Raw genomic sequence first — 56,355 nt, forward strand, 5'->3', positions numbered from 1 at the left:
GCGTAGAGAACGTGGGGCTGACAATCCAAACAGGGCCGGTCGATTCTGTCTTCCAACAGGTGCCCGCACCAATTTTTTTGAGGGTGGGAAAGTTGACCGATATTGTGACGCTGCACCGTTTTTAAGTGCGCCGCTTGATTTGCTTGAAGTGGCTTTTGTGCGCGGTATTTTATGCCTCAGCCAGAAAAGCAGTGACCTGCGCTATCCGGCTATATTTTATCGGAAATTTAGCGGACAGGGTGGGATTGGCTCCGCTACGCTCCGCCGAACCTTCGCTTCGCTTCGGTTACGAACCCCATCTCCCCGTGGGTTCAAGTCCCCACCCCCGTCTGTCTATCAAAAAAGCCGACCCTCTGGGGTCGGCTTTTTTGATAGATGGCGGACAGGGTGGGATTCGAACCCACGGTAGGCTTCCACCTACGGCGGTTTTCAAGACCGCTGCCTTAAACCACTCGGCCACCTGTCCTTGCTTTGAGCGGAATGCGCTTCTATCGTGACACTTTGCGATTGCCAAGGGGCCTGTGGGCATAAATCCTCAGCCGCATTGGAAAAAACGTCAGCGCCGATTAAATATTTCAAAAATAATTATTACAGGCTAGATTGCGTCCCTTCAGAACATACAGGAAGGATTCCCATGACCGCGTCCCTTTCCCGCCGCAGCGCCCTGCTGGCTTCGCTCAGCCTCGGTGCCCTGTCCGTCGTCAGTCAGGCCTCTGCCGCCACCCCGGCCGGTGATTTTGTCACCGTTCAGGGGCCGCATTTCAAGCTGAAGGGCGAAACCTGGCGCTTCGTCGGCGCCAATATCTGGTACGGGGCGTATCTGGGGGCCGATGCCGCCTTTGGCGACCGCAAGCGTCTTCAGAAGGAACTGGACGATCTCAAGGCGCTGGGCGTCACCAATCTGCGTGTACTGGCCTCGTCCGAGCTGTCGCCGCTCAAAAACTCGCTCGATCCGGCCTTCCGCACGCGCGAAAACGGCAACTATAACGAAGCCCTGCTGGCCGGGCTCGACTACCTGCTGGTCGAAATGCACAAGCGCGGCATGAAGGCCGTGCTGTACCTGACCAACTTCTGGGAATGGTCGGGCGGCATGATGGCCTATCTCGACTACACGACGGGCTACTATATCAATAACGGCGACCCGGCCCACCCGTGGCCCGAATTTGCCGACGTCAGCTCGCGCTTCTACGCCAACGAAAAGGCCGTAGCCATGTACCACGACTATGTGCGCTTCCTGCTCAAGCGCACCAATTCGCTGACGAAAAAGCCTTACCGCGACGACCCCACCATCATGGCCTGGCAGCTCAGCAACGAGCCGCGCCCCGGTGGCGGGCCTGAGATCGCCGCGCAGCACATGCCGGCCTATCTGGCGTGGATTTCATCGACGGCCAAACTGATCCGTTCGCTGGCGCCGCATCATCTGGTGTCGCTGGGTCACGAAGGCCTGATGGGCGTGGTCGGCAATGAAATATTCCTGATCAATGCGCATAAGGAGATCGACTACCTGACCGCACACATCTGGCCGCAAAACTGGAGCTGGGTCGATGGCAAGGACCTGCCTGGCACCTTCGATGCCGGCGCGGCCAAGGTGCAGAAATATATCGACGATCATATCCGCATCGCGACGGCGATGAATAAGCCGCTGGTCTTCGAAGAATTTGGCTTCCCCAGAGATGAAGTGAAGTATGAGCCGGGCACGCCAACCGTCTGGAAAGACAAGTTTTATAGCATGATCTATAAGGCGGTCGAAGACGCGGTAAAGACGGGCGGGCCGGTATCGGGATCGAACTTCTGGGCCTGGGGTGGCGCCGGGCGCGCCCTGCATAAGGACTACTGGATGCTGCGCGGGGAAACCGCCTATGTCGGCGATCCGCCGCACGAGCCGCAGGGCTGGTACAGCGTTTTCAACACTGACACCTCGACGCAAGCTCTGATCCGTCAGCACGCCGAGCGGATCAAAAAGCTCAAAGTCTCCTGATGTATATGATGAAAAATCCGGATTAACCCCTGGCTTTTTTATGGTTTTATGGCGTTTGCTATGGGGCCCGCAGGGGCCGCCGCGCCGCCCAGACCCGGCAAAACCGCCGTCTGATAGTCCGGCGGAATGACGAACCATTTGGCGTCCTGCGCGCCTCTGGCATAGGCCACCACCTGAAACAGCGGCGCATTGCGCCCCTTCTGCGTCATCTGCATCAGGATGCCGTCGCTATTGGCGCAGGCCATGCCGGACTGATTGAGATAGCCGCTGAATTCCAGCGTCCGGCACGGTTGCCCGGCCATTAGGCTTGAGCCCACCGGACGCACGGTCGCGCGCGCTTCCAGCGTCGCCAGATCAAGCGGCAGAGGCAACAGGGCCGCCTCACGGCTTAAGGGGAAAAGCAGCGCGATACGTTTGCCGCCCGCCGACGTCAGGTGGATCAGCACCCCCTTGTCGCGGTCGGTAATATAGGTTTGTAACACCCCGCCACTGAGCATATCAACGCGCAATCGCGCCCCGGTGCGGCGCACCTCCACGGGCGTGTCAAACCCGGCCATACGGATTCGGGCGAAGAAATCCGGCTCGGACGACACCTGCGCCTGTGCGGTCGGCGTCAGGGCCATCAGCGACAACAGAATGATCAGCCAACGCATAGGGCGACTCCTTTATCCCGCTTGCATTTGCGCGGATTCGGCGGCATTGACCAAAGCCTTCTGCATGGGAAAGGCATTTTTGAGACCTCTGTGACCCCGACCGAGCCGCCTGCCCTGCTGATCGACGCCCGTGGCCATCGCTGCCCGGTACCGACCCTGCGCCTGCGTAAGGCCCTGTCCGAGCATCCAGACGCCATTATCACCTTGCTGGCCGATGATCCGATGGCGCAGGTCGACGTGCCCCACTTCTGTCAGCAGAACGGTTTTTGCCTGCTGGCTTCCGATGCCGAAGACAACCACAGGCGATTTGTGGTCCGCCTTTAAACCTTTCCGGCCGTTTACCTTTTGGCGAGACGAATCGTTTAGGCCTTATCCTACCGCGTCCAGGGCGGGTGGATATCCTGTGTTCAGGGCCTGTTTTTCAGGGAGTGTGAGTTGACCATTCAGGCGCGCGTCTTGCTGCTGGCGAAGGATCAGCAATGGCCGGAGCGGCTGGGGGCCGAGCTTGACCGGCTGGGCTGGCGCAGCATTACCGCCTATCGCGCCGACGCGGCGCTGGCCTGCATCGCTGATCTCCAGATCGAGGCGGTACTGGTTGATGCCGCCCACCCGGATTGTACCGCCGATCTCGTTACCCGCCTGCGTGAGGCCTGTGCGCCGCGCCGTCTGCCCATCGTTCAGGTGACACACAACGGTCAGTACAGCATCCCCGAAGGCTGGGACATGGTCTATGACCGCGACGCTCACCCGCAGCAGATCGTCCTTGGCCTTGAGCACATGGTGCGCGCCAATGTCGCCGAAGAGGAATACGAACTGCGGCGCGACACCCTGAGTGCCCTAGGGCTGGACATACCGCCGCGCGACGATGACAAGCCGCTGGCCATACTTTCGGTAGGGCCGGCAGACCCGGATTTTCTGGCCCTCAGCCATACCCTACGCGCGCGCGGGGTTGACCTTTATGCGGCCTTCACTAGCTATTCGGCCTTTGATTATCTTCATGATAAGACGTTCGACGCGGTCGTCCTGTGGGGGCGTGAGTCCGTTGCGGAAGCCCTCTCGATCGCATCGGGTATGCGGCGTAATACCCGGCTCTACCACACCCCGGTCTTCCTGCGTTTACAGAAATCCGTCGATCTGGATTTGGGCGATGCCTTCCTGCGTGGCGTCAACGATGTGTCCGCGCCGGGGGCAAACGAAGCCGAAATCGCCGACCGCGTGCTGCGTCTGGCCCGCGCCTATCGCCGTCAGAGCAATACACGGCAGGCGCTGGAGGCCGTCAACCACAGCCCGTATATGGACAAGGGCACGGGTCTGTTTACACGCGACCTGTTTGCCGCCCATCTGGCGCGACTGGCCAAGGCCTCCAGCCAACGCAACCGACCTTTGAGCGTTTGCGTGCTTAAAATTTCTGAAAATCCGGAAATTGCACAGGCCCGGATGCGGAAATCGCTTGAACGCGCCATGCCTCAGATCGGTTCGATGATCTCGCGGCTGGTGCGCGCCGAAGACACGGCCGGGCGTTTGTCGGAAGAGGTGTTTGCCCTCGCCCTGCCCGCCACGCCCGAAGCCGCCGCGCGCCTCGTCGGGGAGCGGATCGGAGCGGTGATCAGTTGTACGGCCTTTGAATCCGGCGGCGGTCGTTCGCCCTTCGTTGTCGAATTTGACGTCGGCGTGGCTGAACTGATCGGCGGCGAACCGGTAGCCGAAGCTCTGACGCGCGCTGCCCAGCAGATTCGCCCGGCCCCCGGTACGATGGGTCAGGCGGTCTGAGCCTTACCCGGCCGCAATCGCCGCCAGTCGCGTCATGATCTTTTCGGCCGCCGCCAGACGCCCGGCCGCTTCCGGCCATTCGCCCCGCACCAGAAGCTTCTGATCCGGACGCAGCTTCCAGTCCTGCGGATTGGCCTGAATGAGCCCGATCAGCCCCATAGGATTGCTGAACTGCTCATTGCGGAAGCTGATGACCGCCCCCTTCGGGCCAACATCAATCTTGGCCACATTGGCTTCGCGGCACAGGCCCTTGATGCCGACGACTTTCAGGAGCTGTTCGGCCTCTTCCGGAATGGGCCCGAAGCGGTCGATCAGCTCGGCGGCCAGCGCTTCGCGATCCTCGCGCTTTTCGGCCTCCGAGACGCGGCGATACAGCGACAGGCGGATATTGAGGTCGGGAATATAGTCTTCCGGGATCATGACCGCAGCCCCGGCATTGATCTGTGGCGACCAGCCCCGATTGTCGATCGCGGGCTCATCGGCGCGGCTGCGTAACTCATTTACGGCGTCTTCCAGCATCTGCTGATACAGTTCGACGCCGATTTCGCGGATATGGCCGGACTGCTCATTGCCCAGCAGATTGCCGCCGCCTCGGATATCCAGATCATGGCTGGCCAGCTGGAACCCAGCGCCCAGATTATCCAGAGATTGCAAGACCTTCAGACGCTTTTCTGAAGCTTCACTTAAAATCTGGTGCGGCTGGGTCGTCAGATAGGCGAAGGCGCGCGTCTTGGAGCGCCCGACACGCCCGCGGATCTGATAAAGCTGCGCCAATCCAAACATGTCGGCGCGGTGGACGATCAGCGTATTGGCGGTCGGCACGTCCAGCCCGGACTCGACAATGGTGGTCGCCAGCAGCACGTCGTACTGACCATCATAGAAGGCGGTCATGACTTCTTCGAGCTGGGTCGGCGTCATCTGACCGTGACCCACGATGAATTTGACCTCCGGCACCTGCTCCCGCAGGAAGCGTTCAAGGTCCGGCAGGTCCTTCAGGCGCGGCACCACATAATAGGCCTGCCCGCCGCGATATTTCTCACGCAGCAGGGCTTCGCGTATGCTGACGGCGTCGAACGGCAGGATGTAGGTGCGTACCGCCAGACGGTCCACGGGGGGCGTGGCGATGATCGACATTTCCCGAATGCCGGAAAGGGCCATCTGAAGCGTGCGCGGGATCGGAGTCGCCGACAGGGTCAGCATATGCACGTCGGCACGGAAGGCCTTGAGCTTTTCCTTATGCTTGACGCCAAAATGCTGCTCCTCATCGACGATAACAAGGCCCAGATCCTTGAAACCCACCTGCTCGGACAGGAGCGCGTGCGTACCGATCACCACCTCGACCTCGCCGCTTTTCAGGCCGTCGCGGGTCTCATCCGCCTCCTTGCGCGTCACCATACGCGACAGGTGGCGCACACGGATGGGCCAGCCCTGAAACCGTTGGCTGAAGGTCTTGAAATGCTGGCGCGCCAGAAGCGTCGTCGGGCAGATAATGGCCACCTGCTGACCCGACATGGCCACCACAAAGGCCGCGCGCAGGGCCACCTCGGTCTTGCCGAAACCGACATCGCCGCAGATGAGGCGATCCATCGGATGCCCCTTCGACAGGTCGTCGAGCACATCGTGGATGGCGTTGAGTTGGTCTTCGGTTTCTTCGTAAGGAAACTGCGCGCAGAATTCGTCGTATAGCCCGGACGGCGGGTCGATCTGCTGACCCACCTTGAGCGCGCGCGCCGCCGCGAGCTGGATCAGGCCGTCGGCCATCTCACGCAGTTTTTCCTTGGCCTTCGATTTGCGCGCCTGCCAGCTTGCTGAACCCAGCCGGTCCAGTTGCGCCGTGTCGGAATCGGCCCCGTAGCGCGTCAGCAGGTCGATATTTTCAACCGGCAGGTACAGTTTGGCCTCGGCGGCGTATTGCAGTTCAAGGCAGGCGTGCGGCGCATCATTGACGCTCAGCGTCTTCAGCCCCTCATAGCGGCCGATTCCGTGCTCGATATGCACGACCAGATCGCCCTGGGACAGCGACGACGCTTCGGCCAGAAAATTATTGGCACGCCGACGTTTACGCGGGCGGGCTAATCTATCACCTAAGATATCGGTTTCCGAAATGACCGCCAAGGTCTCGGTCTCGAACCCCTGATCGAGCGGCAAAACGGCGCGCTGGATCGGCTTGACCTTGGTGCCCGCGACTCCGAAACTCAGCGCATCGGCATAGTCTTTGGCCAGCCGCGTCTTGTCGAGGCCGTGGTCGGACAGCATGGCCCCCAAACGATCGGACGAGCCTTCGGTCCACGAGGCGAACAGCACCCGCTTCCCGGCCTTCGACAGGGCCTTGGCGTGGTCGGCCACGGCGGTAAACAGATTGACGCTATCCTGATGGCGTTCCGGCGCGAAGCTGCGACCCGGACGCGCCCCCAAATCAATGGCCGAAGCCTCATCGCGTTGAAAGGTCTCGAACTGACGCACACGGCCCTTTTGCAGACCGCCCTGCCATTCGCTGTCGTCGAGGTAGAGGCGACCGGGTGGCAGGGCACGATAGCCGCTGTCGAGCTTGACCGCGCCCTTGGCCATGACGCGGGCATCGCCGGACCCTTTGCGCGACTCATAGGCATCGAGCACGGAGTCGCGCCATTCGCCGAAGGCCTGCTCGGCCAGACCGTCCAGAAGGATCAGGGTCTGCGGCGGCAGATAGTCGAAAACGCTGTCGAGGCGCTCGTAAAACAGAGGCAGCAGGGTTTCGACGCCCTGCCGGCGGATACCGGAAGACACCGCCGCATAGATCGGGTCATCGCCGGGGGCGCCGAAGTTTTCAAGGTACCCCTGACGGAAACGGCTGATGCTCTGATCGTCCAGCAGGATTTCGCTCACCGCCATAAAGTCGATGGCGGTAATCTGCTTCAGCGAACGCTGGGTTTCCGGATCGAAGGTGCGGATGGATTCGAGTTGATCGCCGAAGAAGTCGAGCCGCACCGGTTCGTCCTGGCTGGGCGAAAAGACGTCGATAATGCCGCCGCGCACGGCGAATTCGCCGCGCTCCGAAACGGTCGAGACGCGGTTATAACCGTTGCGTGAAAAATAGGCTTCAAGCTCGCGCGTTTCGATACTCTGACCGGGTTTGAGCGACAACAGACTACCGCGCATGGCGTCGCGCGGCGGCACCTTCTGCGACAAGGCGGCCGAGGTGGTGAGGATCAGCACAGGCTTCGCCGGTTTCCCGTTCAGGGCCTGAAGCCGCGTCAGACCGCTCATGCGCTGGGCAATCAGGGCGGTCGTCGGGCTCACCCGGTCATAGGGCAGGCAGTCCCAGGCCGGAAAGCGAATCACATCCAGTTCCGGCGCATAGAAGGCCAGTTCTTCGGCGACGGCGTTCATACGGCCATGATCGCGCGCCACGAACAGCGCCAGTCCTTCGGCGCGCGTCAGGTCCGACGCTACCAGACTGTCATAACCCGGCGGACACCCGGTCAGAGACAGGCGGGTGGCAGCGGCAGTAATGCGGGAAATATCGGACATCTATTGCTGAAGCTTTGTGTAAGCTAATTTATAATACTGATTGAGCTGGCTCATAATTTCGGAATCATGCTCCGGTGGCACAGGGTCGCGTTCGATGATCCAGCCATAGAGATCCTGATCCGGCGCTTCGAGCAGGGCTTCGAAGATATCGAGCTGTTCGGCGGTCATGGTCGGCAGATATTCCTCGGCGAAATGCCCCAGAATGATGTCCGCCTCCTTGAAACCGCGGCGTGAGGCGCGGAACCACAGCTTGCGCAGGCGGGCCTGATGGAGATCGTCAGCGGTGTCGGTCATGGTTTTCCCGTCTGTGGAGCGCAATCGCCCTTCTCTTTCATACGGTTTGGTGCTTGAAAGAGCCTATGCGTCCGGAAATTTTGTTCCCCTATTACACGTCTTTGACCGGCCTGAAAGGGGTCGGGCCGAAAATTGCGCCGCATCTGATCCGCCACGTCGGGCCCTATGTGCGTGACCTGCTGTTTACCCTGCCCAGCCAGTTGATTTTTCGCCCGGTAAGCCGCATCGCCGAAGCGCGGGTGGGACAGGTCCAGACCCTGTGTGTGACCATCGGCAGCTATCAGAAAAGCGGCGGTAAGGGACCGCAGCGCATTACCGTCTTCGATGACAGCGGGCAGATGCAACTGACCTATTTCCACCCGATCCGGGGCTTTGAACAGCAACATCCGGTCGGCGAAGCCCGCTGGATCAGCGGCAAGGTCGAAAGTTTCGGCTCGTCGCTACAGATGAATCATCCGGACTATCTGGTGCCGCTGGACAAACAGGACACCATCCCTCTGTTTGAAACCGTCTATCCGGCCACGGCGGCGGTTTCGCCGCGACTGATGCGGCGTTTCGTCGAAGCGGCCCTGCACAGGGTGCCCGACCTGCCGGAGTGGCTGGATACCGAGACGTTGGGGCGGTTGAAACTTTCTGGTTTTTCGGATGCGTTGCGCGCGGCCCATGCGCCCGTGAGCGAAGCCGACCTGCTGCCCGAAGCCCCGGCGCGCAAACGGCTCGCCTATGACGAGGCGCTGGCCCATCAACTGGCCATGAAGGCACGCAAGCAGCACCGTCAGGCGACCCCCGCCCTGATCATCGACCGTCACCTGTGGGCCGATAAAGCGCTGTCCGCCCTGCCTTTCGCCCTCACGGGGGCTCAGACGCGCGCCCTGAACGATATTCGCGGCGACCTGCGCTCCGGCGAACGCATGAACCGCCTGATTCAGGGCGATGTCGGTTCGGGCAAGACTTTGGTGGCCCTGATGGCCATGATCGACGTCGCCGAAGCCGGACATCAGAGCGTCATGATGGCCCCGACCGAGATTCTGGCGCGTCAGCATTACGAGAAATCGCTACCAATCGTGAGCGATATGGGCATCTCCGCCGTGCTGATGACGGGACGCGACAAGGGTAAGGAGCGCGAAGCCAAACGCGCCGCTGTGGCGTCAGGCGACACCACCCTGATTTTCGGCACCCATGCGGTGTTTCAGGAAGGCGTGGATTTCAAAAGCCTGCAATTTTGCGTTATCGACGAGCAGCATCGGTTTGGCGTAGGGCAGCGACAGCGCCTGTTTCTGAAAGGCGACAGCGTCCACTACCTCTCCATGTCGGCGACGCCCATTCCGCGTACACTGGCCCTCACCCAATATGGCGAATCCGACCTTAGCGTGCTCGATGGAAAGCCCGCCGGCCGGCAACCCATCCATACCGCCGTCATACCGCGTGCCCGTCTGTCGGAGGTATTTGACCGGCTGAAATCGGCTATAGCCGCCGGATCGCAAGCCTACTGGATCTGTCCTTTGGTCGAAGAAAGCGCCGACTCCGACCTGATCGCCGTCGAAGCCCGCCACGAGTCGCTTCAGGACGCACTGGGGCGTGAGGTCGGGCTGGTGCACGGGCGAATGCCGTCGGCCGAAAAAGAAGACGTGGTGGCGCGTTTTGCCGCTGGCCAACTGCCGCTACTGTGCGCGACGACCGTGGTCGAAGTGGGCATCGACGTGCCTAACGCTTCGATCATCATTATCGAACAGGCCGAACGCTTCGGTCTGGCACAATTGCATCAGTTGCGTGGCCGTGTCGGGCGGGGTTCGGCCAAGAGCGCCTGCATCCTGCTCTATGATATGCCGCTGGGACAGGCCGCTAAGGCGCGGCTGGAGCTGCTGCGCACGACGGAAGATGGGTTTGAGATCGCCGAAATGGACTGGAAGCTGCGCGGTGAAGGCGACCTGCTGGGGGCGCGGCAATCGGGCTTCCCCGCCTATCGCTTTGTCGATCCGGTCGCCCATGCAGACCTGATCGCCACGGCCTCACGCGAAGCCCAATACATCCTTCTGAACGAGGCGCAGTTCCCGCCTCCGCGTCAGCAGGCTCTGGAAGTCCTGCGTCACCTGTTCGACTGGCGACCCGATGCGGCGGATAAGGTGGATTAATCCCCTTGCGCGCCGCGCCAGGCGAACCAGCGCGCCTGAACATCTGCCTGAAGATCGGCGTAGAAGAGATTGTAGGGACGAACTTTTTTGTTATCCGCCCACGACCCGTCAATGTCGAAGGACGGGCCGGAGGGGCGCGATACATAGAGGATATCGCCGCGGCAACGTGCACTGACCTTGCGCGGGATCAGGGCCGGTGTCGTCCCCCATTCGAGGCCGGTGGCATTGGCGGCCCCCAGACTGTGGCGCGCCTCGACCTCCTTGTCCGTCACCCCGCCCGTCAGCGGATTGACGCACAGGGCCTTACCGTCCAACGGCTCCATAATACTGGTCGGGCTCCAGTCCATGGCGCGGCGCTGCGCCTGCAAGGCGCGATCAGGGCGGCCATTATCGACGCTCAGATAGGCAATGGCGCAGCCATATTGGGCGCGCTGCTGACAGGCCGAAACCGCTTGCCCCGCTTGAAAATCATCGGCCGGCGTCAGAGATTCGAGGAAATAGGCGGCCACCAGAGCCGGCTTTAACCTCTCATCGGTCAGGATACGCTCTTTGAGCAGTCTATGCCCCAGAAAAGCCCCCTGCTCCAGTCCGACGATGACAAAACCGTTGCCGTTGCGGCGCTGGGCCAGAAAGGCCTCAAAGGCCATTGCGATATCGCCATAGGCAAATTGCCGGGCTTCACGTGCGTCCTCGCGCTGGGTTAATTGACTATAGAGGCTGGCCTGACGATAGCGCGGCGCATAGACATAGCCGATCGCGTTAAACGGCCCCGCATAGTTGGGAAGCTGATTGCGCATGACCTCAGTACTGGCCGCCGGGTCGTCGATTGGACCCACCCAGTCCTTGCCGCCATTGAAGCTGGTGGCATGGATGAAGAAGACATCGACCTTCTGAGGATTCCGGTTACGGCGCACCTCAAACCCATTGAGCGCCGGATTGAGATACCAGGCGGCGGCCTTGCTGTAATCTGGAGCCGCCGGCGGCCGGTAGGTCTGAAACGGAACCTTGGGGTCGAGATTGTGACGCATAATATCGTCGCCCCACAATATCCCGACCATAACCACAAACATCCCCCCCAACAGGGAGGCCCCCGCGATCAGCAGGCGTCGATTGACGATTCGGGGTTTGGGCGACTCGGACATGTAGCGGACGACGGTTTCCTCAGGAGCCGTATCATGAAGCCGACCGGGCTGACAGGCAAGTCGGCACAGCTTCACATATTATGAGGCGACGTTAAGGGGCTTTGGGCGTACCGGGCTTATAGGCGTCGTTGGGCCAGCGCTTATGCACCCAGAACCATTCTTGCGGTCGCGCACGCACCACCTCTTCGATAAAGGCGGAAACCCTGGCCACGGTGCTGTCGATATCGGCGGCCTTGTGACCGGTATCATCCACCTCTATCGGCTCATGGACGATCACACGGAAGCGCGCCTTGTGCAGACGCTCGACCGTCATCGGCTGCAAGACCGTGCCGAAGCGCATAGCCAGCCGCGTCGGGCCGGGGGCCGTATCGACGCTGCGCCCAAAAAACGGCGTGGCCACGCCGCGATTGAACTTCTGATCATTCATCAGCGCTACCGATTCGCCCTTGGCCATGGCGATCAGCAATTCCTTGGCCCCGTCGCCGCCCTTCGGTGCGAACAGTCGCACGCCGTAACGCATCCGTCCCGCCTTGATGCGTTCATCGACATACGGGTTGTTGGCGGCGCGATAGGTCATCTGACAGTCCACCCCGGCATCGACTATGGTCGAGGGCATAATCTCCCAGTTGGCAAAATGCCCGGAAATAAAGACCACGGGGGTTTGGCTCTCGGCTATGGCCTTGAGGCGCTCCATATTGACCACCTCGACCCGCCCATTAGCGATGCGGATGCGGTCCATAATGGCGAATTCCGCAAAAGTCCGCCCCAGATTGTCCCACTGAGCGCGCGCGACATCCGCCTTCCACGCCTCGTCCTTGTCCGGAAAGGCGAGGTCGAGGTTCTGACGTACCAGTTTTTGGGTCGGGGTGATGGGGCCGATGGCCTTCAGTAGCCACGCCCCCATGTCCGACGCCGTATCGACCGGCAGGGCGCGCACGACACCGACAAACAGGTCGTACATCAGCGCTTCGAAACGCCAGGCCACATCTTGCCAGAAGGAGGGTTTTGCAGAAGACATGTAATCTGATGCCTTAAGATTTCACTTTAAGCTCTTTTTGAGCCTTGAGAATTTTCAATAAGCGCTTCACGCGGGCCTCAGCCGCCAGATGGCTGGACCGCACCCCGTCCCATCCGCCGGTGAAGTGACACCGGAACAGGAAATAGCGTGTGAAAACGAACGGATATTCGAACGGCAGCCGCGTCCATATGGCCCAGGCTGGCTTTTTCAGCGCCTTGGCCTGAAGGTTGGTGTAGGAGTCGAGCTTCTGGCGGATGTGCTCATAGGAGCGCGCCGAAAAGTGCGTTGCCGATCCGCGTAACTGCCCCACGCGCGCGTCTTTTGTGTCCACCGTGTCGTGCACCAGCGAGTCGCGGAAGCGTACTTTTCGCCGGTCATAAAGACGGACATAGTTGTGATAGTCGGCCCACAGGCGCGGCTTGTCCTTGCCCGGATAGACATTGCGCAGTTTGAACCGGTAGGCCGGCAGGTCAGGGCCACGCGCCATAAGGGCCTTGATTTCCTGATATAACTGCGGCGTCACCACCTCATCAGCGTCGAGATTGAGGATCCAGTCGAAGCTCGCGCAGTCTTCGGAAAAGCGCTTTTGCGGCCCGTACCCCATCCAGTCGTTGTGAAAGACCTTCGCCCCCATCTGACGGGCCATGTCCGGCGTTCCGTCCGTAGAGCCGGAATCGACCACCACCACCTCATCGGCCAGCCCTTCTATCGCGCGCAGGCAATTGGCGAGACGATCGGCTTCATTCTTGGTGATAATACACGCGCTCAGTTTCGGCGGTGAGGACATAAAGGGACTCTGAATGCTAGATCATTCTGGCTTAGTCGCCTCCCCCCATCCGGTCAATAGTCATCGGATTGATCGAACCCGCCCGGCCGCACGTAAACCGGGTTTTGAACAGGCCCCTATTGATGACCCAAACGACGATCCTGTGGTTTCGTTCCGATCTGCGACTGCAAGATCATGAAGGCGTGGAAGCCGCGCTCAACAGCGGCAGCCCCGTTATACCGGTCTATATTTACGACGACCAACTGCCGCAACGGCCTTTAGGGGCCGCTTCGAAATGGTGGCTGGATCGCTCTTTGCGGTCGCTGGATCAGGGGTTGCGGGCGCGCGGATCACGTCTGATCGTCCTCAAAGGGCCGTCTTTGGCGCAGTTGACGCGCCTGATCGGGCAGGTTTCGGCGACGCGACTGATCGTCTCACGTACCTTTGAGCCGAAGATCGACGCCTTCGATGCCGGTCTGGGCAAGGGGTTAAACATCCCGGTTGAGAGTTTCAACACGCACCTTCTGTCCGATCCGACGCAGATCCGCACGGGTGACGGCAATCCGTACAAGGTCTTTACCCCCTTCTACCGCGCCCTGCTGGCACATGGAGCGGCAAAGGGCCATGCGCGAAACCCTGTCGCGACCCATTGGCCTGCCCCGGCAGAGTGGCCGGAGAGCATGGAGATTGACGCGCTGGGGCTAAAGCCCGCCCTGACGCCATCGGGGCACGACTGGTCTGAAGGTTTCGACCTGTGGACGCCGGGCGAAGACGGCGCGCATCAGCGCCTGTCAGCTTTCCTGCGCTCCGGGCTGAAAGGCTACACGCCAGATCGCGACCGGCCCGATCTCGACATCACCTCGCGCCTGTCGCCGCATCTGCGTTTCGGAGAGATCAGCCCGCACCGGGTTCTGCACGAGGCGGAAGCGCACGCCGCCTCTCATCCGGCCCTGCGCGAAGATTTGGAAAAATTCAGGGCCGAATTGGCCTGGCGCGATTTCAGCTACAACATCCTGCAACTCCAGCCGGAGCTGGATCGCGTCAATTTCAAAAGCGCCTTCGATGCCATGCCGTGGCGCGACGATGCGGCCGGCTTGCGCGCGTGGCAACGCGGCAAAACGGGCTACAGTCTGGTCGATGCCGGTATGCGTCAGCTCTGGCGCACCGGGTTCATGCACAACCGCGTGCGCATGGTCTGCGCCTCGTTCCTGTCCAAGCATCTTTTGATCGACTGGCGGCTGGGGGAACAGTGGTTCTGGGACACGCTGGTTGATGCCGACCCGGCCAGCAATACGGCCAGTTGGCAGTGGGTGGCCGGGTCCGGGGCCGATGCCGCCCCCTATTTCCGCATCTTCAACCCCTTGACTCAGGCCGAGAAATTCGACCCGAAGGGAGCCTATCGCCGACGCTTTGTTTCCGGTTTTGCGGAAAAGATAATGGGCGCAACTTCTACACATCACCAAAAATTTGAACGCGACCTGTTTGATTTCGCAGGCGTTTCAGCCTCTAACTCAGGGGGTGCGCCGCGTCCGATCGTCGATCACGCCATGGCGCGTCAGCGGGCGCTCGACGCCTATGCGCAGATGAAAGAGGACTAAACCATGCCTGCCCAGATAGAGGCCGATGCCCTGAAATCCCTGCTCGATGCCGGGGCCGTCAAGATCATCGACGGCAGTTGGGCGCTGGATGGCACGGACATGCGCGCCCTCTATGCTGAAAGCCATATCCCGACGGCGCAATTCTTCGATATCGACGCCATCAGTGACCGCAGCAGCGGCCTGCCGCACATGGCCCCGACCCCCGACGTGTTTGCACAGGCGGTCGGCGACATGGGCATCAGCGAAACCGATCACGTGGTGATCTATGACCGCCAGGGCCTGTTTTCCGCGGCGCGCGTGTGGTGGACCTTCCGCCTGATGGGCCACAAAAAGGTGCAGGTGCTGAAGGGCGGCCTACCGGCATGGATAGCGGCTGGCTATCCGACAGGTAGCGGTGCGGAATGGATTAAAGGCGTCACCTACACCCCGAACCCCAAACCTGATATGGTTATATCTATCAATGTGTTGCGGTCACATCTTGGCGCATCAGATGAGATGGTTCTGGACGCCCGCCCCGCCGCGCGTTTCGATGGCACGGCCCCGGAACCGCGCGCTGGTCTGCGCTCCGGGCACATGCCGGGCAGCCGCAGCCTGCCCGCGACAGAACTTATCCGCGACGGCGCGCTGAAACCGGTCGGGGAACTGAAAAACATCTTCTCGGCCCTGCACGTCACGCCGAAAACGCAGGTCATCACCTCCTGCGGATCAGGCGTGACGGCGGCCATTATCGCGCTGGCCCTGCATGAGGTTGGTCATGATAAGGTACGGCTCTATGACGGGTCATGGGCCGAATGGGGTCAGACGACGCTCGACACGCCGGTCGTCACCTCCGCTCAGCGCACGGGCGGCGAATAGAGGAGACCGTGCTCCGGGGCATTCCATTGTGCATTCAGCCCGCGCGATAGTCGCAGGGGGGAATCTGCGCCGATATTGCGATCGAAGATTTCGCCGTAATTGCCGACCTGAGAGACGATATTGAAAGCCCATTCGGGCCCCAGCCCCAGACCTCCGCCCAGATTGCCCTCAGCCCCCAAAAGGCGTTTGATTTCGGGGTTCTGCGATTCCATCTTCTGAGCCTCGACGGTTTGATGGGTCACCCCCAGTTCCTCCGCAACGATGGTCGCATAGAGCGTCCAGCGCACAATGTCCGTCCACTGGTCGTCCCCTTGTCGCACGACCGGCCCCAGAGGCTCCTTCGAAATGATTTCCGGCAAGATGGTGTGGGCCGTCGGGTCGCTCAGCGTCGTGCGCGCCGCCGCCAGGGCCGACACGTCGCTGCTCAGGGCGTCGCACTGACCGGCGGCATAGGCGTCGCGCCCGTCGTCCTCGTTTTTGACCACGACCGGGTTATATTTCAGCCCGCGCGCGCGGAAAAAGTCGGCCAGATTAAGCTCGCTGGTTGACCCCGTCTGCACGCAGATGCGCGCACCGTTCAATTCGGTGGCGCTGTTCAGCCGCAGGGATTTGCGCACCAGAAAACCCTGACCGTCATAATAGTTGATGCCGGCATAATCGACCTGATCCGCGGCATCGCGCGACAGGGTCCAGGATGTCGAACGCCACAGCACATCGACCTTGCCGGTTTTCAGTGCCTCGAACCGTTCGATCGTGGTGAGCGGCACATAGGTCACCTTATCGGCGTCGGAAAAGATGGCGGCGGCCAGAGCACGGCAGAAATCGACGTCGAAGCCCCGCCAGCGGCCGGAATTGTCCTTATACGAAAAGCCGATCAGACCGGGATGCACGCCGCAATTGACCCGTCCGCGCGTCAAGACGGCCTTTAGCGTGGCACTGTCGCTCTGGGTAGGGGTGAGCCTGGCCTCCGGGGCCTGCACGGGCTTGTCGTCTGTGGCCTTTTGTCCCTGATTACACGCCGTCAGACCGCACACAAGACCGGCCAGAGCGAGCGGCGCGGCAAGGCGGGACAGGGGGCGGAACACGGACATGGGCAACAGGGCCTTTACGGTGGCGGCGCACCCTATTCAACACCAGCCCGCCGTCCCGGTCAAAGCGAAAGGGACGGTCAGTGCTCACAAATTGGAGAAATGGCGACCCCGGCAGGATTCGAACCTGCGACCGTCCGCTTAGAAGGCGGATGCTCTATCCAGCTGAGCTACGGAGTCAGAAAGCGCTTTTAGTGCGTCCAGCTCTGGCGGCGGTTGGACGCAAAATTGTCGGCATAGGCCTTGATGATCTTCGGCGGGGTTTCCGGCTCGATCAGGCGGAACGGGATGCCGTGGGTTTCGGCGTAGGCCATGGCCTGTTCCTTGGTGTCGAAGGAGAGGCGCACCTGGGTGTTGGTGTCCGCCGCCGAAATCCAGCCCATCAGCGGGTCAGGCGTGCGCGCCGAGGCCGGTTCAAACTCCAGCACCCAATCCTGAGTCTTGGCCTTGCCCGACTGCATGGCGGTCTTGGACGGCTTGAAGATGCGCGCGAACATGACAATCTCCTGCGGACGCGAAATCTGTCCGGATTCGATATCCGGATGGTCAAGGTCTGTTACTACAAACCCGCTTTTTGGCAAAGGGCTTTTGCCCGATTACCCTTCTATCTGAGCCGAGGCTTCGATCTCAACCAACCATTCGGGGTTGATCAGGGCTGAGGTGCCGAGAAAGCTCGACGCCGGACGAATCTCACCGAACACTTCACCGTGGGCGCGGGCGGCGTCCTGCCACAGCGACATATCGGTCAGGAAGATGCGCGTGCGGATGATGTCGGTCACCGAACCGCCGGCCTCTTCCACCGCCTTGACGATGGTTTCGAGGATGGTTTTGGTTTGCAGGTAGCAGTCCCCGGCCCCGACCAGCTTGCCGTCGCGCATGGCCGTGGTGCCCGCAACCTCGATACGGTTGCCGATACGCACGGCGCGCGAAAACCCGATGGTCGGTTCAAACGGCGAACCGGAAGAAATAAGCTGACGCATGAGGATATCCTGAAAATTAAACCAGACGGCTGCGGTCGAGCGCCGCGGTAATGAAGCTCTTGAACAGCGGGTGCGGCTGCATGGGGCGGGACTTGTATTCCGGGTGGTACTGCACGCCGATAAACCACGGATGGTCGTCCCGTTCGACGATTTCCGGCAGCAGGCCGTCCGGCGACATGCCACTGAACTTCAGGCCACAGGCCTCAAGCTGCGGGATGTAGTCGCGGTTAACTTCATAACGGTGGCGGTGGCGCTCGGAAATCTGCGTCGTGCCGTAGATGTCGGCAACTTTCGAGCCCTCACGCAAGCTGGCCGCAAAAGCCCCCAGACGCATGGTGCCGCCCAGATTGCCGCCCGCCGCACGCTGATTCAGCTCATTGCCGTTGAGCCATTCGGTCATCAGGCCTACGACGTGTTCGCCGCTGTCGCCAAATTCCGAAGAGGTGGCCTTGGCAATGCCGGCCTGATGGCGCGCGGCCTCGACCACGGCCATCTGCATCCCGAAACAGATGCCGAGATAGGGGATCTGGTTTTCACGGGCGAACTTGGCGGCCATGATCTTGCCCTCGGCCCCGCGCTCACCGAAGCCGCCGGGCACCAGAATGGCGTGGACGTTTTCCAGCTTCTGACGCACGGTTTCGGGATCGTCCTCGAAGGTTTCGGACTCGACCCACTCGATATTGACCTTGACGCGGTTGGCCATGCCGCCGTGATAAACGGCTTCGATCAGCGACTTATAGGCGTCTTTTAACACCGTATATTTGCCGACAATGGCAATCGACACCTCGCCGTCCGGCTTGGCGTAGCGGTGGGTGATGTCTTCCCACATCGACAGATCGGGCTGCGGCGCGTCTTCGATGCCGAAGACGCTCAGCACTTCGTTGTCGAAGCCTTCGCGGTGATAGTCGATCGGCACGGCGTAGATATTGGCCGAGTCGAGGGCCTGAATGACCGCCGTTTCGCGCACATTACAGAACAGACCGATCTTGCGGCGCTCCTCGCGCGGGATTTCATACTCGCTGCGGCACAGAAGGATGTCCGGCTGGATGCCGATCGAGCGCAGCTCCTTGACCGAGTGCTGGGTCGGCTTAGTCTTCATCTCGCCCGCCGTCTTGACGAAGGGCAGCAGGGTCAGATGGATGAAGCAGCACTGACGGCGCGGCAGTTCCTGCCCCAGCTGGCGGATGGCTTCAAAGAAGGGCAGGCCTTCGATATCGCCGACCGTGCCGCCGATTTCGACCAGAATGAAGTCGGCATCGCCCTGATCCGACAGGACAAAGCTCTTGATCTGGTCGGTGACGTGCGGAATGACCTGCACGGTCGCCCCCAGATAATCGCCGCGCCGCTCTTTTTCGATGATGTTGGAATAGATGCGGCCGGTGGTGATATTGTCGGTCTTGCGCGCATTGACCGCCGTGAAGCGCTCATAGTGGCCGAGGTCGAGGTCGGTTTCCGCGCCGTCGTCGGTAACGAAGACTTCCCCGTGCTGATAGGGGCTCATCGTGCCCGGATCGACGTTCAGATAGGGGTCGAGCTTACGCAGGCGAACCTTATAGCCGCGGGCCTGAAGCAGGGCCCCCAGCGCCGCCGACGCCAGCCCCTTGCCGAGCGAGGACACCACGCCCCCCGTAATAAATACAAAGCGCGCCATATCCGTGTTCACCGTGGGCATGTCGGAAAACCTTTATCCGGGAACCGCCGCGGGCGATTCCACTTACCTTCATATATAGTCAAAAAGATCGGCTCACAAAGCGATCTGTGAGCCGGTCCTGAGTTCAGATTTTAGAATTGTCTTCAGTTCGAGGTCGAAGATGAAGACGCCGAAGACGCGGCGGGCTTGGCCGGCTGGGCTGCCGGTTTAGCGGCCGGCTTGGCCGCTGGGCGGGCCGCGCTTGACGACGAGGATGAAGCCGAGGCCGGGGCCGCCGACGAAGCCGGAGCGCCCAGCGTGCTGAGCGACGGGGCGGCGCTGGTCGGCGACGGCAGGTCGGTCAGGGACGGCGCGGCCGAAGACGAGCTGGCGCCCGCCGATTGCTGCGCATTTTGCGCGGCCGCTGCGGCGGCCGCCGAGGCCTGCGCCTCGTTCAGCTTGACGTTATCGGCGCCGACCTGATCGACCACGGAGGTGCCGCGACGATCGAAGTTCGACACAACGGTCAGGCCGATACAGTTGGCGAAGAAGAGAATGGCCAGAATCGAGGTGGCCTTGGTCAGGAAGTTGCCGGCACCGCGCGCCGACATGAAGCCCGACGGGCCGCCCCCCATGCCGAGAGCCCCGCCCTCGGACCGCTGAACGAGAATCAGTCCCACCAGGGCGATACCGATGAGGATTTGGATCGAGAGCAGGATAACGAACAGCATGAAGTTCCGGGGTCTTTTGGCGAATGTCTTGGCAGGATCAGGGCGCAGGCCCCTGTGGGTCGTGCGCCTTGTCCAAAGCGTAAGCGCACGCCCTTAGCACTAAGACTGGGCATTGGCCATAGCTGTTTCAAGGATTTGCGGTGGAATTTCAGTCCGCGGCGGCGATGATGCGGTTGAAATCCTCAGCCTTGAGCGAGGCACCGCCCACCAGCAGGCCATCCACACCTTCCAGCGACAACAGATGGCGCGCATTGTCCGGCTTGACCGAACCGCCGTAAAGCGTATGCGGCACGACCTGATTGTGGAAACGCTGGGCCAGATGCTTCTGGATCAGCAGCATGGCGTCAACGACCTGATCATCGGTGGGCACATGGCCGGTGCCGATGGCCCAGACGGGCTCATAGGCTACATGGAAGGTTTGCCCTTCCAGCGCCAGAGGCAGGCTGTCCCGCAACTGCTTGCTGAGGACGGCGTGGGTGAGGCCCTCCTGACGCTGATCGAGCGTTTCACCGATGCAGATAATCGGCTCAAGCCCGGCCCGCAGCGCCGCCAGGGTCTTGGCGGCCACGCTTTCGCAGGCCTCCTTGTGGCCATGACGGCGTTCGGAATGGCCCAGTATGACCATGTCTGCCCCCGCGTCTTTCAGCATTTCGGCCGACAGGTCGCCGGTAAAGGCCCCTTGCGCGTCTTTATGGCAGTCCTGACCGCCCAGACGCACGGGACTGGGCTCAGAGCGCGACTGAAGCGCCTCACTCAGGGCATAAAGAAGGGTTGAGGGCGGGAAGATCGCGACCGACGCACGACTGTCGCGTGCGGCGCGATCCATGGCAAGGGCCTCCGGAATGGCTTCCCTCAGGCCATGCATCTTCCAGTTGCCCGCGATAAGCGGATGTTTTGGCATTATAAAATCAGTGGCATGTCATTATTTATTGATAATCTTATCTGTAACGAAGCGGACCCGTCCCGCCAAGAAAAAACCGGCAAACAATTGGATTCCGTTTGTAACAGCCTTGATCCCGTCACGGTTGGTCAATTATATGTCTGCGCGCCGTCCGCCCCGGAGCGGTGGCACTTCATCTTTTCAAGGTCGCCCTTTTCATGATCTCCAGCTTCCGTCAGTTCACCAAGTCGCTCACTTTCAAGATTTTGATGGCGGCGCTGATCCTGAGTTTCGCCGTCTTCGGCATGCACGACCTGTTCTCCAGCGCCTCGTCGCGCGACGTGGTCGATGCCGGGGATCGCAAGACCACGACGGACGATTTCCGCCGTCAGTTCGATCAGTGGAAAACCGGGGCCGAGCAGCAGAGCGGTCAGACCCTGACCTATGAAGACGCCGTGAAGCAGGGCCTGCACGTGCGCATCATGGAAGAGCTGGCCGATATGGATTCGGTGTCGGCCTGGCTGGTCAAGGCGGGCCTGCGCCCTTCGGCCAAGGTGGTGACCGATCAGATCGCCAAGTACCCGATCTTCTTCGATTCCATCACCGGCAAGTTCGACAAGGCCAAGTACCAGCAGGAACTGGCCACGCAGATGAAGATGAGCGAGACCAAGTTCGAGCAGATCATCAGCGATGACATTGCCAATCGTCAGTTCATCGAAGCCTCAGTGGCGGGCCTGAAACCGCCGCGCATCTACGCGGCGATGCAGAGCGCCTTCGCCAGCGAAACGCGCGACACCACGCTTCTGATCGTGACGCCGGACAATATCGAAAAGCCTGGTCAGCCGACCGATGCCGAGTTGCTGAAATTCTACAACGACAACAAGGAGCGCCTGCGTCGTCCGGAACTGCGTCAGTTCACCGTCGTCTCCTTCGCCCCCGGCGATTTCGCCTCAAAGGTGACGGTCGATGAGGCCGAGTTGAAGAAACTCTATGAATTCCGCCGCGACACCCTGTCCAACCCGGAAACCCGCACCTTTGTGCAGGTCACGGTGCCGGATCAGAAGGCCGCCGAGGCCGTGGCTCAGGCCCTGCGTTCGGGCACCGACGCCCAGACCGCTGCCAAGGCCAATAAGGGCACGGTCGTGACCTATGACGCCAAGCCGAAGACCGCCGTGGCTGACGCCAAGGTGGCCGACGCCGCCTTTGCCCTGAAACAGGGCGAAGTGTCGGGTCCGGTTCAGGGCAGCCTGGGTCTGGCCGTCGTCAAGGTGTCAGGCATTACCGCCGCCTCGGTGACCGGCTTCGATACGGTGCGCAACCAGCTTGAGCAGGAGTACAAGAAGGATAAAGCCAAGGATCTGGCCTACAAGGCCTCCGAAGTCTTTGAAAAGGAACGTTCGGCCGGTGCTGACTTCATGACCGCCGCCCAAAAGGCCGGCGTGCGCGTGATCAACCTGCCGCCGATGACCGCCGAAGGCCAGATGGCCAACGGACAGCCCTTCCAGTACGCCCCGATCCTCAAGGCAGCCTTCGATCAGCCCAAGGGCGGCGAAACCGACGTCACCGAGCTGGGCAACGGCGAATATTTCGCCCTGCGCGTCAACGAAGTGCTGCCGTCGGAAGTCCCGGCGCTCGACAAGATCAAGCCGCAGATGATCCAGGCCTGGCAGCAGAAGACCGCCGGCGACCGCGTCGCCGCAAAGGGCGAAGAGGCTGCGGCGCGTCTGCGCAAGGGCGAATCGCTTGAGGCCGTCGCGTCCTCTATGGGCCTGAAGGTTGAACCGCGCGCCGGTCTGGCGCGTCAGACGGCCCCGCAACAGGTCGGCCCGGAACTGACGGGCCGTATCTTCTCGGCCAAGGCGAATGAGGTCTTCACCGCCCGTCTCAACGAGATGGTCAGCGTAGTGGGCAAGGTGACCACCATCCACAAGGGTGAGGCCGCCGCCGTCAATCAGGCGACCGCCATGACCGGTCAGGCCGTCTCCTATGGCCTGTTCCAGGACCTCAGCTTCACCGTGCGCAAGGGCGCGCGTGCGGCGGTCAAGACCAAAACCAATGCCAATGCGGCAGTCATGGCTCTGGGGCTCAACCCGGCCAGCGTGAAGTCGGACGACAAGACGGCAGAAGCCGGCAAGGCTGCCAAATGATCAGTGCGGCCTTCGCTTCCGATGCCTCCGGCGTCAGCGGCTTCGCGGCCCAATATGACGCCGGACAGCCGGTTATCGTTACCCGCCGCCTGACCGACGATCTGGAAACGCCCGTCTCGGCCTATCTGAAACTGGCCAGAACGCGCGCCTTCTCGTTTCTGTTCGAATCGGTCGAAGGCGGCGCCCTGGCCGGGCGTTATTCGATCCTGACACTGCGGCCCGACCTTGTCTGGCGGTGTTTCGGCGAGCGGGCGGAAATCGCACGCGGCGAAGCGGCGATCGCCAAAGGGCTTTATGAGACCGAAAGCGCGCCGACACTCGAGTCCCTGCGCGCGCTCGTCACCGCCCACCGGCTCGACATACCGGCGGACCTGCCGCCGATGATTTCGGGCCTGTTCGGTGTGTTCGGCTACGACCTTATCCGCCTCTATGAGCCGCTGGGGCCCGCCAATCCGGACCCGCTCTCCCTGCCGGATGCCGTGGTGTGTCGCCCGTCGGTGATCTGCGTCTTCGATAATGTGAAGCACGAAATCCTGCTGGCCACGACCGTCTGGCCGGAAACGGGCGTCACAGCCCACGCTGCCCATAGCGCCGCCCTGTCGCGTCTGGATCAGGTCGAAGAAGACCTGCGCCTGCCCCTGCCCCCCAAGCCCGTGGCCATGGAGCGCGAACAGGCTGCCCTTACTTCGCCCACCTCGGCGGCGGACTACAGTGCCATGGTCGAAAAGGCCAAGGACTACATTGCCGCGGGCGATATTTTTCAGGTGGTGCCGTCGCACCGCTTCGAAGCACCGTTCGAGCTTGACCCGTTCGCCTTCTACCGGTCGCTGCGCCGTCAGAACCCTTCGCCCTACCTCTTCTACCTCGACTTCGGCAATTTCCAGTTGGCGGGTTCGTCACCGGAAATTCTGGTGCGTGTGCGCGACGGCAAGCTGACCATCCGCCCTATCGCCGGCACCCGCCCGCGCGGCAGGACGCCGGAAGAGGACAAGGCGCTTGAGGCCGAACTGCTGGCCGATCCGAAGGAATTGTCCGAACACCTGATGCTGCTCGATCTGGGCCGCAACGATGTCGGCCGTGTCGCCAAACCGGCCAGCGTGCGCGTGACGCAGAAATTCTACATCGAGCGCTACAGCCACGTCATGCACATCGTCTCGAACGTCGAAGGCGATGCCCCGGCCAATCTCGATCCGGTCGATGCCCTGCTGGCCGCCCTGCCCGCCGGTACGCTGTCGGGCGCGCCCAAGGTACGGGCCATGGAGATTATCGACGAGCTGGAGTCGGTCAAACGCGGCGTCGGCTATGCCGGGGGCGTGGGCTATATTTCCGGCTCCGGGTCGCTGGACGTCTGTATCGTACTGCGCACCGCCCTGTTCAAGGACGAAAAAATCTATGTGCAGGCCGGGGCCGGCGTGGTCGCCGACAGCGTGCCCCTGACCGAGTATCAGGAAACCGTGCACAAGGCCTCGGCCCTGATCAAGGCCGCTTCGGAAGCCTGGCGGTATAAGCAGGGTAACTGAGCTACTTTAGCGCCGAGGGGCTGGCCGACAACTGAAAGCCGCCCTCGGAGCCCGAGGTGACCGCCTTGCTGACGACGGGCGTCGGGCGCGGCTTGTCCTGCGACATGACCGGCCCGACCAGCATCGACGCCGCCAGCCACAAGCCCGACACCGCAAACGCCGCGGAGGCCATCAGCGCCTTGAGGATGGACGGCGTGCGCTCTACGCGCGTCTCCAGCAGAAGACGCGCCTGTTCCAGGAGCGTCAGATTGTCATTGATGGCGGGCGCATGAGGCATGATCAGAGCCTTCTGAGCTGATTCTTGGCAGGTTTGAACTGTGCGCCCGTTAGGGTTAATGAGGGGTAATCAGACGGGCTTCGGGCTGAAACGGTCGAGCACGTGCCGCGTGATATTGCGCGCCAGTTCCTCCTCCCCGAAGAAGACGGTGCCCATTTTTTCTTGTTGAAGAAAGTGCATCTCTTCTTCGCTATGGGTGCGCAGCACGACCTCGATGCCCGGATTGACGCGCCGCGCCGCCTCGACCATCAGGTGGATATCGACCAGATCGGGCGTCGCCACCAGCAGCATGGCCGCGTGTTGGATATGGGCCTGCACCAGCACTTCGGGTTCGACCGCATTGCCATAGACGGCGGCCTTGCCGGTCTGACGCAGCTCTTCCACGCGCTCGCGGTTCTGCTCAACCACCACATAGGCGATGCCCTGCGCGTCCAGAGTAGCGGCGATGCGCTTGCCGACGCGGCCATAGCCGACCAGCACCACCTGTCCGCTCAGATAACGCGCCTCGGTCGTCTGCGGCAACTCGGACAGCACGTCCTCGCGCCGCTCGTGCCGACGCGCCAGCGCCGAATGGGCGAGAACCCAGCGCGTCAGGGGGGCGATGGCCGCAAACAGGAAGGGATTGAGCGCGATGGACACCAGCGCCCCGGCCAGAAGCAGGCTCATCCCCGCTTGCGGTAATATCCCAAGAGACAGGCCCAACCCACCGAGGATAAACGAAAATTCGCCGATCTGCGCCAGACTGGCCGCCACGGTAAAGGCGGTGTTGAGCGGATAGCGGAAGACAAGCACCAAAGCCGCTGCCGCCAGCCCCTTCCCCACAATGATGATGCTGACAACGGCCAGAACCTCCATCGGGTGTTCGATCAGCACCCTGGGGTCGAACAACATGCCGACCGACACAAAGAACAGCACCGAAAAGGCGTCGCGCAAAGGCAGGGATTCCTCGGCAGCCCGGTGACTGAATTTCGACTCGCGCATCACCATGCCGGCGAAAAAGGCCCCCAGCGCAAAGGACACGCTGAACAACTCCGATGCGCCCCAGGCTATGGTGATGGCTGCGGCGATGACCGACAGGGTGAAGAGTTCGCGCGAGCCGGTCTTGGACACCTGCCACAATATCCACGGAAACACCTTGCGCCCGGCCAGCATCATCAGGGCGATAAAGGCCCCGACGCTGAGCAGGGTCTGACCGATGGTAACCCAGAGAGTGCCGGTCCGTGCGCTCCCTGCCGAGCCATTGCTCTCCAAAAGATGCGCCAGCGGCGGCAGCAGGACCAGCACCAGCACCGTCACCAGATCCTCGACCACCAGCCAGCCGACCGCGATGCGGCCGTTCATACTGTCGATGGCGTTACGCGCCTCCAGCGCCTTCAGCAGCACGACCGTCGAGGCACAGGACAGCGACAAGCCGAAGACGAGCGCCGCCCCCATGCCCCAATCCCAGCCCCAGTGCGCCAGCGCAAAGCCCAGACAGGTGGCCAGCGACATCTGCACAACCGCCCCCGGCAGGGCGATCTTGCGCACCGACATCAGGTCGCCCAGCGAAAAGTGCAGCCCCACCCCGAACATCAGCAGCATGACGCCGATTTCCGACAACTGCGCCGCAATGTGCGTATCCGCCACAAAACCCGGCGTGGACGGCCCAATCAGGATTCCGGCCAGCAGATAGCCGACCAATGCCGGCAGCTTGATTTTTTCGGCCAGAAAGCCGAACAGCAAAGCCAGACCGAAGCCGGACGCAAGGGTGGTAATCAGAGAAATATTATGGTGATCCATCGGTCGCCTTTAGAGTTTGAGAACAGAAAAGGCCCGCAATCCGGCGGCACACACGCGCCGTCGCCGAGGAGACATGCTGAATTACGGATTGCGTTAAACGTCAGGGTTCTGGCGAATTATGTCAACCCTTCTTATAAAGAAAATCTATACTGTCAAAAATACAGAGAATATTTCGGAAATGTACAGGCTGTGCAAACGTTTGATTGTCGCCCGCTTATCAACGAGCGACCAACAAAATGAACATTGTTCAAATTTAACGGGCGTGTTATGTTGCCGCATACGGTAATCTGGCCGGACTCACAAAAGAGACATTCACAGGGGTTTAAATGTCGTCCAAACAGCTCACCTGGCCGCGCTTGTTCGCCTTTTGCGGACCGTGCATCCCCTTTGCGGCGCTGGGCCTGCCTCTGTCTGTGACCTTATCAGAATACTACGTCACCTATATCGGCATCAGTCTGGGCATGGTGGGCGTGGTGTTCATGGCCGTCAAGCTGATCGACATTGCGGTCGATCCCATCATCGGCTGGGCGATGGACCGTACCCGCACGCGCTTCGGGCGGTTCAAGCTGTGGATGGCTCTCTGCCTGCCGGTGCTGTTCGTCTCCACCGGGTTTATGTTTCTGGCGCCTGCGGGCGCTTCGGCGCTGTATCTCGGTATCTGGTTGCTGGTCATCTATATCGGCTTCTCGATGGCCGCACTCAGCCAGTCGAGCTGGGGCAGCGTCCTGACCGACGACTATGATGAGCGCACCAAGGTTTTCGCGTTCTGGCAGATCGGCAATATTGTCGGCCTTCTGTGCGTGGCCCTGATCCCCGTGGTGGCACAGGCCATCGGTCAGACCTATCAGACCGGCGTGCAGTGGATGGGGATTTTTATTATGATCACCCTGCCGCTGACCATCGGCATCGCCCTGTGGATGGTGCCGGAAAAGGCGTCGGACGCGGCCACGCACGATGTGCGGCTGGGGGCCTATTTCGACATGATCCGCCGCCCGAACGTTATCCGGGTGCTGCTGGCCGATCTGTTGATGGGACTGGCACCGGGGATTATGGGGGCGTTGTTTTTCTTCTACTTCATGCAAACCAAGGGCCTGACGCGCTTTGAATGTACCATCGCCATGCTGCTCTATTTCGTGGCGGGCCTTGTCGGCGCGCCCCTGTGGAACGGGGCCTCGAAGCGCTTTTCCAAACACCGCACCCTGATCGCCTCGGCCATTATCTTCGCCGTGCTTTATGGCGGACTGGCCTTCGTGCCGGCGAACAACTTTCCGGTCATGGCCGTGGCGGTGTTTCTGGCCGGCATCCCCTATGCCGCCTATCTGCTGCTGACGCGCTCCCTGATGGCCGATATTGGCGACGAGGTGCTGCTGGAAACCGGCCACGATCAGAAGGGCACGCTGATGTCGATTCTGTCGGCCACGACCAAGCTCGGCTACGCCTTTTCGGTGCTGACCCTGTCGGCGCTCGCCCTGCTGGGCTTTGATAACAAGGCGGCGCACAACACACCCGAAGCCCTGTTCTGGGTCGAAGCCTTTTTTATCGGCCTGCCGGTCATTTTTCTTTTGCTTGGCGCGTGGGCAATGACATCCTATGACCTGACGCCGGAACGCTATGCGTCCATTCAGTCGGCACTGAAAGCAAAAGGTTTGTCCCGTGACTCAGGCTCCCCCCGCCCCCATTAATGCGCTGATCGAGGTGATGAACCGCCTGCGGGCCAAAGACGGCGGCTGTCCGTGGGATCTGGCCCAGACCTTCGACACCATCGCCCCCTACACGATCGAGGAGTCCTATGAGGTGGCCGACGCCATTGCGCGCAAGGACATGCGCGACCTCAAGGAAGAATTGGGCGATTTGCTGTTTCAGGTGGTCTTCCACAGCCATCTGGCCAAAGAACAAGGCCTGTTTGATTTCAACGACGTGGCTCAGGCCATGACTGACAAGCTGATCCGCCGCCACCCGCACGTCTTCGGAGAAGCTGGCGACCGCACCGCCGACGAACAGAACGCCGCCTGGGAGGTGCAGAAGGCCGCCGAGCGCAAGGCCAAGGCCAAGCACGGCATTCTCGACGACGTGCCCGTGGGCCTGCCCGCCCTCACCCGCGCCGCCAAGCTGACCAAGCGCGCGGCCCGCGTCGGCTTCGACTGGCCGTCGCTCGATGAAGTGCTGGACAAGCTGGAGGAAGAGGTCGCCGAGCTGAAAGTCGAGCTGGCGGCGGGCGATCACGAAAAGGCCAAGGCTGAGCTGGGCGACATCCTGTTCGTTATCGCCAATCTGGCGCGCAAAATGGACGCTGAGCCCGAAGACGCCCTGCGCGGCACCAATGCCAAGTTTGTACGCCGTTTTGAGATGATCGAGGCCGAGCTGGCCAAGCTGGGCAAGACGCCGGAACAGTCCGACCTCGCGGAGATGGACGCTTTGTGGAACAAGGCCAAGCAGGCCGAGCGCGCATGAGCCTGCGCAGTTCCATCGAAATCTACGATCTGCAAAGCCGTCAAAGCCGCGTCGTCTTTCAGGGAGCCGAACTCTGGGAATCACCGCATTTTACGCTGGACGGTGCCGCCCTGATCCTCAATAGCGAGGGGCGTATCTACCGCCTGCCTCTTGGTGGCAAACCGCAAGTGATCGACACGGGCTTTGCCGTTCGCTGCAATAATGACCACGGCCTGACGCCGGACGGTCAGACCCTTCTGATTACCGATAAGGTCGAATACGACCGGGCATGCATCTATGCCGTACCTCTGTCCGGTGGCACGCCGCTGCGCGTGTCGGCGCACCTGGCGTCCTACTATCACGGCGTTAGCGCCGATGGGGCGTGGATCACCTATACCGGCATCCATCAGAAGGACGTGTTCGGCATCTACATCAGCCGTATCGACGGCTCTGACGAACGCGCCCTGATCGTCGGGGATGGCGTGCATGACGGGCCGGATTTTTCCTCGGATGGCGCGTGGATATGGTTCAATTCCAGCCGCTCCGGTCAGATGCAGTTGTGGCGCGTCCGCCGTGACGGCCGCGACCTTCAGCGCATGAGCGACAGCCCCTATGCCGACTGGTTCCCGCACCCGTCGCCCGATGGTAGGCATGTCCTGTGGCTCTCCTACGATGCGTCGGTGGGGCACGATCACCCGCGCGATCAGACGGTGCGATTGCGCCTGATGCCCGCCGAGGGCGGCGAGGCAGAGACGCTGTTTGAACTGTTCGGTGGTCAGGGAACGATGAATGTCCCCAACTGGGCCCCGGATGGCCGGGCTTTTGCCTATGTGCGGTATTTTTAGTTTCTCCGCAGATGACCATAAATGCCGCGCGTCGCATCCGTCATTGACCTGCGGCGACTGTTTCATCGTTTTAGAAACCACAGATTACACAGATTACACAGATTATCAGCGTCCTTAGGGAGACGCAAAGTGTGCCCTCCAGCACCATCGGCGCGAAGCGCCAATCTGTGAAATCTGTGGTTCCCTTTAATCTTCATCCCGCCGCAGATCGTCCATAACCATCCGTGGAAAGCCCTTATTTTCAAGGACTCCGCACAAAGATTGCCATTTGCAATTCACAGAAATAAATTTCAAAACGCAATTCAATAAATAATTCACTTGTTATCTGCTATTCATTTTGGCATCCGATTTCAGAACGTCATCGAAAGCCCGCAGCCATGGTTAAAACGGCCCCCACCCCGGTCAAATCCACCGCGACCTTTGGCCGTCGTCAGGCCCCCAAGCCGGCGCCCCAAAAAGCCGCCACCAGAGCAACGAAGGAAGCGGCGAAGGACTCCGCACGCGGCCCCCGCTCCAAATGCCCGATCAATCTGCTGCTGGAGGTGGTGGGGGACTCGTGGTCGCTGCTGATCATCCGCGACCTGATGTTCAAGGGGCGTTCGACCTATAAGGCCTTCCTCAATGCCGAGGAAAAGATCGCCACCAATATTCTGGCCGACCGTCTGTCGAAGCTGGAAAGCGCCGGGCTGATCTCCAAGTCCACCGACCCGGACGATGCGCGTAAATACATCTACCGCCTGACCGAAAAAGGTGCCGACCTTGCCCCCGTTCTGGTCGAAATGATGCTGTGGTCGAACAAGTATCACCTCACCGACACGCCCAAGGATTTTCTGGCCAGCCTGCAAAAGAACAAGGCCGCCTTCACCACGCGCATTGTACGTGATGTGGCAACCGCTTCGCCGGCGAAGCCCGCCTCGCCGACGCCCAAGGTCGAACCGAAAGAGGAAACCCTCAACCTGTTCGACGGCTTCTAGGTGCCGCCGGGCTTTCAGATACTGCTCAGACTGGATCAGGAACGCCTGCTCAGCCGCTGGCGTCTCTGGCGTCGCCGCCCTGCGGATCTGCTGGTGGCGCTCGCCTTGCTGAGCGGGTTGCTGTTCGGACTGTTTCAGTTTTTCAGCGCACAGGCCCACGACAATCATCCCATCTGGGCCTACAGCGCCGCTCTGGTCTATATTGCCGTGCGGCAGCTATACCCCTCAGCACGGTCGGCCTACGCGCAAAGCCTGCTCAGAGGCCCTTTCTTTCACTTGATCAGTGATCCGCACCAGCGGCGGCTGTGGTTTGCCCTTCGCACGGCAGCCCTCTGCCTGCCCCTTGGGCTGATGCTTCTGGGGTTTCAGACGGTGCTGGCCCCGCGCGATCTGGGTTTGTGGGGTCTGGGGGCGGTGTTTGGGCTTGGGGCCGGGATGTTATCAGCCCTGATGCCACCGCTATTTGCCGCGGAAGCCTCCGCGCACGCAAACCGCGCGCCCTTGGCGGCGCTGGCTCCGCTGTGGTGCCGTCTGCGCCACAAACGGTTGTGGCTGCCCGGCGGCCTGCTGATCATCGGGATACCGCTGGCGACGCATCTGGCGCTCTCCAACAACCCGGAACCCCAGACGGGCCTCGGCCTGTTCGGCATTGGCTCTGTGCTTCTGGCCGTTCTGCTCTGTCCGGTCTCCGGCGAGCTGACGCAATTTATGCGCTGGCAGCCGGGGACAATGGTTCGTATCCTCACGCAAACCGCCCTTGCCCGCTTCACCCTGTGGCTGGGCCTCAGCCTGCTCAGCCTGCTGATCAGCGGCGCGCCGCTGAAAGACGGCCTTTTGATCCTTCTGGCGCTGGGGGCTGCGGCCGGGCTGCTTATTTTATGGACGTTTCTGACGCGATTCAGCCATAAGCCTGCGACGGCGGACTGGGTATTGGGGATTGATCTGGCGGTCACGGCCCTGCTGGCTGTGCTGGCCCTGCCGGCGGCGCTGATGTGGCTCGTCGTGCGCCTGATCCTCTTGATGCGGCGTGTAAGGAGAGAGAGATGGCGGCCCAGCCTGCCCTGAGATGCGAAGACCTGTGCGTCGATATTGCCGGAAAGCGCATCGTGAAATCGGTGTCGCTCAGCCTCGCGCCCGGGCAATGGTACGGTATTCTGGGCGTCAACGGCTCCGGCAAGACCACCCTGCTCAACAGCCTGTGCGGGCGGTTGCCGGTGGCGCAGGGCCGTCTCTGGCTGGGGGATGAGGAGGTCACCGCCACGCCGCAACGTCGCGCGGCCCTGTGGGGTTATGCGCCGCCGCCTGACAGCCTGCCGCCCGAACTGACGCCGCAGGTGCTGCTGGCGTTGGTGGCCGAAAGCCGTCAGTCACAGGTGCCGGACGACCCGGCCCTGCTCGAAGCGCTCGATTACAACGCCTTGCGCCATAAAATGATCGGCACCCTGTCGGCGGGTCAGAAGCAGAAAATCGCCCTGATGTGCGCCTTTGTGGGCGAGCCCGCGCGGATCATTCTGGACGAGCCCTTCAACTGGCTCGACCCGCTGGCCATCTATGCCCTCAAAAACTGCCTGACCCAACGCGCCCGCGAAGGGGCCCTCATCCTGACGGCCCTGCACGATGTCAGCAGCTTCATGACCCGCTGCGACGCCGGTGTGCTGCTGGCCGATGGCGAAATAAAGCGAGGCTTTTCAAGCGATGACCTGAGCGAGGGGCGCAAGGACATTGCGGCGTTCGAACATACGCTCTATGCCAGCCTGCGCCCGGCTTAACCCCTGAAATTATAAGGCTAATTTTGAGAATTATTCTCACCGAAATTTGCCTTGAAAAGCGATTCCGGCCCCCATATATCGACTCTGGTTCTTTTCTTCTCATTTCAAACCTGCCGAGGATGTCATGGCCTTCGAACTTCCCGCTCTGCCCTATCCGACCGACGCGCTTGAGCCGCACATGTCGGCCAATACCTTCAGCTTCCACCACGCCAAGCACCATAAGGCCTATGTGGACAATCTGAACAAGCTGATTGACGGCACCGAGTTCGCGGACAAGTCGCTGGTTGAGATCGTCAAGGCCTCGGAAGGCACGAACCCCGGCGTGTTTAACAATGCCGCTCAGGTGTGGAACCACACCTTTTTCTGGCACTCGATGAAGCCGAACGGCGGCGGTCAGCCGACCGGTGCCATCGCTGACAAGATCAATGACGATTTCGGCTCGTTCGACGCCTTTGTCGAAGCCTTCAAGACCGCCGGTGCGACGCAGTTCGGTTCGGGCTGGGCGTGGCTGGTTCTGGGGCAGGACGGCAAGCTGAAGGTCGTGAAGACCGGCAATGCCGAAACGCCGTTCACCAAGGGCGACAAGCCGATCCTGACGCTCGACGTGTGGGAACACGCCTACTATCTCGACTATCAGAACCTGCGTCCGAAGTTCATCGAAACCTACCTCACCTCGCTGGTGAACTGGGACTTCGCCAACAGCAATCTGGACGCCCCGCTGCATCCGGGCGTGTAATTTCTGCTTGAATTAGCTAGTTTACGGGGCGTGGAGTCTGTGACTCCACGCCTTTTCTTTTGGGAGCTTCTCATGGACGCCTCTGATCTGGCGACAGACATTCTCGCCCTGGCGCGCGCGCAGGGGCGCACGCTGACGACGGCCGAAAGCTGCACCGGCGGGCTGATCGCTGCGGCCCTGACGCGCATTTCGGGCGCGTCCGAGGCGTTCCACGAAGGCTATGTCACCTATTCCAACGCCGCCAAGACGAAGCTTCTGGGCGTACCGGAGGCGGTTCTGGCCGAACACGGCGCGGTCAGCCTGCCCGTGGCCCACGCCATGGCCGAAGGGGCGCTGACCTCGGCCGGAGCCGATCTGGCCCTGAGCGTCACGGGGATCGCCGGACCGACCGGTGGTTCCGCTGAAAAGCCCGTCGGCATGGTCTGTTTCGGGCTGGCCTTCCGCCTGCCCGATGGCGAGGTCCGATCCCAGGCCAATGTGAATGTGTTTGAAAATCTGGGTCGCGACTATATCCGCGAACAGTCGGTCATGTACGCCCTGCACTGGGCGCGGGAGCATCTGAAGGCCGAGGCTTAAGCCTTGTGGCCATAAAGCTGCTTCGCACGGGCCTCGAAGACGCTCATCAGACGATTGACGGCAATGTTGAGATTGGCTTTCAGCATGGCATTGAGGATCGGGTTTCGGAAATCCATATCCATGTCGAAATCGACCCGCGTGCCGCCCGCGACCTCGGTAAAGTGCCAGTGGCCATTGAGTTTGCGCAGCGGCCCGCGCAGCAGCCCCATATGCAGGCTGAGGTCGTCGGCGCGGCGCGTGACGCGCGTCGAAAAGCGCTCGGACAGCATCTTATAGCCCACCGACACGTCGGCATCGAAGACGTGCACGCCCTCTGACGGCGTGGTGGCATTATAGGCGCGCAAGGCCGTAATCCACGGAATAAAGTCCGGATATTTCGTCACGTCGCTGACCATGTCCCACAGGTCCGACGCCGCGTAGGGCAGGACGCGCTCAAGGTGAAACTGCGCCACGTGTCAGGCCCGCTTGCCCGCCAGTTGCGCGTCACGCGCCGCCCGCAGACGCTCGAAATCTTCGCCCGCATGGTGCGAAGACCGGGTGAGCGGCGAAGACGACACCATCAGGAAGCCCTTCGCGCGCGCGATCGACTCATAGGCCTTGAATTCATCCGGCGTGACGAAGCGGTCAATGGCGGCGTGCTTGCGGGTCGGCTGAAGATACTGACCAATGGTTATGAAATCGACGCCGGCGGAGCGCATATCGTCCATCACCTGCATCACCTCTTCCTTGGTTTCGCCCAGACCGACCATGATGCCGGACTTGGTGAACTGCGAAGGGTCGCGCTCCTTGACGCGCTCCAGCAGGCGAAGCGAATGGTAATAGCGCGCGCCGGGACGGATCTTCAGATAGTTACGGGGGACAGTTTCGAGATTGTGGTTGAAGACGTCCGGCTTGGCGTCGATGACGACTTCCGCCGCCCCGTCCTTACGCAGGAAGTCCGGCGTCAGGATTTCAACGGTGGTCTTCGGCGGTTGCAGGCGAATCTGACGGATCACCTCGGCGAAGTGTTCCGCCCCGCCATCGGCCAGATCGTCGCGGTCCACCGAGGTGATGACGACGTGCGACAGGCCCATCTTGGCGACGGTCATGCCGACGCGGTTCGGCTCATCGGCATCGAGCGGCTGTGGCAGGCCGGTCTTAACGTTACAGAAGGCGCAGGCCCGCGTGCAGGTGTCGCCCATGATCATCAGGGTGGCGTGGTTCTTGGTCCAGCATTCACCGATATTGGGGCAGGCGGCCTCTTCGCACACAGTCACCAGCTTGGCGTCGCGCACGGTCTGGCGCGTCGCATTATAGCCTTCGGAGCCCGGTGCCTTGACGCGCAGCCAGTCCGGCTTCTTCAGAATCGGGGTGTCCGGACGATTCTGCTTTTCAGGATGGCGCAGGTCAGGCTTGGAAACCGCGGCGTCGAGCCGGTTGATCAGGGTAACCATGGGGACACTTTAATAAGGAAACAGTCCGTCCCTAATTGGGCTTTTTGCCCGCCATTATCAAGCCAAAAGGCCTTGTACCCCATAACATAGGGTAACAGGGGATGGCCGAACACCGGAATCTGTCCTAAGCTGAGGCCATGCTCACCGCCCTGCCGTTGCCGCCTTCCCTGTCCCGCCGCCGGTTACTGGCCGGTGCGGCAGTCGGCATAGGCGGTATATTGGCGGGCTGTACGCGCAGTGACGGTCCGGACCAGACGGGTGCCGCCTTTACCGACTCGCAAATCCCGCCCGGCCTGTCGCCCGATGCCTATCCGCCCGCCGGGTTCGTGTGGAGCGGTTTCAAATTCGGCACCCTTCCCGAAGCGCGTTACGGCGTTGCCGCCCCACCGCTCAATCCGCGTGGGCATCTGCTGATCCTGGCCGATGCGCGCTACCCCGCCGAAGTCTATTTCGGACTGGCGCAACAGGCGGTGTTGGATAAGCTGAGCGTATGGCTTTTCGAAGCACCGGGTCAGGGCGGATCAGGCAAGTATCTGCTGCAAAATCAGGATATTGTCCTGCCCGACTTCAGACACCCCATCAAGGCCGCCGAGGCCTTCGTGACCGAGGTCATTCGCCCCTCACCCACCAAGCCTCTTTATCTCTTTGGGCACGGGTCCGGGGCGCTGACGGCACTGGCTATGGACGCGCGCAACTGGCCGCTGCGCGGTGTGCTGGCCTATGCGCCTTGGGACGCCTCGCATTCGGCCTCACCCGCCGAATGGCACCGCGAAGACGAGCCCGCCGATGCGTGGGGCAAGGTGGCGCATCGCTGGCGCATGGCCAATCCCGATCTGCGTCGCGTCCACCTGAGCGAAGGCTGGATCAAGCAGATGGGCGAGGCGCGCCGGGCGCTCAGCGGCTTCCGGCTGGAGTTGGGCCGCGCCGCCGCCCCCGTGATTCTGGCGGGTACAGGCGATCTCAAGGCGCTGTGTAGCGGACACACTTCCTGCGAGGTGAAATCCGTTGTCAGCGAAGACGAATTAGGGCCCGTTTTTGAGACCTTTTTGAGCCTTGGCGGCTGACATAATACCAACGGCCGAAGATGCTGACCGCATCCGGCCGTTGAAAACTCGAGAATGTCTCATATGTGTCAGCGACATGAGACATTCTCGAAAGGAATACCAAGAGTCATTTTCAATGACCCTTGGTAAAACAGCCACCTCTCAATTATTTGAACAATGTTCAATTGACTTGTGGCGCGTAGGCTCATAGGGTGTAACCAGAATTGATCGGCAGCCGCAGTACAATGACGGCCCCTCAAGCCGGTCAAAGGGAGTGATCGCGCATGGTGCGCCCTTTTGATGTCGAAGCCGAAACGAAATCCCTGTTCGACGCGCTGCTCGACGCCGCAGATAAACACGGCAAGTCCAAGCTCATTATCGAGGATCAGGACCGCCAGCCCATCAGTTACAACGAATTTGTCCTGCGCACCTTCGTACTGGCGCGCCTGTTCGACAAGGCGCTGAAGAAGGAAACGCGCATCGGCCTGATGCTGCCGACCTCAATGGGCGGGGCTCTGAGCTTCTTTGCCCTGCACGCCCACGGCCGCACGCCGGTAATGATCAATTTCACCGCCGGCCCGGCCAATATCAAGACGGGCTGCCTGACCGCGAAGGTCAAGACGGTTATAACCTCGAAGCGCTTCGTCCAACAGGCCAAGCTGGAAGACCTGGTTGAGGCCATGGGGCACTTCGTCCGCATCCTCTATCTCGAAGACCTGCGCAAATCCCTGTCCCTGCCGGACAAGCTGTACGGACTGGCGGCCTCCAAACTGCCGCGGCGTTTTGCCCACCGCGCCCAGCCGTCCGATATCGGCGTCATCCTGTTCACGTCGGGGAGCTTTGGTACCCCGCGCGGCGTGGTGCTCACTCAGGCCAATCTGGTGCTCAACTGCGCCCAGATCGCCGCCCATATCGAGCTGAAGCCGGAATGGGTGTGCTTTAACCCCATGCCGATCTTCCATTCGCTGGGCCTGACCGGCGGCCTGATCCTGCCGCTGTTGCAGGGGATGCGCAGCTTTCAGTATCCGTCGCCGCTGCACGTCAAGCAGATCCCCGGCCTGCTCAAGGAAACGAAAGCGTCGCTGCTGTTTTCGACCGACACCTTCCTCAACCAGTACGCCCGTCAGGCGCAGCCGGACGATTTCGCGACGCTCGCCTTCGTGGTCTGCGGGGCGGAAAAGGTGCGCGACGAAACGCACAAGCTGTTCAGCGAACAGTACGGCCTGACCGTTATCGAAGGCTATGGCGTCACCGAAACCTCACCGGTTCTGGCGGTCAATCTGCCGACCGACAATCATTACGGCACGGTGGGCCGCGCCCTGCCCGGTATGCAGTTGCGCCTTGAGGTCGTCGAAGGCATCCCCGAAGGCGGACGCCTGCACGTCAAGGGCCCGAACGTCATGGCCGGCTATATCAATCTCGAAACGCCCGACGTTATCGAAGCCCCTAAAGATGGCTGGCACGACACCGGCGATATCGTCTCAATCGACCGGCATGGCTGCATCCGCATCCTTGGCCGCGCCAAGCGCTTCGCCAAGATCGCCGGCGAGATGGTGTCGCTGACCGCCGTTGAGCGGCTGGCCGAAGAGGTGTGGCCGGACCATCGCCACGCCGTCGTGTCGCTGGCTGATGACAAGAAGGGTGAGCGTCTGGTGCTCCTGACCGATCACGCGGCGGCGGACCTGTCCACCCTGTCGGATCAGGCAAAGGAGAAGGGCGTTCCGGCGCTGGCCATCCCCAAAAAGCTGGTCAAGGTCGAGTCGATTCCCGTCCTCGGTTCGGGCAAGACGGACTATGTCACCCTGCAAAAGCTGGCCGAGGTGGTGGCCAACGCCGCTTGACAGCCGGCACACGCCAGGGTTAAGGCGGAAACATGGCCATAGCCCGCACCCCGTCTCACGGCACCAAGGCCGGAAGCGAAATCCGCTTCTGGACGCTGATCGCCGTGGTCATGGGCCTGCTGGTTCAGGTGCTGTTTCCGCCGCACCTTCTGGCGGCATCGCGCGACGGGTCTGGCTTTGTCCTGTGTAACAGTCCGGTGCCGGTGGTCGATACGACCCTCAGTCAGGCCGTCGCTAAGGACAAGGTGCAAAAGGCCACTCAGGGCCTCAAATGCGCCGATTGCGTGCTGGCGGGCCTGACCGGCCTGCCGCAGCCCGACCTGACCGTCGCACCCGTTGTCTATATGCAAACCCTTGCGCCGCTGACGCCTGCGTCGGATGTGGCGCAACCGAAGGCCCGCGCCCCGCCGCGTCCGCATTCCTGCGGCCCCCCACACCTCGTCTGATCGCTTTTCCGCTCAGCGTGCATCACGCGCGCTGATACGTCGTGCTTTCAGACAGGTTATTTCATGAAAACCCGTATATTCGCGCTGTGCCTCAGCGCTTCCGGCCTCGCCCTGTGCGCCGCCCTGCCCGCTTTTGCCGCCCCCATCGCCTCCGACGCGGATGACATCCCCACCGTCATCGTCACCGGCCGCCTCAATCCCGAAGACCCGTCCGCCGTGCGCGACACCCGCGCCAAATTGTCGCGGACACCGGGCGCAGTGTCGGTCGTCGCCTCCGAAACCTATAGCAACAGCTATGCGGTCGGGATGTACGACACGCTGAAAAACGTCTCCGGCGTCTTCGCCCAAAAGAAGTTCGGCGAAGACAGCCGCTTCTCTATTCGCGGCTCCGGCATCGGTAACTCCGCCCACAATCGCGGGTCGTGGCTGTCCATCGACGGCGTACCCGTCAATCAGGCCGACGGCTCCGGCGATTATCAGGAGATCGACCCGCTGTCGGCGCGCTATATCGAAGTCTATAAGGGCGGCAATGCCCTGCGCTTCGGCGGCGCGCAACTGGGCGGTGCGGTCAACTACGTCACGACCAGCGGCCGCAATGCCGGTTACCGCACGCTGGTGCGGCTGGAAGGCGGCAGCTTTGGCACCACCCGTGGACAGATCGCCTATGCCGATGTCATCGGCGATTACGACCTCTATCTGTCGGCCAGCACCGTCCATGCCGACGGCTGGCGCGACAATTCCGAACAGAACGGTAAACGTGTGACGCTGAATATCGGTCGCCGCTTCGGTGAAGGCCGCTCGCTGCGTTTCATTTTTCAGGGCAATGACCTTGATCAGCGCATCGCCGGGGCTCTGACTCTCCAACAGGCCCTGACGACACCCAGGGTGACGACCGCCGCCAACTATCCGCTGCTGCGCTACGGCCGCAACGTCAAATCCGCGCGCAGCACGGTGCAGGGCGACTGGCAGATCAACGACAACTGGCGCGTCGAAGGCGGCGTCTATGCCGCGTGGAAGCAGCTCATCCACCCCATCTCCATCTATATTGACCAGCAATATCAGAACTATGGCGCCTTTGCCCGCCTCGACGGTCAGGGCACAGTGGGCGGCAAGCGCTACGACGTCTTTGCCGGGGTCAATTACCGAAGCGGCAATATCGACGCCCACACCTTCGCCAACAGCAATGGCCTGCCCGGCACGATGTCGGGTAATGCGGTGCAGAACGCCCAGAGCTGGGATGTGTTTGCCGAAGGCCGCCTGTTCGTCACGGAGCAACTGGCCCTGATCGCCGGCGGCTCCTACGGCTGGACCCGCCGCGACTATGTCAACTATCTCAATACGGCCAACAATGCCGACAAGGATTTCGACTGGTTTGCGCCGCGCGTCGGGCTTCTGTGGCAAAACGCCGGCGGTCAGCAGGTCTTTGCCAATATTACCAAGTCGGTCGAAGCCCCGACCTATGGCGCTCTGGTGCAGACGCCCCTGCCGCAGTTCACCAGCGTGCGGCCTCAGGAGGCCGTGACGGCGGAAATCGGCACGCGCGGCCGCTCGCAACACCTGACCTGGGATGTGGCGCTCTATCGGGCCGAAATCGACGGAGAAATGCTCAACTTCATCGTGTCGCCCGACATTCCCGCCGCCACCTTCAACGCCCAGAACACGATCCATCAGGGCCTTGAAGCCGCGCTCGACTGGCGCATCGGCAGCATCGGTAACTGGGCCGTCATGGCGCGTCAGACCTATACCTGGTCGGATTTCAAATTCGACCATGACAAGACCTATGGCAATGGTCGCCTGCCCATCATCCCCGAACACTACTACCGCGGCGAACTGGCCTTCAGCTCAAAGAGCGGCTGGCGCATTACGCCGTCGGTGGAATGGACGCCGTCGGATGTGTGGGTCGATTACGCCAATACGCAAAAGGCACCGGGCTTCACCGTGTGGAACCTGTCAGCCTCCAAAAAGATCAATGACGGGCTGGAAGTCTTCGTCGAAGGGCGCAATCTGGACGACACGCGCTATGTGTCGAGCGTCACGGCGGTGACCGACTTCACCAGGGTCGCGGCCAGCTCGCGGTCGGCCTTCTGGCCCGGCGAAGGTCGCGCCGTGTTCATCGGCTTCAAGCTGACGGGGCAATAGCATGAACCAGGCGGCGAACGACACGGTTCGCCGCCAGATTATCGACTACCGGATGATCTGGCGGTGGCACTTCTATGCGGGGCTGGTGTGCATCCCCTTCATCGTGATCCTGTCCCTGACGGGGCCGATCTATCTGTTCAAGCCCCAGATCGAGGCGGCCATCGACCGCCCCTATGATCAGGTGGGTCGGGCGGGGCGGGTTCAGCCCCTGTCGGCGCAGGTCGAAGGCGCGCTGGCGGCCTTTCCCCACGCGCAGTTTCAGTCGGTCGAGGTCCGGCCGGACGTCACCGACGCGGCGCGCGTCACGTTGAGCGAAAAGGGCGAACGGCTGCGCGTCTATGTGCACCCGGAAACCCTGACCATGCTGAAATCCGTGCCCGAAGAGGCGCGGTTTATGAATGTCGTCAAAACCATCCATGGCGAGTTGTTTGCCGGGCTGTTCGGCACCCTGCTGGTCGAAACGGCAGCGTGCTGGGCCATAGTGATGATCCTTACCGGCCTCTATCTGTGGTGGCCGCGGGGCGCAAAGGGTCTGGCCGGAGTCCTGTGGCCGCGCCTTGAGGCCAAACTGTTCTGGCGCGATCTGCACGCGGTGACGGGCCTGTGGGTGTCGTTTTTTGCGCTCTGCCTGCTGCTGACCGGCCTGCCGTGGACGACCGTCTGGGGGGCCGGGTTCAAGGTGGTGCGTCAGGCGGTGATCGCTCAGTCGTCCAAACCGGACTGGTCCACCAGCCGCGCGGCCGACAAGGCCGGCGAGCACGAGGGCCACGGCCACGGCAGTGCGCAAGCCGGAGGCGCGGTCGATTTGACGCTTCTGGACCATATGGCGGGCGAATTGCGCGCCGCCGACCTGCCGCCGCCGGTCGTGCTGATGGCACCGGCCGGGGGCAAGCCGTGGCAGGGCGTCTCCCAGACCCAGAACCGGCCCAAGGGCGTTACCGTCACCTTCGATCACATGGGGGACGTGGCGCAGATCAAGACCTTTGGTGACAAGCCACTGATCGACCGGGTGTTCGGTGTGAGCATTGCCCTGCACGAAGGCCAGTTATTCGGCGCGTTCAATCAGGCGCTGGGCGTGCTAACCGCCGCAGGACTTTTAACGCTGTGCGTTTCGGCGGTGATGATGTGGTGGCGACGGCGACCGGACAAGGTGACACTGGGCGCGCCCAGTCGCCTGCCCGACGAACGGCTCGGCACGGGACTGGGCTTGCTGATACTGGGCCTTGCCCTTTTCCTGCCAATGATGGGGCTGTGCCTGATCCTTGTGGCCCTGATCGAGCGATGGGTACTGAGGCGTATCGCCCCTGTCCGCGACTGGCTGGGCCTGACGTAACGGAGAATAAATTGCAAAATAAAACTGAAATTTAAATTGCGTTTTGAAATTATAATTTTTCCAATAAAATCAAAAGCCCGCTCTGTTTCAGAGCGGGCTTTTTTACGCTTCAAAGCGAAAAATTTCGACGGGCCGCCCCAAGAAATTTTTCACAATACGGCGAAGGGGGTACATGGGGGAAACCTGTTTCCTCCATGGTGGTTCTACAGATTGATCATCCGTCCGTCGGCATCCAGCGACGCTTCGAGGATGGCCTCCGACATAGTCGGGTGCGGGAAGACGGTCCCTTGAAGGTCCTCTTCCGTCGCTTCCATGGTGATGGCCAGACAGAAGCCCTGCACCATTTCCGTTACATTGGCCCCGATCAGGTGGGCCCCCAGAAGCGCGCCGGTCTTCTTGTCGAAGATCACCTTGACGAAACCGCCCGGCTCACCGGCCGCAATCGCCTTGCCATTGGCCTTGAAGGGGAATCGGCCGATCTTGACGTCCAGACCCTTTTCCTTCGCGCCCTGCTCGGTGATACCGACCGAGGCCACTTCCGGCGTGGCGTAGGTGCAGCCCGGAATCGGCGGATTGAGGTTCGACAGCTTCTTGCCGGCCATATAGTCGGCGGCGTGGACGGCTTCGTGCGAAGCCTTGTGCGCCAGCCAGGGCGGCCCGGCGCAGTCGCCAATGGCGTAAAGGCCCTTCACATTGGTCTTGCCGTGGCTGTCGTTCTTGATGTGACCGCGGTCCATCTCAACGCCCAGCTTTTCCAGACCGAGGTTTTCGGTATTGGCCACGATGCCGACGGCCACGATGCAGCCTTCGGCCTCCAGCGTTTCGGCCTTGCCGCCGACCTCGACCGAAACCTTGACATTCGCAGCAGTCTTTTCGACCTTGGTCACCTTGGCCCCCAGACGGAACTTGAAGCCGCGCTTTTCAAAGGCCTTCTGAGCCTCAGCGGAAACTTCCTTGTCCTCGACCGGCAGGATGCGGTCCATGGCCTCGACCACGGTGACATCAGCGCCCAGCGAGCGATAGAAGGAGGCGAACTCAATGCCGATAGCGCCCGAACCGATCACCACCAGCGACTTCGGCATGGCCTTGGGCGTCAGGGCGTTACGATAGGTCCAGATGCGCTCGCCGTCCGAAACCGCGCCGATGGTCGGGATTTCGCGGGCGCGCGCCCCGACCGCCAGCATGACGTTCTTGGCCTCGATAACCTGTTCGCCGCCCTTATTGAGCTTAACGCGCACCTTGGGCGCATCCTTGCCCGGCTCAAGCGTGGCGAAGCCCTCGATCACGTCGATCTTGTTCTTCTTCATCAGATAGCCGACGCCGCCATTGAGCTGCTTGGCGACGGCGCGCGAGCGGGCGATGACCTTTTCAAAGTCGAAGCCCGGCTTTTCGCCTGTCAGACCGTAATCACCGAGGTGATTGATCTTGTCGAACACTTCGGCCGACTTGAGCAGCGCCTTGGTCGGGATGCAGCCCCAGTTGAGGCAGATGCCGCCAAGAAGTTCACGCTCGACGATGGCGACCTTCAGGCCGTTCTGAGAGGCGCGGATGGCCCCTTCATAACCGCCAGGACCGGAGCCGATAACAACCAGATCATAAGACATGTTGAATCAACTCCTTAAGCCAACATTTTAATCGGGTCTTCGAGAAGGCCCTTCAATGCGGTAATGTACTTGGCGCCGACCGACCCATCGACCACGCGGTGATCGCAGGTCAGGGTGACGGTCATGACGGTGGCGACCGCCAGCTGGCCGTTCTTGACGACCGGGCGTTGTTCACCGGCACCGACCGACAGGATGCAGCCCTGCGGTTCGTTGATGATGGAGGCGAACTGCTTGATGCCGAACATGCCGAGGTTGGACACCGAGAAGGTGCCGCCCTGGAACTCTTCGGGCTTCAGCTTCATGTCACGGGCGCGCGCCGCCAGATCCTTGGTTTCCTTGGCGATCTGGGCCAGAGACTTGGTCTCGGCCTTGCGGATGATCGGGGTGATCAGGCCACCGTCGATGGCCACGGCCATGGCGATATCGGCATTGTGGTGCAGAGCAATGCCTTCGGGGGTGAAGGAGGCATTGGCTTCCGGCACCTGCTTGAGCGCCAGCGCCACCGCCTTGATGACAATATCGTTCACCGAGACCTTGATACCCTGCGATTCCAGCGCCGTATTGATCTTGGTGCGCGCTGCCAGCAGGTTGTCGAGTTCGATATCGACGGTCAGCGGGAAGTGCGGGATGTCGCGGAAGGACTCGGTCAGGCGGCGGGCGATGACCTTGCGCATATTGTTGAGCGGAACGAGGTCGTAAGACCCCGCCGGAATGCCCAATTGCTCAAGGGTCTGCACCTTGCGCGGCTCAGCCGCAGCGGTGGTCGCCGCCGGGGCGGAACCGGCCTTGCCGGTGCCCGAAGCGAGAGCGGCTTCGATATCGCGCTTGATGATACGGCCGTGCGGGCCGGTGCCTTTCAGCAGCTTGAGATCGAGCTTGTTGATCTCGGCCAGACGACGCGCCAGAGGCGAAGCCGCCACGCGCGCCCCACCCGAAGCGGCCGGGGCTGCAACGGGGGCGGCGGCCACAGGGGCCGGAGCCGCGGCGGGCTTCGGCGCTTCGGCGGCTTTCGGGGCCTCCGCCTTGGGCGCGGGAGCGGCCGAACCGCCCTCACCCGCCCCATCTTCACTTTTTAGGCGGGCGATAGGGGTGTTCACCTTCACGCCTTCGGTCCCGGCTTCGATCAGGATGGCCTCAACCACGCCCTCATCGACGGCTTCGACTTCCATCGTCGCCTTGTCGGTTTCGATTTCGGCGATGACATCACCGGCGGAGACGGTGTCCCCGACCTTGACGTGCCACTTGGCCAGAATGCCCTCTTCCATGGTGGGCGAGAGCGCCGGCATCAGAATATCGGTCATATGTGGCCCCTCTTACTTGTACGAGACTTGCTTGACCGCGGCGATGATCTTCTCAACGCTGGGGACGGTCAGGGCTTCGAGGTTGGCGGCGTAAGGCATCGGCACGTCTTCCTGGTGCACGCGAGCGGGCGGCGCATCCAGATCGTCGAAGGCTTCGGCGGTGACGCGGGCGGCGACTTCGGCACCGATACCGCACGGGCCCCAGCCTTCTTCGACGGTGACCAGACGGTTGGTCTTCTTCACCGAGGCGACGACCGTGTCGGTGTCCAGCGGACGAAGTGTGCGCAGGTTGACGACTTCGGCGTCGATACCCTCTTCGGCCAGCTTCTCAGCCGCCTTGAGCGCAAAACCGACCATGCGCGAGTGGGCGACGATAGTGACATCCTTACCGGCGCGCTGGATTTTGGCCTTGCCGATGGGAAGGACGAAATCCTCAACATCAGGGATTTCAAACTCGTTGCCATACATCATCTCGTGTTCGAGGAAGACGATGGGGTTCGGATCGCGGATGGCGGCCTTCATCAGGCCCTTGGCGTCCGCGGCGTCGTAAGGCGCAATGACCTTCAGGCCCGGAACGTTGGCGTACCACGCCGAATAGTCCTGCGAGTGCTGGGCGGCGACGCGGGCCGCGGCACCGTTCGGGCCACGGAAAACGATCGACGACTTGATCTGACCACCCGACATGTACAGCGTCTTGGCCGACGAGTTCAGGATGTGGTCAATGGCCTGCATAGCGAAGTTGAAGGTCATGAACTCGATGATCGGCTTAAGACCGGCCATAGCCGCCCCCGAACCGATGCCGGCAAAGCCCATTTCGGTGATCGGCGTGTCGATCACGCGACGGTCGCCGAACTCTTCGAGCAGGCCGCGTGACACCTTATAAGCCCCCTGATACTGGGCGACTTCCTCACCCATCAGGAAGACGCGGTCGTCGCGACGCATTTCTTCGGCCATGGCGTCACGCAGCGCGTCGCGCACGGTGATCTTGACCATAGGCGTGCCTTCCGGGAATTCCGGATCGCTTTGCGGCTTAACCTGCGGCGCGACTGCCGAAGCGACCACAGCCGTCTTTTCGCCGCCCTCCTGAGCGGCGGTTTCGCCACCGGTGTTTTCCGCCGACTTGACCGGTGCCGGGGCCGACGCGCCACCGGCCAGACGCGCGATCGGCGTATTGACCTTGACGCCTTCGGTGCCGGCTTCGATCAGGATGGCCTCGACCACGCCTTCATCGACGGCTTCGACTTCCATCGTCGCCTTGTCGGTTTCGATTTCGGCGATCACCTGACCGGCGGAAATCTCGTCACCGGCCTTGATGTGCCACTTGGAAAGGGTGCCCTCCTCCATGGTCGGAGAGAGAGCGGGCATAAGAATGTCGGTCATCTGGGATCAGGCCTCAAGATAAACGTCGGTGTACAGTTCGGACGGATCGGGTTCGGGGCTGGTCTGAGCGAACTCGACGGCCTCCAGCACAATCGCCTTGATTTCATTGTCGATGGCCTTGATTTCGGCCTCTTCGACACCCGCCTGCTCCAGCATCGTCTTGATGTGGTCGATCGGGTCGCGGGTCGTCTTGACCTCATCGACCTCTTCCTTGGTGCGGTACTTGGCCGGGTCGGACATGGAGTGACCGCGATAGCGGTAGGTCTTCATTTCCAGAATGTACGGCCCCTTGCCCGAACGGGCGTATTCGGCGGCGCGTTCGGCGGCTTCCTTCACCGCGAACACGTCCATGCCGTCCACCGTCTCGCCGGGGATGCCGAACGACGCGCCGCGCTGCGACAGGTTCGTCGTCGCCGAGGCGCGGGCCAGTGAGGTGCCCATGGCGTATTCGTTGTTTTCGATCACATAGACGACCGGCAGGTTCCACAGCTTCGCCATGTTGAAGCTTTCATAGACCTGACCCTGGTTGGCCGCGCCGTCACCGAAATAGGTGAAGGAGACATTGCCATTGTTGCGGTACCAGTCGGCAAAGGCCAGACCCGTGCCCAGCGACACCTGAGCGCCGACGATGCCGTGACCGCCGAAGAAGCCGGTTTCGATGTCGAACATGTGCATCGACCCGCCCTTACCCTTCGACGAGCCGCCGATGCGACCGGTCAGCTCGGCCATAACGGCCTTGGGGTCCATACCGGCGGCCAGCATGTGGCCGTGGTCGCGGTAACCGGTGATGACCTGATCGCCGTCGATAGAGGCGGCCTCCATGCCCACGGCAACGGCTTCCTGACCAATATACAGGTGGCAGAAGCCCCCGATCAGACCCATACCGTAGAGCTGACCCGCCCGCTCTTCGAAGCGGCGGATGAGAACCATCTCACGGTAATATTTCAGGAGTTCGTCTTTTGAGACATTGCGTTTGGCGGAACCCGTCGTTCCGGTGTCAGTGGCCTTGGCGGCGCGCGCCATGGAAACCTCCCTGGGGTTAATCGTGCCGTTTGCGTAACGCCCGCAGGCGCTTAGGCTCACAGCCGGTCAAAAAGACGTTCGAGCGCGCACCGGCACAAGAGGGCCGGTCGCCCATAGAAGGGATGCAGTCAGTTCTGGTGATCCCGTGGGAAATATCCGGCGGCAGAGCGACCGGAATCTCAGGGTTCGTCAAAAACCGCCTGAATTCACGTCAGGACTTCTCTTAGGCAAAGCCCAGGCTGACGTAAAGTCCCCTTCCGGACTCAGGAATTGCGCGCGGGGGCGATGTGATCGCGGATCACGTATTCGTTAGGGGCATTGAGCCCCAGGAGAACGCGGGCACGTTCTTCCAACAATTCTTTGGAAAGATTATCGGTTCTCAAATAACGGGCGCGGGCCTCAAGGTCCTGCCGCTCAGCGGCAAGATCAGCCAGCAGCTTTTGCTTTTCGGCCAGCTCGACCTGACGGGTTTCCTGCGAAAAGAACCCTTTGTCGCCAGTCAAATACTGTACGCCGCAGTAGGTCAGAAATATAGCGATGATCGCGGTAGGCAAATAAGGCCTCAGTTTCTGAATCACGACTTTCGCCCCTTCTGGACGGACCACATTTACAGAGGGGATTTTTGGCTGCGTCGGTTTAACAAACTGTTACCGAACATGTCACTTCAACTGAAAGAATTTATCATAAAACGCGAGCGGCGCAGGTTTCCTGCGCCGCTCTTTTTGGCAGTTTTGTAAAAAACGTCCCAGCCGGTGAGAGGCCGGTTCCGGTTTTAGCTGCGGATCACCGAAAGGCCGGCATAGACGGCTTCGTCGTCGAGGATCGATTCGATGCGCAGGAGCTGGTTGTACTTGGCCAGCCGGTCCGAACGCGCCAGAGAGCCCGTCTTGATCTGACCGCAGTTCAGCGCCACCGCCAGGTCGGCAATGGTCGAATCTTCGGTTTCACCCGAACGGTGCGACATCACCGAGGTATAGCCCGAGCGGTGGGCCATATCGACGGCGTCCATGGTTTCCGACAGGGTGCCGATCTGGTTCACCTTGACGAGGATCGAGTTGGCGAGGCCTTCGACAATGCCGGTTTCCAGACGGTTCGGATTGGTGACGAACAGGTCGTCGCCGACCAGTTGCAGACGGTCGCCCAGACGCTCGGTCAGCAGCGCCCAGCCTTCGAAATCGTCTTCTGACATACCGTCTTCGATCGAGCAGATCGGGAACTTGTCGGCGAGGTTTTCGAGATAATCGACCATCTCTTCGCGGCTCAGGACCTTGCCCTCGCCTTCCAAATGATACTTTTCGTCCTTGAAGAACTCGGTCGAAGCCACGTCGAGCGCCAGCCAGAAGTCCTCACCGGCCTTGTAGCCCGCTGCCGCACCGGCATCGACGATGAATTGCAGCGCCACCTCGGCCGAGGACAGGTTCGGCGCAAAGCCGCCTTCGTCACCGACATTGGTGTTGTGGCCAGCGGCCTTGAGCGCCGATTTCAGGCTGTGGAAGATTTCCGCGCCCATGCGCAGGGCTTCGGAGAAGGTTTCAGCGCCGGCCGGAACGATCATGAATTCCTGAATGTCGATGGGGTTGTCGGCGTGCGCGCCGCCATTGATAATGTTCATCAGCGGCACGGGCAGGACACGGGCCGACAGGCCGCCGACATACTTATAGAGCGGCAGGTTGACCGAAGCCGCCGCCGCCTTGGCCACGGCCAGAGAGACGCCCAGAATGGCATTGGCCCCCAGGCGGCCCTTGTTCTCTGTGCCGTCGAGATTGATCAGGATCTGGTCGATGTGGCGCTGATCGCGGGCGTCGAGACCGCTCAGGGCTTCATAGATTTCGCCATTGACCGCGTCCACCGCCTGACGCACGCCCTTGCCCAGATAGCGGCTCTTGTCGCCATCGCGCTTTTCGACGGCTTCGTGCGCACCCGTGGAGGCGCCCGACGGCACGGCGGCCCGGCCAAAAGAGCCGTCTTCGAGGGTGACATCGACCTCAACGGTCGGATTGCCGCGCGAGTCGAGAATTTCGCGAGCGACGATATCAATAATGGCGGACATGGCAATCTTCCCTGAGGGGTTTGAAAAACAGGGGTTGCTTAGCAAGCGCGCCCAGGCCTGACAAGCCCGCCACGGGGAATGGGTCTCATATATTGAGTATATCGGCGGGCTTTGCGAAGATGTGATCCGGCTTTTCGCTCAGCAGGCTGTCTTCGTGGGCATAGCCCCAGGTCACGGCCCCCACGGCCATGCCCACCTTGCGCGCCGCTTCGATGTCACGCAGTTCATCACCGATGGACAGGGCCTCTTCCGGGCGGGCCTTGAAAGCCTTGAGGACCGCCTTGAACTTGGCCGCCTTGCCGAACAAGGAGGAGCCGCACGAAAAGTGATCAATCTGTCCACTCAGCTCAGCACCCAGCACAGTGCGGACGTTGTCGGCATCGTTTGAGGTCACCACCACCACGGTCACGCCGCGCGCTTTCAGATCGCGGATCACGTCGGCCATACCGTCGAAGAGCACGATTTTCTCGATCTGCTGGTTCTGAAGCTTCTGGGCATAGGTGGCAATGGCCGGCAGTTTGAGCAGCGGCACCTTGAGGCGCTTCAGCAACTCACGCGGCCCCAGCCGGCGCAGTTCGTCCAGATGCGAGCGGTCCGGGTTCTCAAAGCCGAAGCGTTCCGCCAGATGGTCGAACACCTCAAGGAACCACGGAAACGAATCGGCCAGCGTGCCGTCGAAGTCGAAGATCACCAGTCGATAGGGGTATGCGGGCATGAAAGACTTTCGGAATCAAAAACGCGGCACCGGAGGGCGCCGCGTCTTTATATCTTCGGTCGATAAAGGCGGTTAGTCCTTTTTCGGCGTGATCACCTGACGGCCCTTGTAGATGCCGGTCTTCAGGTCGATGTGGTGCGGACGGCGCAGTTCGCCGGTGTCCTTGTCTTCCACAAACGAGTTGGCGCCGAGCGCGTGGTGCGAGCGACGCATGTTGCGCCGCGAGGGGGATACTTTCCGCTTAGGTACGGCCATGTCCGACTCTCTTTTTCAAGTGAGGCTCGATAAGCTTTTACCCAAGCCTTTCAAGCGTAGAATGATGTGCTGACCGGTTGTTCTTCCGGTCGGAAGGCGCGCCTTATGCCTCAAGAGCGCAAAAGGATCAAGGGGTCTGATGCAATAAATCTTGTATCGTCCGCGACCTGACCTAATGACGCTTATAAATGCGGCGCATTTCCGCCGCAATCCATTCAGATGCCGTTCAGTTTGGCGGGCGCTCAATAGGGTCATCCCACGCACATATATCCCCAGGTGGCATTATGAAACCCTCCTTTTTCCAACGGCATCTGCCGCTGGCCCTGATCGGGACCGGCCTTTTCGTTCTGGCCGCCCCTTCGTTTGCCGCAGCGCAAGGCTATGACGGCTATTGTTATCAGCGCAAATCCAACTCCACAGCCACGGGGGCGGTTCTCGGCGCTCTGGCCGGGGCCGCCATCGGCAACGGGTCCTCGCATCGCTATGACCGCGGCGGCAATACGGTCGCCGGGGCTGCCGTCGGCGCGGTAGTTGGCGGCGCGCTCGGCAATGCTTCGGTCGATTGCTACGACAGTCGCTACTATTCCTATGAAGACAGCGGCTACTATGATCCCCCGCCCCCGCCGCCGGGCTATGGCGTCGTCTATTACGAATCGCGGCCGCGCTATGATGGCTATTATGTCTATCGGGAGCGCTATTACGGACCGCGCTATTATCCGGCCCCGCGCAGCTATTATTACCGCGATCGCTATGACCGGTACGACCGCTATGATCGCTATGAGCGTCGCGAACGGGAATATTATCATCATCGCCGTGAGCGATGGTAAAAGCGTTCAGTGGAATGCGTAGGAGGAGACAGGATTGATGCGCCGCGTTTTAACGCGGCTTACCCTTCGGGCGCCTTCGGCGTCCATCGCCCTTTCGGGTCGATGTGGCTCCGCTACGCTACGCCGCGTCTGCGTGTGATCAAGAGGGCTGCGCCTCTTGATCATCACTTGCCGTCGAACCTCTCACGGTTCGAATGCATATCTTTGGCCCAAAAACAAAACAGACGGTCCCATAAGGGACCGTCTGTTTTGTTTTTGATGGTCGGGGAGACAGGATTCGAACCTGCGACCCCCTGCTCCCGAAGCAGGTGCGCTACCAGGCTGCGCCACTCCCCGACAAAGAAGGCATCCCTTTGAATAAGGGATACGCACACGCCCGAAACCGGTCGCCTGCGTCTGGAGGCCGCTCTATACGGAAACGCCGGAACTCACGCAAGCCTTTGCCGTCAAAAAAATGCAGTATGTTGGGGAGAAACCGGAGGAGAGCGGCGGAGAGTGGCGAGAAATCGGAAAGTTAAAATACCAAGTGATGCTGTGAACCGCGACAGAATTGGCTCCGCTACGCTCCGCCGCGTCTGCGTGTGATCAAGAGGGCTTCGCCTCTTGATCATCACTTGCCGTCGAACCTTCTACGGTTCAAATACATATCCTGCGACATTAAAACAAAAAGACGGCCCCAATGGGACCGTCTTTTTGTTTTAAATGGTCGGAGCGACAGGATTCGAACCTGCGACCCCTTGACCCCCAGTCAAGTGCGCTACCAGGCTGCGCCACGCTCCGACACCCCTTCGCAGAGGCCTCCCCTGGTAAGGAGAACGCGGCTTATAGAGAGGAATAAAGCGGCCTGCAATAGGCCACACACGTTTTCCACCGCTCACATGCAGCAGATCAGAGCCCCTTGAGGCTGCGCAGCATGGTTTTCTGCGCGTTTTCGAGACTTTGCGCGATGGCCAGAAGCCGCGTGCGCGTCTCTTCGCTGAGGCCGCGAACGACCGGCAGGGCCGACATTTCCTCAAAATCGAAGGCCGGTTCGGCACTGTCCGCCAGGGCCTTACGCGGCAGGGGCAGCGCGGATACGACCTCCATCGGCGCATCCTCAGGCTCGGCGTAAATATCCGCCGCCGGTATAAAGGCCGTGCTGCCGCCCTGCCCGGCCGACAACAGCGCCTTTTGCCCCTCGTCCTTGTACAGCTTCTGCACGCCGCGAATCGTATAGCCGCGATCGTGCAGCAGCACCTTCACCCCCATCAGCAGGTCGATATCCTGCGGACGGTAGAAGCGACGCCCCCCGGCGCGCTTGGTGGGGCGGATAAAGGTGAACTTGGTTTCCCAGAACCGCAGCACATGCTGGGGCACGCCCACCGCGTCGGCGGTTTCGGAAATGGTACGAAAGGCGAGAGGCCCCTTGGACACGTGTACTGGCCTTTTATTTTACGACTTATTCGCCGACGCCGGCATCGACGCGTGCCTTCATGATCTGCGAGGCACGGAAGGAGATGACCTTGCGCGGATCAATCGCCGCCGGCTTGCCGGTCTTGGGGTTGCGGCCCACGCGCGCATTTTTTTCGCGGACCTGAAACACGCCGAAGCCCGACAGCTTGACCGTCTCGCCCTTTTCAAGCGAATCAATGACCAGATCGAGGGTGCGCTCGACGAGAGCGGCGCATTCCTGACGCGGCAGGCCCAGCTCATTATGCACCGCTTCGAACAGTTCGGCGCGGGTCAGGGTCGTGGCTTTCATATCAAATCCCCTCCGGAATGATCCATCAGAGGGAACCATACGCATTTTCCCGTTCACGTCAAAGGGTTGGACGCGGCTTGTCATCAAATAAATGAGATTTTCATCTCAATATCCGGCAGGCCTTACAGGCGGATCGCCGCCGCCGCCCAGGTCAGACCGCCGCCCAGCGCTTCGATCAGCACCAGATCGCCCTTTTTGACCCGTCCGTCCTGTATCCCGGCATACCAGGCAAGCGGAATAGAAGCCGCCGAGGTATTGGCGTGTTCGGCCACGGTCGAGATAACCTTCTCACGATCCATCCCCAGCCGGTCAGCTACACCGTCGAGGATGCGCTGATTGGCCTGATGCGGGATGAACCAGTCCACGGCCTGATGGTCCAGCCCGGCCTTGTGGATGGCCGATTCGGCGGCTTCGGAGATCTTCTGCACGGCGTGCTTGAACACCTGGTTGCCCTGCATGCGAATCTTGCCGACGTGCTGGCCCGAATCGAAGACCCCGCCATCGACATAAAGCAGGTCCGTCTTGGAGCCGTCGCATTGCAGGTCAAAGCTGAGGATACCCGTATCCTGTGCCGTACCCTGCCCTTCCGCGGGTTCCAGCACCACGGCCCCGGCCCCGTCACCAAACAGGATGCAGGTCGAACGGTCCGTATAGTCAAGGATGCGGCTCATCACCTCAGCCCCGATGACCAGCGCGCACTTCGACAGGCCACGGGCGACAAACCCGTCGGCCACGCTCAGGGCATAGACAAAGCCCGAACAGACCGCCTGCACGTCGAAGGCCGCCCCGCCCGGCACGCCCAGCTTGGCCTGAACTATGGAGGCGGTGGACGGAAAGGTCATGTCCGGCGTGGTGGTGGCGACGATGATGAGGTCGATATCCTTAATCGTGCGCCCGGCGGCTTCAAGCGCGATCTTCGCCGCTTCGACGGCCAGATCGCTGGTCAGTTGGGTATCGGCCGCCTTGTGACGTTTGCGGATACCGGTGCGCGCCACGATCCATTCATCCGTGGTATCCACCATGCGCGTGAAATCCGCGTTGGAGAGGATCGTCTCAGGCAGATAACCGCCGACGCCGGTTACCGCCGTACGTGTTACGCTCATGCTCAGGATACCTTTTCATCCGCCATTTGCGGGGGTTGCGGCGATTCGGGCGATGCGACATGCGCCTTGCGAACGTGGGCCAGTGCCTTGCGGATGTCCGTCGCATAGGTGCTGGCGGCCAGGGAAATGGCGACGCTTACGGCATTGGAATAGGCCCAGGCCTCGGCCCCGCCGTGGCTTTTGACCACAATACCGTTGAGCCCCAGAAGCGGGCCGCCATTGGCCGCACCGGGATCGACCGTCCTGGCCATGGCCCTGAGCGCCGGCGCGGCGAGAAGCGCCCCCAGCTTGGACAGCAACGAGGAGGTCAGCGCGTCCTTGAACAGGTTTTTGACGAACTTGGCGGTGCCTTCGGCGGTTTTCAGCGCGATATTGCCCGTAAAGCCATCGGTGACGACAACGTCCACCGTGCCCTTGCCGATATCGTCGCCTTCGACGAAACCGTAGTAATTGATGCCGTCCACGCCTTCGCGCAGAATGCGATGCGCCTCCCGCACCTCTTCATGGCCTTTGACGTCCTCGGAGCCGACATTGAGGAGGCCGACCGTGGGTTTGTCTTTGCCGCGCACGGCGCGATGGAAGGCCGTGCCCATGACGGCAAATTCGATCAGCTGATTGGCGTCGGAGGTCACATTGGCCCCGACATCGAGCACTGTGCCCATGCCGCCCTTGGCGTTCGGCCATGAACAGGCGATCGGCGGACGCTCCAGATCCTCGGTGATCATCTTGAGGATCATTTTCGACAGCGCCATCAGCGCGCCGGTATTGCCGGCCGAAACGACCGCGTGGGCTGCGCCGCTTTTGACCGAGGAAATGGCCATAAACAGGCTGGTGCTCTTGCGCCGCAGGGCCTGAGCCGGCTTTTCGTCCATCGCCACCGACTGATCGGTGTGGACGATGGTGGCGACGGCCTTCAGTTCCGGGCATTTGGCAAGTTCGGGCGCGATCAGCGCCTCGTCGCCGTGGAGCAGAAAGCGCAACCGGCCCGAACCGTCGCGCTTCAACGCTTCTGCCGTACCCGGCACGGTCACGCGGGGGCCATGATCGCCGCCCATGGCATCGATTGCGATGACAACCGTGCCCTCAGGGGCGACACCTATGCCTCCCACAGGCGTTTCGGACGGCGAAATAGGATCAGGGGAAGACAAGGGACGCTCTAAGACCTCACAGAGATGCCAGGGTCGCCCTTATAGACCCTCTGGCGCACGGCCGGAAGGTGGAAATAAAGCGAGTCCCCGAGGCGGCGGACGATAACGCCCCCGCCGAACTTATCAAGATGCTTTTTCAGTTCGCCCGTTCAGGCGTCATCGCCTTTGAGGCGCGACAGAACGGCAAAGGGCGACGGCTCCTTGGGCTGATCCGGTTCCTCGAACACGGCACCGGGCTTGCGCGCAAAAGGATCATAGGCTTCACCCAGCGCTTCGATGATGTACTGACCGACATCAACCTGACCATTGACGGCCACGTCGGGCACGTCGAGGTCTTCGACGCTCAGCTCCGTCTCTTCGTCGTCGGTCTTGTTTTTGCGGGCCTGCGCCACCACCACGACGTCGATGCGCGCCGCGATCGGGTGACGGAAGGGATCGAGCGTCACGCCGCATTCCTGCGTCACCTCACCGCTCAGATCGACATCAACGATTACCTCGTCGCTGCCTGGCGACTTGCGGCCTCTGGTCGTGATCTTTGCCGTCAGGTCGTGCAGTTCGATCATGCCGAAGTTTTCGGCGATCAGCGTGCGGCGTGCCTCATCGGCCGTCAGGGTCAGATCGAGCCCGCGAAAGGCCTCGTCAAAGCGCACAGTGTGCGTCCACAGCGGGGCATCGGCTTCGGTCATGGCTCAGTTCTCCTTGGTATTTAAACGCGTTACTTCCGGCCAGTTTACCTCACCGGCCAGCAATCTGTCTGCACGCACCTGCGTGCGGACCTCATCCATATAGGCGCTCAGGTCTGCCGCCCACAGAGGGGCCTGCGGGTCCGGGGCCTCATCCGTGGCATAGACGGTGCGCAGCAGATAATCGGCCTGCGCGGCGGTCGCATCCTCTT

The 56,355-nt window shown here is 61.3% G+C and carries 53 protein-coding genes and 4 tRNA genes (2 of these 57 cut by a window edge); 23 read left to right on the top strand and 34 right to left on the bottom strand.

Features of this window, described 5'->3' with window-relative positions; all coding sequences use genetic code 11:
• Positions 1 to 125, top strand: the 3' end of a protein-coding gene (locus AACH73_RS14735) for a hypothetical protein (RefSeq protein ID WP_272742064.1). 535 nt of this gene lie to the left of the window's left edge; the window shows 125 of its 660 coding nt (coding positions 536-660); its start codon lies beyond the left edge, outside the window; it ends in the stop codon at positions 123 to 125.
• 251 nt (positions 126 to 376) lie between these two features.
• Here the strand turns inward: AACH73_RS14735 and AACH73_RS14740 are convergent.
• Positions 377 to 466: transfer RNA gene (locus AACH73_RS14740), tRNA-Ser, on the bottom strand.
• A 168-nt stretch (positions 467 to 634) separates the two neighbouring features.
• Here AACH73_RS14740 and AACH73_RS14745 point away from each other — a divergent pair.
• Positions 635 to 1,978 carry a mannanase gene (locus tag AACH73_RS14745; protein ID WP_338735755.1) on the top strand — a complete coding sequence of 448 codons (1,344 nt, stop codon included), beginning with the start codon at positions 635 to 637 and terminating at the stop codon, positions 1,976 to 1,978.
• Positions 1,979 to 2,016: 38 nt separating this feature from the next.
• Here AACH73_RS14745 and AACH73_RS14750 read toward each other — a convergent pair whose 3' ends face one another.
• A complete protein-coding gene (locus AACH73_RS14750) occupies positions 2,017 to 2,631 on the bottom strand; it encodes a hypothetical protein (protein WP_272742062.1) in 615 nt (204 codons plus the stop codon).
• 90 nt (positions 2,632 to 2,721) lie between these two features.
• Between AACH73_RS14750 and AACH73_RS14755 the strand changes: the two genes are divergently transcribed.
• Complete coding sequence (locus AACH73_RS14755; protein ID WP_272742061.1) at positions 2,722 to 2,955, top strand: sulfurtransferase TusA family protein; 234 nt, start codon at positions 2,722 to 2,724, stop codon at positions 2,953 to 2,955.
• A gap of 111 nt (positions 2,956 to 3,066) precedes the next feature.
• Complete coding sequence (locus tag AACH73_RS14760) at positions 3,067 to 4,401, top strand: diguanylate cyclase (protein WP_272742060.1); 1,335 nt, start codon at positions 3,067 to 3,069, stop codon at positions 4,399 to 4,401.
• A 3-nt stretch (positions 4,402 to 4,404) separates the two neighbouring features.
• Here the strand turns inward: AACH73_RS14760 and mfd are convergent, their stop codons facing one another.
• Positions 4,405 to 7,911 (bottom strand): transcription-repair coupling factor, encoded by a 3,507-nt coding sequence (gene mfd, locus AACH73_RS14765; protein ID WP_272742059.1) that lies wholly within the window; start codon positions 7,909 to 7,911, stop codon positions 4,405 to 4,407.
• Entirely contained in the window at positions 7,912 to 8,205 is a 294-nt protein-coding gene (locus AACH73_RS14770) for a succinate dehydrogenase assembly factor 2 (RefSeq protein WP_272742058.1), read from the bottom strand. It abuts the gene before it with no gap.
• A gap of 65 nt (positions 8,206 to 8,270) precedes the next feature.
• Between AACH73_RS14770 and recG the strand changes: the two genes are divergently transcribed.
• Positions 8,271 to 10,337, top strand: coding sequence for an ATP-dependent DNA helicase RecG (recG, locus tag AACH73_RS14775; protein ID WP_338735756.1), 2,067 nt, complete (start codon positions 8,271 to 8,273; stop codon positions 10,335 to 10,337).
• On the opposite strand, the gene AACH73_RS14780 is transcribed toward recG, so the two are convergent.
• From AACH73_RS14780 to AACH73_RS14790, 3 genes are all read right to left on the bottom strand, one after another.
• Entirely contained in the window at positions 10,334 to 11,479 is a 1,146-nt protein-coding gene (locus tag AACH73_RS14780; RefSeq protein WP_272742056.1) for a DUF3089 domain-containing protein, read from the bottom strand. The genes recG and AACH73_RS14780 overlap by 4 nt on opposite strands.
• A 91-nt stretch (positions 11,480 to 11,570) precedes the next feature.
• Positions 11,571 to 12,497: a lysophospholipid acyltransferase family protein gene (locus AACH73_RS14785; RefSeq protein ID WP_272742055.1), complete on the bottom strand. Its 927-nt coding sequence runs from the start codon at positions 12,495 to 12,497 to the stop codon at positions 11,571 to 11,573.
• A 13-nt stretch (positions 12,498 to 12,510) separates the two neighbouring features.
• Positions 12,511 to 13,284: a glycosyltransferase family 2 protein gene (locus AACH73_RS14790; RefSeq protein ID WP_272742054.1), complete on the bottom strand. Its 774-nt coding sequence runs from the start codon at positions 13,282 to 13,284 to the stop codon at positions 12,511 to 12,513.
• A gap of 122 nt (positions 13,285 to 13,406) precedes the next feature.
• Between AACH73_RS14790 and AACH73_RS14795 the strand changes: the two genes are divergently transcribed.
• A complete protein-coding gene (locus tag AACH73_RS14795; RefSeq protein ID WP_338735757.1) occupies positions 13,407 to 14,861 on the top strand; it encodes a deoxyribodipyrimidine photo-lyase in 1,455 nt (484 codons plus the stop codon).
• 3 nt (positions 14,862 to 14,864) lie between these two features.
• Positions 14,865 to 15,716: a 3-mercaptopyruvate sulfurtransferase gene (gene sseA, locus AACH73_RS14800; protein WP_272742052.1), complete on the top strand. Its 852-nt coding sequence runs from the start codon at positions 14,865 to 14,867 to the stop codon at positions 15,714 to 15,716.
• Here sseA and AACH73_RS14805 read toward each other — a convergent pair.
• The 7 genes from AACH73_RS14805 to tpiA all read right to left on the bottom strand — a co-directional run bounded on the left by AACH73_RS14805 (position 15,695) and on the right by tpiA (position 21,046).
• A complete protein-coding gene (locus tag AACH73_RS14805) occupies positions 15,695 to 16,807 on the bottom strand; it encodes an amino acid ABC transporter substrate-binding protein (protein ID WP_272742051.1) in 1,113 nt (370 codons plus the stop codon). The two genes, sseA and AACH73_RS14805, sit on opposite strands and share 22 nt — an antisense overlap.
• A gap of 100 nt (positions 16,808 to 16,907) precedes the next feature.
• A tRNA-Arg gene (locus AACH73_RS14810) sits at positions 16,908 to 16,984 on the bottom strand.
• Positions 16,985 to 16,995: 11 nt separating this feature from the next.
• Entirely contained in the window at positions 16,996 to 17,301 is a 306-nt protein-coding gene (locus AACH73_RS14815) for an ETC complex I subunit (protein ID WP_272742050.1), read from the bottom strand.
• Positions 17,302 to 17,400: 99 nt separating this feature from the next.
• Positions 17,401 to 17,784, bottom strand: coding sequence for a RidA family protein (locus AACH73_RS14820; protein WP_338735758.1), 384 nt, complete (start codon positions 17,782 to 17,784; stop codon positions 17,401 to 17,403).
• A gap of 16 nt (positions 17,785 to 17,800) precedes the next feature.
• Positions 17,801 to 19,435: a CTP synthase gene (locus tag AACH73_RS14825; protein ID WP_126424160.1), complete on the bottom strand. Its 1,635-nt coding sequence runs from the start codon at positions 19,433 to 19,435 to the stop codon at positions 17,801 to 17,803.
• Between the two features lie 143 nt (positions 19,436 to 19,578).
• Positions 19,579 to 20,145 (bottom strand): preprotein translocase subunit SecG, encoded by a 567-nt coding sequence (gene secG / locus AACH73_RS14830; protein ID WP_272742048.1) that lies wholly within the window; start codon positions 20,143 to 20,145, stop codon positions 19,579 to 19,581.
• Positions 20,146 to 20,293: 148 nt separating this feature from the next.
• A complete protein-coding gene (tpiA, locus tag AACH73_RS14835; protein WP_272742047.1) occupies positions 20,294 to 21,046 on the bottom strand; it encodes a triose-phosphate isomerase in 753 nt (250 codons plus the stop codon).
• 164 nt (positions 21,047 to 21,210) lie between these two features.
• On the opposite strand from tpiA, the gene AACH73_RS14840 reads away from it, so the two are divergent.
• Together AACH73_RS14840 and trpE are read left to right on the top strand one after the other, a co-directional pair.
• Complete coding sequence (locus AACH73_RS14840) at positions 21,211 to 23,172, top strand: peptidylprolyl isomerase (RefSeq protein WP_272742046.1); 1,962 nt, start codon at positions 21,211 to 21,213, stop codon at positions 23,170 to 23,172.
• A complete protein-coding gene (trpE, locus tag AACH73_RS14845) occupies positions 23,169 to 24,692 on the top strand; it encodes an anthranilate synthase component I (RefSeq protein ID WP_272742045.1) in 1,524 nt (507 codons plus the stop codon). The genes AACH73_RS14840 and trpE overlap by 4 nt, the downstream gene beginning before the upstream one ends.
• A 1-nt stretch (position 24,693) precedes the next feature.
• Here trpE and AACH73_RS14850 read toward each other — a convergent pair whose 3' ends face one another.
• Both AACH73_RS14850 and ybaL read right to left on the bottom strand, forming a co-directional pair.
• A complete protein-coding gene (locus AACH73_RS14850) occupies positions 24,694 to 24,969 on the bottom strand; it encodes a hypothetical protein (RefSeq protein ID WP_272742044.1) in 276 nt (91 codons plus the stop codon).
• A 69-nt stretch (positions 24,970 to 25,038) separates the two neighbouring features.
• The gene (gene ybaL / locus AACH73_RS14855; protein ID WP_338735759.1) at positions 25,039 to 26,748 is read right to left on the bottom strand and encodes a YbaL family putative K(+) efflux transporter; all 1,710 of its coding nucleotides are present in this window, start codon (positions 26,746 to 26,748) and stop codon (positions 25,039 to 25,041) included.
• A gap of 326 nt (positions 26,749 to 27,074) precedes the next feature.
• Here ybaL and AACH73_RS14860 point away from each other — a divergent pair, with 326 nt between their 5' ends.
• From AACH73_RS14860 to AACH73_RS14895, 8 genes are all read left to right on the top strand, one after another.
• Positions 27,075 to 28,430, top strand: a complete 1,356-nt coding sequence (locus AACH73_RS14860) for an MFS transporter (protein WP_338735760.1) — start codon at positions 27,075 to 27,077, stop codon at positions 28,428 to 28,430.
• A gap of 16 nt (positions 28,431 to 28,446) precedes the next feature.
• Positions 28,447 to 29,199 (top strand): nucleoside triphosphate pyrophosphohydrolase, encoded by a 753-nt coding sequence (mazG, locus tag AACH73_RS14865; protein ID WP_272742085.1) that lies wholly within the window; start codon positions 28,447 to 28,449, stop codon positions 29,197 to 29,199.
• Entirely contained in the window at positions 29,196 to 30,023 is an 828-nt protein-coding gene (locus AACH73_RS14870) for a hypothetical protein (RefSeq protein WP_272742041.1), read from the top strand. The genes mazG and AACH73_RS14870 overlap by 4 nt, the downstream gene beginning before the upstream one ends.
• 377 nt (positions 30,024 to 30,400) lie before the next feature.
• The gene (locus AACH73_RS14875) at positions 30,401 to 30,997 is read left to right on the top strand and encodes a helix-turn-helix domain-containing protein (protein ID WP_272742040.1); all 597 of its coding nucleotides are present in this window, start codon (positions 30,401 to 30,403) and stop codon (positions 30,995 to 30,997) included.
• Entirely contained in the window at positions 30,998 to 32,062 is a 1,065-nt protein-coding gene (locus AACH73_RS14880; RefSeq protein WP_272742039.1) for a hypothetical protein, read from the top strand.
• A complete protein-coding gene (locus tag AACH73_RS14885) occupies positions 32,041 to 32,766 on the top strand; it encodes an ABC transporter ATP-binding protein (RefSeq protein WP_338735761.1) in 726 nt (241 codons plus the stop codon). Before AACH73_RS14880 ends, AACH73_RS14885 begins: the two co-directional genes overlap by 22 nt.
• A 124-nt stretch (positions 32,767 to 32,890) precedes the next feature.
• Positions 32,891 to 33,502, top strand: a complete 612-nt coding sequence (locus AACH73_RS14890; RefSeq protein ID WP_272742037.1) for a superoxide dismutase — start codon at positions 32,891 to 32,893, stop codon at positions 33,500 to 33,502.
• A gap of 72 nt (positions 33,503 to 33,574) precedes the next feature.
• Positions 33,575 to 34,078 (top strand): nicotinamide-nucleotide amidohydrolase family protein, encoded by a 504-nt coding sequence (locus AACH73_RS14895; RefSeq protein WP_272742036.1) that lies wholly within the window; start codon positions 33,575 to 33,577, stop codon positions 34,076 to 34,078.
• Here the strand turns inward: AACH73_RS14895 and AACH73_RS14900 are convergent.
• On the bottom strand, positions 34,075 to 34,530 hold the full coding sequence (locus tag AACH73_RS14900; protein ID WP_338735762.1) for a type II toxin-antitoxin system RatA family toxin: 456 nt from the start codon (positions 34,528 to 34,530) through the stop codon (positions 34,075 to 34,077). The genes AACH73_RS14895 and AACH73_RS14900 overlap by 4 nt on opposite strands.
• 3 nt (positions 34,531 to 34,533) lie before the next feature.
• Positions 34,534 to 35,511, bottom strand: a complete 978-nt coding sequence (lipA, locus tag AACH73_RS14905; RefSeq protein ID WP_338735764.1) for a lipoyl synthase — start codon at positions 35,509 to 35,511, stop codon at positions 34,534 to 34,536.
• A 137-nt stretch (positions 35,512 to 35,648) separates the two neighbouring features.
• Here lipA and AACH73_RS14910 point away from each other — a divergent pair, with 137 nt between their 5' ends.
• From AACH73_RS14910 to AACH73_RS14930, 5 genes are all read left to right on the top strand, one after another.
• On the top strand, positions 35,649 to 36,575 hold the full coding sequence (locus AACH73_RS14910; protein ID WP_272742033.1) for an alpha/beta hydrolase: 927 nt from the start codon (positions 35,649 to 35,651) through the stop codon (positions 36,573 to 36,575).
• Between the two features lie 263 nt (positions 36,576 to 36,838).
• On the top strand, positions 36,839 to 38,395 hold the full coding sequence (locus AACH73_RS14915; protein ID WP_272742032.1) for an AMP-binding protein: 1,557 nt from the start codon (positions 36,839 to 36,841) through the stop codon (positions 38,393 to 38,395).
• Between the two features lie 32 nt (positions 38,396 to 38,427).
• On the top strand, positions 38,428 to 38,841 hold the full coding sequence (locus AACH73_RS14920; protein WP_272742031.1) for a hypothetical protein: 414 nt from the start codon (positions 38,428 to 38,430) through the stop codon (positions 38,839 to 38,841).
• 63 nt (positions 38,842 to 38,904) lie between these two features.
• Complete coding sequence (locus tag AACH73_RS14925; protein WP_272742030.1) at positions 38,905 to 40,980, top strand: TonB-dependent receptor; 2,076 nt, start codon at positions 38,905 to 38,907, stop codon at positions 40,978 to 40,980.
• 1 nt (position 40,981) lies between these two features.
• Positions 40,982 to 42,313 (top strand): PepSY domain-containing protein, encoded by a 1,332-nt coding sequence (locus AACH73_RS14930; RefSeq protein ID WP_272742029.1) that lies wholly within the window; start codon positions 40,982 to 40,984, stop codon positions 42,311 to 42,313.
• A 203-nt stretch (positions 42,314 to 42,516) separates the two neighbouring features.
• On the opposite strand, the gene lpdA is transcribed toward AACH73_RS14930, so the two are convergent.
• The 8 genes from lpdA to rpmF all read right to left on the bottom strand — a co-directional run bounded on the left by lpdA (position 42,517) and on the right by rpmF (position 50,641).
• Positions 42,517 to 43,917: a dihydrolipoyl dehydrogenase gene (lpdA, locus tag AACH73_RS14935; protein ID WP_272742028.1), complete on the bottom strand. Its 1,401-nt coding sequence runs from the start codon at positions 43,915 to 43,917 to the stop codon at positions 42,517 to 42,519.
• A gap of 14 nt (positions 43,918 to 43,931) precedes the next feature.
• Positions 43,932 to 45,218, bottom strand: coding sequence for a pyruvate dehydrogenase complex dihydrolipoamide acetyltransferase (locus AACH73_RS14940; protein WP_272742027.1), 1,287 nt, complete (start codon positions 45,216 to 45,218; stop codon positions 43,932 to 43,934).
• 12 nt (positions 45,219 to 45,230) lie between these two features.
• Complete coding sequence (locus AACH73_RS14945) at positions 45,231 to 46,598, bottom strand: pyruvate dehydrogenase complex E1 component subunit beta (RefSeq protein WP_272742026.1); 1,368 nt, start codon at positions 46,596 to 46,598, stop codon at positions 45,231 to 45,233.
• Positions 46,599 to 46,604: 6 nt separating this feature from the next.
• Positions 46,605 to 47,621: a pyruvate dehydrogenase (acetyl-transferring) E1 component subunit alpha gene (gene pdhA, locus AACH73_RS14950; protein WP_272742025.1), complete on the bottom strand. Its 1,017-nt coding sequence runs from the start codon at positions 47,619 to 47,621 to the stop codon at positions 46,605 to 46,607.
• A gap of 263 nt (positions 47,622 to 47,884) precedes the next feature.
• A complete protein-coding gene (locus tag AACH73_RS14955; protein WP_126423803.1) occupies positions 47,885 to 48,199 on the bottom strand; it encodes a septum formation initiator family protein in 315 nt (104 codons plus the stop codon).
• A gap of 194 nt (positions 48,200 to 48,393) precedes the next feature.
• On the bottom strand, positions 48,394 to 49,671 hold the full coding sequence (gene eno / locus AACH73_RS14960; protein WP_272742024.1) for a phosphopyruvate hydratase: 1,278 nt from the start codon (positions 49,669 to 49,671) through the stop codon (positions 48,394 to 48,396).
• Positions 49,672 to 49,756: 85 nt separating this feature from the next.
• On the bottom strand, positions 49,757 to 50,386 hold the full coding sequence (locus AACH73_RS14965) for an HAD-IA family hydrolase (protein WP_338735765.1): 630 nt from the start codon (positions 50,384 to 50,386) through the stop codon (positions 49,757 to 49,759).
• Positions 50,387 to 50,458: 72 nt separating this feature from the next.
• A complete protein-coding gene (gene rpmF / locus AACH73_RS14970; protein ID WP_013480386.1) occupies positions 50,459 to 50,641 on the bottom strand; it encodes a 50S ribosomal protein L32 in 183 nt (60 codons plus the stop codon).
• Positions 50,642 to 50,925: 284 nt separating this feature from the next.
• On the opposite strand from rpmF, the gene AACH73_RS14975 reads away from it, so the two are divergent.
• Positions 50,926 to 51,468: a YMGG-like glycine zipper-containing protein gene (locus AACH73_RS14975; RefSeq protein WP_272742022.1), complete on the top strand. Its 543-nt coding sequence runs from the start codon at positions 50,926 to 50,928 to the stop codon at positions 51,466 to 51,468.
• A 259-nt stretch (positions 51,469 to 51,727) separates the two neighbouring features.
• Here AACH73_RS14975 and AACH73_RS14980 read toward each other — a convergent pair.
• The 8 genes from AACH73_RS14980 to AACH73_RS15015 form a co-directional block, all read right to left on the bottom strand.
• Positions 51,728 to 51,804: transfer RNA gene (locus AACH73_RS14980), tRNA-Pro, on the bottom strand.
• 367 nt (positions 51,805 to 52,171) lie between these two features.
• A tRNA-Pro gene (locus tag AACH73_RS14985) sits at positions 52,172 to 52,248 on the bottom strand.
• A 108-nt stretch (positions 52,249 to 52,356) separates the two neighbouring features.
• Positions 52,357 to 52,881 carry a MerR family transcriptional regulator gene (locus AACH73_RS14990; RefSeq protein WP_338735766.1) on the bottom strand — a complete coding sequence of 175 codons (525 nt, stop codon included), beginning with the start codon at positions 52,879 to 52,881 and terminating at the stop codon, positions 52,357 to 52,359.
• A 25-nt stretch (positions 52,882 to 52,906) separates the two neighbouring features.
• Entirely contained in the window at positions 52,907 to 53,209 is a 303-nt protein-coding gene (locus tag AACH73_RS14995; RefSeq protein ID WP_126423809.1) for an integration host factor subunit alpha, read from the bottom strand.
• 122 nt (positions 53,210 to 53,331) lie between these two features.
• Positions 53,332 to 54,312: a beta-ketoacyl-ACP synthase III gene (locus tag AACH73_RS15000; protein WP_338735767.1), complete on the bottom strand. Its 981-nt coding sequence runs from the start codon at positions 54,310 to 54,312 to the stop codon at positions 53,332 to 53,334.
• A 2-nt stretch (positions 54,313 to 54,314) separates the two neighbouring features.
• On the bottom strand, positions 54,315 to 55,412 hold the full coding sequence (plsX, locus tag AACH73_RS15005) for a phosphate acyltransferase PlsX (protein ID WP_338736358.1): 1,098 nt from the start codon (positions 55,410 to 55,412) through the stop codon (positions 54,315 to 54,317).
• A gap of 197 nt (positions 55,413 to 55,609) precedes the next feature.
• Positions 55,610 to 56,146, bottom strand: a complete 537-nt coding sequence (locus AACH73_RS15010; protein ID WP_338735768.1) for a YceD family protein — start codon at positions 56,144 to 56,146, stop codon at positions 55,610 to 55,612.
• Between the two features lie 3 nt (positions 56,147 to 56,149).
• Positions 56,150 to 56,355, bottom strand: the 3' portion of a protein-coding gene (locus AACH73_RS15015) for a ubiquinol-cytochrome C chaperone family protein (protein WP_338735769.1). 394 nt of this gene lie beyond the right edge of the window; only the last 206 of its 600 coding nucleotides appear in the window; the start codon falls outside the window, past its right edge; its stop codon occupies positions 56,150 to 56,152.

This window comes from Asticcacaulis sp. DW145 (genome assembly GCF_037101385.1).
GTDB lineage: Bacteria > Pseudomonadota > Alphaproteobacteria > Caulobacterales > Caulobacteraceae > Asticcacaulis > Asticcacaulis currens.

What these genes read in the sequence shown, in the direction of transcription:
- AACH73_RS14745 (WP_338735755.1), top strand. Translation starts at nt 635, where the DNA reads ATGACCGCGTCCCTTTCCCGCCGCAGCGCCCTGCTGGCTTCGCTCAGC.
- AACH73_RS14750 (WP_272742062.1), bottom strand. Translation starts at nt 2,631, where the DNA reads ATGCGTTGGCTGATCATTCTGTTGTCGCTGATGGCCCTGACGCCGACC.
- mfd (WP_272742059.1), bottom strand. Translation starts at nt 7,911, where the DNA reads ATGTCCGATATTTCCCGCATTACTGCCGCTGCCACCCGCCTGTCTCTG.
- AACH73_RS14770 (WP_272742058.1), bottom strand. Translation starts at nt 8,205, where the DNA reads ATGACCGACACCGCTGACGATCTCCATCAGGCCCGCCTGCGCAAGCTG.
- recG (WP_338735756.1), top strand. Translation starts at nt 8,271, where the DNA reads ATGCGTCCGGAAATTTTGTTCCCCTATTACACGTCTTTGACCGGCCTG.
- AACH73_RS14780 (WP_272742056.1), bottom strand. Translation starts at nt 11,479, where the DNA reads ATGTCCGAGTCGCCCAAACCCCGAATCGTCAATCGACGCCTGCTGATC.
- AACH73_RS14785 (WP_272742055.1), bottom strand. Translation starts at nt 12,497, where the DNA reads ATGTCTTCTGCAAAACCCTCCTTCTGGCAAGATGTGGCCTGGCGTTTC.
- AACH73_RS14790 (WP_272742054.1), bottom strand. Translation starts at nt 13,284, where the DNA reads ATGTCCTCACCGCCGAAACTGAGCGCGTGTATTATCACCAAGAATGAA.
- AACH73_RS14795 (WP_338735757.1), top strand. Translation starts at nt 13,407, where the DNA reads ATGACCCAAACGACGATCCTGTGGTTTCGTTCCGATCTGCGACTGCAA.
- sseA (WP_272742052.1), top strand. Translation starts at nt 14,865, where the DNA reads ATGCCTGCCCAGATAGAGGCCGATGCCCTGAAATCCCTGCTCGATGCC.
- AACH73_RS14805 (WP_272742051.1), bottom strand. Translation starts at nt 16,807, where the DNA reads ATGTCCGTGTTCCGCCCCCTGTCCCGCCTTGCCGCGCCGCTCGCTCTG.
- AACH73_RS14815 (WP_272742050.1), bottom strand. Translation starts at nt 17,301, where the DNA reads ATGTTCGCGCGCATCTTCAAGCCGTCCAAGACCGCCATGCAGTCGGGC.
- AACH73_RS14820 (WP_338735758.1), bottom strand. Translation starts at nt 17,784, where the DNA reads ATGCGTCAGCTTATTTCTTCCGGTTCGCCGTTTGAACCGACCATCGGG.
- AACH73_RS14825 (WP_126424160.1), bottom strand. Translation starts at nt 19,435, where the DNA reads ATGGCGCGCTTTGTATTTATTACGGGGGGCGTGGTGTCCTCGCTCGGC.
- secG (WP_272742048.1), bottom strand. Translation starts at nt 20,145, where the DNA reads ATGCTGTTCGTTATCCTGCTCTCGATCCAAATCCTCATCGGTATCGCC.
- tpiA (WP_272742047.1), bottom strand. Translation starts at nt 21,046, where the DNA reads ATGCCAAAACATCCGCTTATCGCGGGCAACTGGAAGATGCATGGCCTG.
- trpE (WP_272742045.1), top strand. Translation starts at nt 23,169, where the DNA reads ATGATCAGTGCGGCCTTCGCTTCCGATGCCTCCGGCGTCAGCGGCTTC.
- AACH73_RS14850 (WP_272742044.1), bottom strand. Translation starts at nt 24,969, where the DNA reads ATGCCTCATGCGCCCGCCATCAATGACAATCTGACGCTCCTGGAACAG.
- ybaL (WP_338735759.1), bottom strand. Translation starts at nt 26,748, where the DNA reads ATGGATCACCATAATATTTCTCTGATTACCACCCTTGCGTCCGGCTTC.
- AACH73_RS14860 (WP_338735760.1), top strand. Translation starts at nt 27,075, where the DNA reads ATGTCGTCCAAACAGCTCACCTGGCCGCGCTTGTTCGCCTTTTGCGGA.
- mazG (WP_272742085.1), top strand. Translation starts at nt 28,447, where the DNA reads ATGAACCGCCTGCGGGCCAAAGACGGCGGCTGTCCGTGGGATCTGGCC.
- AACH73_RS14870 (WP_272742041.1), top strand. Translation starts at nt 29,196, where the DNA reads ATGAGCCTGCGCAGTTCCATCGAAATCTACGATCTGCAAAGCCGTCAA.
- AACH73_RS14875 (WP_272742040.1), top strand. Translation starts at nt 30,401, where the DNA reads ATGGTTAAAACGGCCCCCACCCCGGTCAAATCCACCGCGACCTTTGGC.
- AACH73_RS14885 (WP_338735761.1), top strand. Translation starts at nt 32,041, where the DNA reads ATGGCGGCCCAGCCTGCCCTGAGATGCGAAGACCTGTGCGTCGATATT.
- AACH73_RS14890 (WP_272742037.1), top strand. Translation starts at nt 32,891, where the DNA reads ATGGCCTTCGAACTTCCCGCTCTGCCCTATCCGACCGACGCGCTTGAG.
- AACH73_RS14895 (WP_272742036.1), top strand. Translation starts at nt 33,575, where the DNA reads ATGGACGCCTCTGATCTGGCGACAGACATTCTCGCCCTGGCGCGCGCG.
- lipA (WP_338735764.1), bottom strand. Translation starts at nt 35,511, where the DNA reads ATGGTTACCCTGATCAACCGGCTCGACGCCGCGGTTTCCAAGCCTGAC.
- AACH73_RS14910 (WP_272742033.1), top strand. Translation starts at nt 35,649, where the DNA reads ATGCTCACCGCCCTGCCGTTGCCGCCTTCCCTGTCCCGCCGCCGGTTA.
- AACH73_RS14915 (WP_272742032.1), top strand. Translation starts at nt 36,839, where the DNA reads ATGGTGCGCCCTTTTGATGTCGAAGCCGAAACGAAATCCCTGTTCGAC.
- AACH73_RS14920 (WP_272742031.1), top strand. Translation starts at nt 38,428, where the DNA reads ATGGCCATAGCCCGCACCCCGTCTCACGGCACCAAGGCCGGAAGCGAA.
- AACH73_RS14925 (WP_272742030.1), top strand. Translation starts at nt 38,905, where the DNA reads ATGAAAACCCGTATATTCGCGCTGTGCCTCAGCGCTTCCGGCCTCGCC.
- AACH73_RS14930 (WP_272742029.1), top strand. Translation starts at nt 40,982, where the DNA reads ATGAACCAGGCGGCGAACGACACGGTTCGCCGCCAGATTATCGACTAC.
- lpdA (WP_272742028.1), bottom strand. Translation starts at nt 43,917, where the DNA reads ATGTCTTATGATCTGGTTGTTATCGGCTCCGGTCCTGGCGGTTATGAA.
- AACH73_RS14940 (WP_272742027.1), bottom strand. Translation starts at nt 45,218, where the DNA reads ATGACCGATATTCTGATGCCGGCGCTCTCGCCCACCATGGAAGAGGGC.
- AACH73_RS14945 (WP_272742026.1), bottom strand. Translation starts at nt 46,598, where the DNA reads ATGACCGACATTCTTATGCCCGCTCTCTCTCCGACCATGGAGGAGGGC.
- pdhA (WP_272742025.1), bottom strand. Translation starts at nt 47,621, where the DNA reads ATGGCGCGCGCCGCCAAGGCCACTGACACCGGAACGACGGGTTCCGCC.
- eno (WP_272742024.1), bottom strand. Translation starts at nt 49,671, where the DNA reads ATGTCCGCCATTATTGATATCGTCGCTCGCGAAATTCTCGACTCGCGC.
- AACH73_RS14965 (WP_338735765.1), bottom strand. Translation starts at nt 50,386, where the DNA reads ATGCCCGCATACCCCTATCGACTGGTGATCTTCGACTTCGACGGCACG.
- rpmF (WP_013480386.1), bottom strand. Translation starts at nt 50,641, where the DNA reads ATGGCCGTACCTAAGCGGAAAGTATCCCCCTCGCGGCGCAACATGCGT.
- AACH73_RS14975 (WP_272742022.1), top strand. Translation starts at nt 50,926, where the DNA reads ATGAAACCCTCCTTTTTCCAACGGCATCTGCCGCTGGCCCTGATCGGG.
- AACH73_RS14995 (WP_126423809.1), bottom strand. Translation starts at nt 53,209, where the DNA reads ATGAAAGCCACGACCCTGACCCGCGCCGAACTGTTCGAAGCGGTGCAT.
- AACH73_RS15000 (WP_338735767.1), bottom strand. Translation starts at nt 54,312, where the DNA reads ATGAGCGTAACACGTACGGCGGTAACCGGCGTCGGCGGTTATCTGCCT.
- AACH73_RS15010 (WP_338735768.1), bottom strand. Translation starts at nt 56,146, where the DNA reads ATGACCGAAGCCGATGCCCCGCTGTGGACGCACACTGTGCGCTTTGAC.